Here is a 45,159-nt window from a genome sequence, read left to right as displayed (position 1 = left end):
AGGTCGGCAGGACCTGGGCCGCCACCAAACCAACGCATCCAAGGATGGCAATGACAATAATCAGGCCAATCAGGCTGATACCACGTTCGTGCTTCTTGCGCATAACTTCTGTTCTCCCCTATCTGCTTAGCGAATGCCGCCAAGACGATCAAAATTGAAATTACCCAGGTTCATCCAAACGAAGAAGGCTTTGCCGACGATATTCTTGTCCGGTACGAAACCCCAGATACGGCTGTCGGCACTATTGTCCCGATTGTCGCCCATCATAAAGTAATTTCCTTCAGGAACTACACACGAGAAGCCTTCATAGTTGTAGGTGCACGCCTCGCGGTGCGGATAATTGTCGTCCACCTGCCCGATCAGGACCGGCGGCGCCTTCTCGTTGTTCAGAATGCGGTGCTGCACGTCGCCCAGCTGCTCGGTGAATTGTTTCTGGTAAGTAAGAGTACCTTCTTCCAGGTAGTCTTCCATCGCGGTATACCCGATTACCTGGCCATTCACCGTTAAGCGCTTGTTTTGATAAACAATTTTATCACCCGGCACGCCAATGACCCGCTTGATGTAGTCCTGGCTCATGTCTTTCGGATACTTGAACACCATCACGTCGCCGCGCTGCGGATCGTTAATCTGCACCACCTTCTTATTGAGGATAGGCAGGCGGATGCCATAGGTATATTTGTTGACCAGGATCAGGTCGCCCACAAGAAGGGTCGGCACCATCGACGACGACGGGATCTTGAATGGCTCCCACAGGAAGGAGCGCAGGAAGAACACCAGCGCGATCACCGGGAAGAAGCTGCCCGAGTATTCGATCCAGGTCGGCTGGCGCAGGATGTCCGCCTCCAGCTTCGAACGCGCATTGCCCTGCTCGTCCATGCGGATGCCGTTGGCGGCCGAACGCGCCATGCGTGCGTCGTATTCGACCAGCGCCCTGTTGGCGGCAGCACGGCGCTGCTTGGCGAGCACCACCAGGTCGAGGACCCAGATGATCCCCGTCACCACCATCAGGACGAACAGGATTAATGCGAAATTTCCCAGGATGGATTGCAATGTCATTTCTCGTCCACTTGAAGGATTGCCAGGAATGCCTCTTGCGGGATCTCGACGGAGCCCACTTGTTTCATGCGCCGCTTACCTGCTTTCTGCTTCTCGAGCAGTTTCTTCTTACGGCTGATGTCGCCGCCGTAGCACTTGGCCAGCACGTTCTTGCGCAACGCCTTCACGTTTTCACGCGAGATGATGTTGGAGCCGATCGCGGCCTGGATCGCCACGTCGAACATCTGGCGCGGGATCAGCTCGCGCATCTTGGCCGCCACGGCGCGGCCGCGGTATGGCGCGTTGGCACGGTGCACGATGATGGCCAGCGCATCGACCTTCTCGCTGTTGATCAGCATGTCGACCTTGACCACGTCGGCCGCGCGGTTTTCCTTGAACTCATAGTCCATCGAAGCATAGCCGCGCGAGGTGGACTTGAGCTTGTCGAAGAAGTCCAGCACGATCTCGGCCATCGGCATCTCGTACACCAACTTGACCTGGCGGCCATGGTAGGCCATGTCCATCTGGATGCCGCGCTTGCCGATACACAGGGTGATCACGGAGCCGACATACTCTTGCGGCATGTACAGGTTGACGGTGACGATCGGCTCGCGTACTTCGTTGATGTGACTCGGGTCGGGCATGCGCGACGGATTGTCGACGTGCAGCACCGTGCCGTCGCGCATTTCCACCTCATACACCACGGTTGGCGCCGTGGTGATCAGGTCCATGTCGAACTCACGCTCCAGGCGTTCCTGCACGATTTCCATGTGCAGCAGGCCCAGGAAACCGCAGCGGAAGCCGAAGCCCAGCGCTTGCGACACCTCCGGTTCGTACATCAGGGCGGCGTCGTTCAGCTTCAGCTTTTCCAGCGAATCACGCAGCGCGTCGTACTGGTTGGCTTCGACCGGGAACAGGCCGGCAAACACTTGCGGCTGCACTTCCTTGAAACCAGGCAGCGGCGCCGAGGCCGGCTTGGCCACGGTGGTGATGGTGTCGCCCACACGGGCTGCTTTCAGTTCCTTGATGCCGGCGATCACAAAGCCGACCTGGCCTGCGCTCAACTGCGGCAGCGAGACCGAGCGCGGCGAGAAGATACCGATGTCTTCCACCAGTTGCACCGAGTCGGTCGCCATCAGGCGAATCTTTTCCTTTGGACGCAGGGTGCCGTTCACCACGCGCACCAGCATCACCACGCCGACGTAAGAGTCGTACCAGGAGTCGATGATCAAAGCTTGCAGCGGCGCGTCCGGGTCGCCCTTTGGCGGCGGCACTTTGGCGATGATCGATTCCAGCACGTCTTCCACGCCCAGGCCGGTCTTGGCCGAGCAGTGCACCGCGTCGCCGGCTTCAATGCCGATCACGTCTTCGATTTCCGAGATCGCGGTGGGCGGGTCGGCGTTCGGCAAGTCGATCTTGTTCAGCACCGGCACCACTTCCACGCCCAGGTCGAGCGCGGTGTAGCAGTTGGCCACGGTCTGCGCTTCGACGCCCTGCGACGCATCCACCACCAGCAGCGCGCCTTCGCAGGCGGACAGCGAACGGCTGACTTCATAGGAGAAGTCGACGTGGCCCGGAGTGTCGATCAGGTTCAGGTTGTAGATCTCGCCGTTGCGCGCCTTGTATTTCAGGGCTGCGGTCTGGGCTTTGATGGTGATGCCGCGTTCACGTTCCAGGTCCATCGAATCCAGGACCTGCGCTTCCATCTCGCGGTCGGACAGTCCGCCGCACAGCTGGATGATGCGATCCGCCAGCGTGGACTTGCCGTGGTCAATGTGGGCGATGATGGAAAAATTGCGAATGTTATTCATTAAAAATCGAAGCGAGCTATAACAAAAAGGCGCTTGTGCGCCTTTTTATGGAAATCAATGCAAGGGTAACCCCCGGCATTTTACCGGATTTCAGAGGGGAAAGCCGGATTTCTAGAGGAGAGGCTGAGAAATAGTGCCATTCAGGCAATCATTCCGACAACACGGCGCGTACTTTGGCCTCGTCCAGGAAGTAATGGCACAGCTCCGGCTCATCGAGGCTGGCGAACAGCACCGGCACCAGCTCATCGAAGCGCGCCACCAGGGCCGCGTCAGCATCGACATCGATGACTTCGACAGTGAACGGTTTTTCCGGGGTGTGCAGGGCATTCAGGGCTGCCAGCATGTCGTCGCACAGATGGCAGTAGGAGCGGGAGTACAAAGTGAAGTGCATGCAGGGTTTGCGTAGGCTAGGCTGCACCCCCTCGGGTGCGGGCTGCCATTGTAGCGCGCCGAACGGGATGTTGAGAAAGCCCAGGTCCGCCGCCACGGGCTTGCCGCCTTGAGGGGCGACAAACGCGCGGCGGCTTCCCTGCCAGTGCTGCTTACTTGGTGGCTGGGGCCGGGCGCAAGGAGAAATGCTGCGCCTGGCTGCCACGGCGTACCAGTACCGCAGCGGCCCGCTTTGGATCCAGCTTGGCCACCGCCGCATTGAACTGCTTGGCATCCACAATGTCCTGGTTATTCAGCATCAGCAGGATATCGCCCTGCCGCAGGCCGGCAGCCTCGGCGGGGCCGTCGGTATCTTCGACAATCACGCCGCCGGCCACGCCCAGCTCGCGCTTCTGCGCCGCCGTCAGGTCGGTGACCACGAAGCCCAGGGCGTTGGCGGCGGTGGCCGGCGCCTCGTCCTTCTTCTCGCCTTTCTTGCCACCCGAACGGCCTGCCACCTTGCTGTCCGGATCGGCTTCGCCCACGGTCACATGCACATCCACCGGGACGCCCTTGCGCCACACGGTCAAGGTCGACTTGGTACCAGGCGCGGTGCCCAGCACCATGCGGGTCAGGTCGGCAAAACGGTCGATCTCCTTGCCGTTGTACTTGACGACCACGTCGCCCACCCGCACCCCGCCCTTATCGGCCGGACTGCCCGACTCGACCTGGGTCACTTCGGCGCCCTTGTTGTTCTTCAGTCCCAGCGACTCGGCGACGTCCTTGTTCAATTCGCCAATCTGCACCCCAAGGCGGCCGCGCGTTACCTTGCCGGACTTCTTCAGCTGGTCGGCCACCCGCATCGCCTCGTCAATCGGAATCGCAAAGGAAATGCCGTTATAGCCGCCCGACAGCGTCGCGATTTGCGAATTGATGCCGATCACCTCGCCGCGCAGGTTGATCAGCGGGCCGCCCGAGTTGCCTGGATTGACCGCCACGTCGCTCTGGATCAGCGGCAGCAGGTCGCCGGTATCGCGCGCCTTGGCCGAAATAATGCCGGAGGTCACCGTGTTCTCCAGGTTGAAGGGCGAGCCGATGGCAATCACCCATTCGCCCACGCGGGCTTTATTCGGGTCGCCGATGGTCAGGTAAGGCAGCTTGCCGCCATCGATTTTCAGCACGGCCACGTCGGCACGCGCATCGGCGCCCAGCACCTTGGCCTTGAACTCGCGCTTGTCGGTCAGCGTCACGTACACCTCGTCCGCGCCATCGACCACGTGGGCATTGGTCAAGACATAGCCGTCGGCCGACACCACAAAGCCGGAGCCGATGCCGCGCTGGATTTCCTGGCCCGGGCTCGGCAGGTTGCGCCGGCGTGGAGCCTGCCCCTGGCCACGCGGCATCTGGCCGCCAAAGAAGCGGCGCAGGAATTCCTGCATCTCATCGGCCTGGCCGGCCGCGTCGACGTCTTTCTGCGAAATACGTTCAGTGGTACGGATATTCACAACTGCCGGGCCGACCCGCTCAACGAGGTCGGCAAAGTCAGGCAAACCGGCCACGGCGGGAGCCGCCGCATAGGCGGGCGCGAAACCGGCAACGGCTGGCAGGCCGAGGGAGGCCGCGCTGAGGACCAGCGCAGAAATCATGGTTTTTTTCATGGTTGCGTTCAGTGAAAGTCAATGAAGAACAAGCAATATAAATCAGCTTCGCGTTAAACGGGAGCCGGATATTGTGACGATATGTTGCGGGCAACCCCGCCCGGTTTCAAGAGGCAGCGTCCGCCGTCTCCGCGCCCTGCCCCGTCCCGGGCGCACCAGGGCCCGCCACCTCGCCCACCACCTCGCCCGCGGGCCCGCCTTCGCCTGCCGCCAATTCGCGCCGCATCTGTGCCTCGGCCACGTCAAGCGCTGCCGCCAGGCGCGCCCCGAAGCCTGCGCTGGGCTCGACATCGGCCACGCTTTGCCGCAACGCGTCCCCGATCGCCGCATGGACCTGGGCGTCGACCGGCATGCCATCTTCGTCGGGCAGCAAAATCATTGCCCCTCCTCACCAACGCTTATCGACAGGCAAATCCAGCAAGGGCCGCAAGCGCCGCGCAATCGCTTCGCGCGCCCGGAAAATCCGGCTGCGCACGGTTCCCAGCGGACACTCCATAATTTGCGCAATTTCCTCATAACTCAAGCCCTCGATTTCCCGCAGCACGATGGCGGTGCACAGCTCCAATGGCAAAGCCTCCAGCGCCGCATCGATCGCCAGCATCACCTGCTTGCTGAGCAGCATCGACTCCGGCGTCCCGATCTCCGGCACCGGCGCCACAAGCTGCGATGGCACCACGCCCTGCGGCGCAGTGCGCTGGCGCCGCCGCAAGATCGCATTGCGCGCCCCGTTCAAGGCAATCCGGTACAGCCAGGTGTAAAACGCCGCCTCGCCGCGAAAGCGCGGCAAGGCCCGGTATGCCTTGAGGAACGTCTCCTGCACCACATCCTCCGCCTCGGCCGGATCGCGCAGCAGCCGCAACACCAGGCGCAGCAAGCGCCGCTGGTAGCGCGCCACCAGCAAGTCGAACGCCGTTCGCTCCCCCGCCCGCGCCCGCTCGACCAGCTCACGATCTGGGTCCACCGTCATAGGAGGCAGCCCCGCCAAGATTGGTTCACATTTTTTGAAGCTGGGTCCGCACCGCCGCCTGCAGCCGGCGCCACTCGCCGACCGCGACCGAATCGGGCAGCAAGGCCAGCCACAGGCGCTGGCCGTCTTCCAGCTCCACGTGCAGCAGCAAGGCAGCCGGCCATGCCGTGCAGCCGTCCAGCAAGCGAGCCCGGCATTGCTTCCGGTATACCGTCAGCCGGATTTCTCCGACACCGGAAATATCAATGTGACTGCAATTGACTTCGCGCCGCAGGCTTGCCAGTGCCGCTGCCGCGAGCAAAGGCTGGCCGCTCCAGGCCCCGACCGCCAGCACGGACGCGACAATCCCTGCCCGCAAGACGCGCAGGCATGGCGATGGACGAACAGCGACAGATGCCGCGATCGACATAGGAATAAAGAATTGGGGGGGTACAGCAGAAGCGCTCGCCCCGGTACTGAGACCAGGGCGAGGCTTGGAAGTTCCGTTTAGACTTTAGCGAACAGCAGGCTGCCGTTGGTGCCGCCGAAGCCGAAGGAGTTCTTCAGCGCATAGTTGATCGTTGCCTCACGCGCGGTATTGGCGCAGAAGTCCAGATCGCATGCCGGATCCTGGTTGAACAGGTTGATGGTCGGCGGGATCACCTGGTTGTGGATCGCCAGTACGGTAAACACGGATTCCAGGCCGCCAGCGCCGCCCAACAGGTGGCCGGTGGCCGACTTGGTGGAGCTGACAACCAGCTTCTTGGCGTGCTCGCCGAAGGTGCGCTTGACACCCTGGACTTCCGCCACGTCGCCTTGCGGGGTCGAGGTACCGTGCGCATTCACATAGTTCACCTGGTCAGGATTGATGCCAGCGTTCTTCAGCGCGTTTTGCGCCGACTTGCTGCCACCAGCACCGTCTTCCAGAGGCGAGGTCATGTGATAAGCATCGGCGCTCATGCCAAAGCCCAGCAATTCTGCATAGATCTTGGCGCCGCGCGCTTTCGCGTGTTCGTACTCTTCCAGAACCATGACGCCTGCGCCTTCGCCCAGCACGAAACCGTCGCGGTCCATGTCCCATGGGCGGGACGCGGTAGCTGGGTCATCGTTGCGCGAGGACAGTGCGCGAGCCGAAGCGAAACCGCCCAGGCCCAGTGGCGATACGGTCGATTCCGCACCGCCGGCGATCATGACGTCCGCATCGCCGTATTCGATCAGGCGAGCAGCCGCGCCAATCGAATGCAGGCCGGTGGTGCAAGCCGTCACGATGGACAGGTTGGGACCGCGCATGCCGTACTTGATCGACAGGTTGCCAGAAATCATATTGATGATCGAGGCCGGTACGAAGAACGGGGAGATACGGCGCGGACCGCGCTTGTCGTAGTCTTCCTTCTGTGCTTCGATCATCGGCAAGCCGCCGATGCCGGAACCAATGATCACGCCGATGCGATCGGCATTTTCTTCAGTCACGGTAATGCCGGAATCCTGGATTGCCTGGATGCCAGCGGCCATGCCGAAGTGGATGAATTTATCCATGTGACGCGCTTCTTTGGCGTCGAGATAATCCTCGACGTTGAAGCCCTTCACTTCACCCGCGAAACGGGTGGAGAAGGCCGATGCGTCAAAACTAGTAATGTTTGCGATCCCGGACTTGCTCTCGGTGATTGCTTTCCACGCGTCGGCAACGCTGTTGCCGACGGGGGAAATAACACCGAGGCCGGTGACCACTACACGACGGTTTTTAGAACTCAAGCGAGTCTCCCGGAGTGGATCGGAGAGTCAGGGCTTCTATTAGGCCTTGACGTGTGCAGTTGCGTAGTCGATCGCTTGCTGCACGGTGGTGATCTTTTCAGCTTGTTCGTCTGGGATTTCCATTTCGAACTCGTCTTCCAGTGCCATTACCAGTTCAACGGTGTCCAGGGAATCGGCGCCCAGATCGTCAACGAAGGAGGATTCGGTCTTGATGTCTGCTTCAGCGACGCCCAGTTGTTCAGCGACGATTTTCTTAACGCGTTGTTCGATATCCGACATGTTATGGCTCCAATATGTTGTTACGGAAAGCGCGCATTTTAGCAGGTTTGCGCGCCTATAAACTAATTTCGACGTTTGATTTGATCTACGTTGAAATCACTATTAAATGATGCGATCGTGCGGCATTATGCCGCATAACCGTATCAATTCATATACATACCACCATTCACGTGGAGGGTGGTACCGGTAATATAAGCGGCTGCTGGCGAAGCCAGGAAAGTGACGGCCGCAGCGATATCTTCCGGCTTGCCCAGGCGCCCCAGCGGGATCTGGGTCAGCAGGGCCGTATGCTGGTCTTCGCCCAGCGCCTTGGTCATATCGGTATCGATAAAGCCAGGGGCAACGCTGTTGACGGTAATGTTGCGGCTGCCGATTTCACGGGCCAGGGCGCGGGTCATGCCCTCGACGCCAGCCTTGGCGGCAGCGTAGTTCATCTGGCCAGGATTGCCGGCCGACGCCACCACGGACGTGATGTTAATGATACGCCCAGTCTTGGCCTTCATCATGCCGCGCAAAACCGCGCGGGACAGGCGGCCGACCGACGTCAGGTTGGTGGCAATCACGCTATCCCACTCCTCGTCCTTCATGCGCATCGCCAGGTTATCCTGGGTAATGCCTGCATTGTTGACCAGGATGCCGACGGCGCCGTAGGTTTTCGAGATGTCGTCGATGATGGCGGCGCACTGCTCGGCGTTGGTGACATTCAGCACCATGCCCTTGCCTGCTTCGGCGCCGATCTCGGCCAGGTAAGCCGAGATCGCTTCTGCGCCGGCTTCGGTGGTGGCGGTGCCGATCACCTTGGCGCCCTGGCGGGCCAGCTCTTGTGCGATTGCCTTGCCGATGCCGCGCGAGGCGCCGGTCACCAGTGCTACTTGATTAGCGAGAGTCATTGTCGTCCTTCTTTTATTTCAGGGTTTCCAGCATGCGCTCGAGGGTTGCCTGGTCGTAGATCGCCTCGCCAACCAGGCGGGCATCGATACGCTTGGCCAGACCCATCAGCACTTTGCCTGGACCGCATTCAACCACATTCACGATGTCGTCGGCAGCAACTTTTTGCATGGTTTCCACCCAGCGCACTGGCGATGCGGCCTGGCGCACCAGCGCGTCCTTGATCGAGGCCGGGTCGGTCAGCACGGCCACGTCCACGTTATTGATCAGCGGGATCTGCGGCGCGTTGAAATGGATCGACGCCATGTAGTCGCGCAGGCGGTCCGAAGCCGGCTTCAGCAGCGAGCTGTGGAATGGCGCCGAGACCGGCAGGCGCATGGCGCGCTTGGCGCCTTTGGCCTTGGCGATTTCGCAGGCCTTTTCGACCGCGGCAGTATGGCCGGCGACCACGACTTGCGCCGGCGCATTGTAGTTAACCGCTTCCACGATTTCGCCCGGCACTGCGGCAGCCGCTTCAGCGCAGGCTGCACGCACGTCTTCGTCGGACAGGCCCAGCATCACAGCCATGGTGCCCTGCCCCACCGGCACTGCTTCCTGCATCGCCTGCGCGCGGAAGCGCACCAGCGGCACAGCGTCTTTAAACGAAATCACGCCTGCGGCGACCAGGGCCGAGTACTCGCCCAGCGAGTGGCCGGCCACCACGCTTGGCACCGGACCGCCTGCGGCGATCCAGGCGCGGTAAGCTGCCACGGCAGCGGTCAGCATGACCGGCTGCGTATTGGTGGTCAGGTCGAGTTCTTCTTTTGGACCTTCGGCAATCAGCTTGCCCAGGTCGAATTGCAAAGCATCGGAAGCTTCAGCAAGGGTTTGCGCAACCACCGGGTTGCCGGCAAAGCCCTCCATCATGCCCACAGCCTGGGAACCCTGGCCCGGGAACACGAACGCGAATTTATTCATCTTTCAACCTTTAGACTTCTTATTCTAAAAAGGACTGCATTTTATTACATTCGGGCCAGGACGGCACCCCAGGTGAAGCCACCGCCCACACCTTCCATCATCACCACATCACCCTTCTTCACGCGGCCATCGCGCACGGCGGACGTCCAACGCCAGCGGGATCGACGCCGCGGAAGTATTGCCATGCTGGTCGACGGTCACCACCATCTTTTCCAGCGGCATGCCCAGCTTCTTGGCGGTGCCGTTCATGATACGGATATTGGCCTGGTGCGGGATCAGCCAGTCGATCTGCCCGGAGCTCATGCCGGCCGCATCCAGCGCCTCGTAAGCCACTTTCTCCAGCACGGAAACTGCCAGCTTGAACACGGCCTGCCCATCCATGTACAGGAAAGCGCTACCGGCGATTGCGCCATTGGACAGGCTGCCCGGCACGCGCAGCACGTCGGAATGACGGCCGTCGGCATGCAGCTTGCAGGCCAGGACGCCCGGCTCCTGCGATGCGCTCATGACAATTGCGCCGGCGCCATCGCCAAACAGCACGCAGGTGGTGCGGTCTTCGAAATTCAGAATGCGCGAGAACACTTCGGCGCCGATCACCAGCACATTCTTGTGCATGCCGGACTTGATGAAGCTGTCAGCGGTGGACACCGCGTAGACGAAGCCGCTGCACACGGCTTGCACGTCCACCGCCGCGCAGTTATTGGTCATGCCCAGCTTCTTCTGCACGATGCAGGCCGTGCTTGGGAAGCTGCCGTAAAAGTCAGGAGTCGAGCTGGCGACGATGATCAGGTCAATATCGTCCGGCTGCATGCCAGCCATTTCCAGCGCGCGCTTGGCAGCGATCACGCCCAGGTCGGACGAAGCCTGCTCCGGCTCCGCATAATGGCGGGCGGAGATGCCGCTGCGCGACACAATCCACTCGTCCGAAGTCTCAATGCCCTTGGCAGCCAGCTGGACTGCCAGTTCATGATTGGTGACGCGTTTCTCAGGCAGGTAGCTGCCCGTGCCTACGATCTTGCTGTACAGGGTCATGCGTGTCTCTCGTTTGTGTAGTCGTCTCTTCCTGCGGCATCAGTTCAGCAATCATGGCCGACAGATGCTCTTGCAAATCATGATGCGCCGCCTCGTAAGCGCGGCGGATTGCCCATTCAAAGGCTTCCACACCTGCCCCGCCATGGCTCTTGAATACCAGGCCGCGCAGGCCCAGCAGGCCAGCGCCGTTGAAACGGGCGGGATTCAGGCGTTGAGTGATCATGCGCAGCGCACCGCGCGCGATCAACGCACCCAACATGGTGATCGGGTTGCGCTTGAATTCTTCGGTCAGCACCACCTTGAACAAGCTCGCCAGGCCTTCGACAGCCTTCAGCGTCACATTGCCGACAAAGCCGTCGCAGACGACGATGTCGGTGGTGCCCTTGAAAATATCGTTCCCCTCCACGTTGCCATAGAAGTTCAGTGCGCCGCGCTCATGGTCGGCGCGCAGCAACGCGGCCGTGGCTTTCACCACCTCGTTGCCCTTGATGTCTTCGGTGCCGACGTTCAACAAACCGATGGTCGGGCGTTCGATGCCTTCCATCGCCTGCACCAGCACATAACCCATGATAGCGAATTGGTGCAAATGGTGCGGTTCGCAATCCACGTTGGCGCCCAGGTCCAGCATATAGGTTGGCTTGCCCAGCTTGTTGGGCATGATGGTGCAGATGGCAGGACGGTCGACGCCGGCCATGGTCTTCAGCACGTAGCGCGAGACTGCCATCAGGGCACCGGTGTTGCCTGCGGAAACGCAGGCTGCAACGGCGCCGCTTTTGACCTGCTCAATGGCGACCCGCATCGACGAGTCCTTCTTGCGGCGCAAAGCGACCTCGAGCGGATCATCCATGGTGACCTGTTCGGAAGCGTGAAGGAAAGTCAGGCGCGGTTCGGCCTCGGCGTGGTGCTTCTTCAGTTCGGCGCGAAGGACGTCCTCCAGCCCGACAAGGAGCAGCTCGGCATTCGGTTCGTGCTTGAGGAAAGAGAGTGCTGCGGGGATCGTAACTGAGGGGCCGTGATCGCCACCCATGCAGTCGATAGAGATTTTAATTGTCATTGTATAACTCAAAGAAAAAGCGGCGCGACGTCAGAAAACCTGCGTAGCACCGCTTTGTCTTGTCGCTGAAGCGAAACGTCGATTACTCGTCGTTCTTGGTCTTCAGCACTTTGCGACCACGATAGAAGCCGTTAGGCGAAATGTGGTGACGCAGGTGGGTTTCACCGGTGGTTGGCTCAACGGCCAGGTTCGGTGCTACCAGAAAATCGTGCGAACGGTGCATGCCGCGCTTCGATGGGGATTTCTTGTTCTGTTGAACAGCCATGATGACTCCTAATACTAAAGTTCTAAGATTTTAACACATCCGATGCGCAAAAACATGCGAATCGAGCTTTTACATCCATGCCAAACTCGATTACTGCACGCGTTTTGACACGTTCTTTGCTACTACAAACTGATTAATTCGTTTAGTTTGCCTTCAAGCCTTTCAGGCTTTCGAAAGGCGAAGGCTTCTCATTCTTCGCAGAGTCGACCAGCGAGGTATCAGGACACACCTCGTGCTTCGGCGCTTGCGGCAAGGCCAGCAGGGCCTCATCTTCAACCAGGTCCATGAGTCTCATGGAGCGCGCACCGACGATCACGTCAATGCTTTCATCGTCAATGATTGCCTCGATCTCATCCGCCTCCGCATCGTCTTTGCCGAGCAACAGGATGGTCGACGAATCGATTTCGTATTCAAACGGGGTCAGGCAGCGCTGGCACACCAGTTGTACCTTGCCGGCAACGATCAGGCGCATCTGCGGATAGCCCTGTTTGCTGGAACCGCCTTCCACCCTCCAGGACAACTCACCGGAAGAATTCGCGCATTCCTTGCCAAGCCGGGTCATTTCAGCGACGGGAGTTACCCCTTCCTTGCTGCTGTTGGTCCGACAAAATTCAAAAGCGTCGATCTCAAAAGCATTCATTGGCTAAAATTTCCCTCGAAAACCTGCGATAATAACAGGATTTTCCGCGCCGCGTCAAAGACTTGCGCGACTTTTCGCTCTTTTTCGACGGCGCAGAGAGCATATAACATTTCCCTGATGAAAACAACCAACATCATTCTTGCCTCCAGCTCAAGTTATCGCCGAGAGCTGCTGTCGCGGCTGCAATTACCGTTTGCGGTCGATGTGCCGGATATCGACGAAAGCCCGCAAGCGGGCGAAACACCGTCCGCCACCGCCCTGCGCCTGGCCCGCGAGAAGGCTGCCGCGGTGGCGGCCCGGCATCCAGGCGCGCTCGTGATCGGCTCCGACCAGGTCGCCACCCTGGACAATGAACAAATCGGCAAGCCTGGCAGCCACGCCAATGCCCTCGCCCAATTGCAGAAAATGCGCGGCCGCGAAGTGGTGTTCCACACGGCGCTGTGCCTGTGGGATGGGCGCAACAATACCTACCAGCTGGACGACATCCAGACCGTGGTCAAGTTCCGCGATTTGCCGGATGCGGAGCTGGACGCTTACCTGCGCATCGAGCAGCCGTATGATTGCGCCGGCAGCGCCAAGAACGAAGCGCTAGGGATTGCGATCCTCGAGCGCATCGACTCCAGCGATCCGTCTGCCTTGACCGGCTTGCCGCTGATCGCCCTGACCGGCATGCTGCGCGCCGCGGGCGTCAGCTTCTTCCAAACCGGCAAACCAGGGTCAGACCCAAGGGTCTGACCCGCCTGCTCAACAGTTAACCAAGAAAGCACCGGCAGCCTCGGCTCAGACAGGGTCAGACCCTTGGGTCTGACCCTGGTCTACCGGTTTAAAACATGAACGGCACCCTCTACCTCATCCCCAACACCCTCGGCCCAACCGACTCCCTGGACCAGGTCATCCCCCAGCACGTGCAGCAGCTGACCAGCCAACTCGGCCACTTTGTCGCCGAAAACGCTAAAACCGCCCGCGCCTTCCTGAAGCAAGTCGGCACCACCAAGCCGATCCAGGAAATCGCGATCAGCGAGCTGAACATCAACACCCCGGCGCAAGCGCTGCAAGCCCTGCTCGACCCGCTGAAAGCCGGTCACGACGTTGGCTTGCTGTCCGAAGCCGGCGTCCCCGCAGTGGCAGACCCTGGCGCCGACCTGGTTCGCCTGGCCCACGCCAACAATATCCCGGTGCGCCCGCTGGTCGGCCCCTCCTCCATCCTGTTGTCCGTGATGGCGAGCGGCTTGAATGGCCAGAGCTTCGCCTTCAACGGCTACCTGCCGACCGATGCCGCCGCGCGCGCCAAACGCCTGAAAGAACTGGAAACCCGCTCGCGCCAGGAAAAGCAAACGCAGCTGTTCATCGAAACGCCCTACCGCAATGCCGCCATGCTGGAAGCGCTGGTCAGCGCATGCAACGGCACCACGCTGATCTGCGTGGCCACCGACATCAGCCTGCCAACGGAAACGATCGGCACCCGCACGGGCGCGCAATGGAAAGGCCTGCTCGACTCCGGCAAGGCGCCGGATTTCCACAAGAAGCCAACCGTCTTCCTGCTACTGGCCCAATAAGCTATTGCACTGAGTGGGCATATTCATTCACCCACTCAAACGCCTCGCGCTGTAGCGCATACAGCGCCGAGGGCGCCAAATCCAGCTTGTGCAGGATGCCGGTCAGTTCCTGCCCCTCCTGCGCCCGCTCGATCAGCTCGATCAGGCGCAATGCCAGGCCCAGCTCGCCGTCACGATGCAGCAAAGCATCGCGCACCTCGTCCAGCACATTGACGCTATCGAGGATCTCGCCCATGCGCACCGAGAACAGCGCATCCATCAGCGACATGATGCCGACGGTGAAGCCAATATCCGCCGCCACCTTCTCGGAGGGCCGCCGATGGCCCATCACCAACTCCATGGTCTTGCCGCGCGTGGTCGCCATCTGCAGCAGCGGCGAGTCGAATTCCGAACCTTTGACATACAGCAGGATCTGCAGCCAGCGCTGCAACTGCCGCCGTCCCAGCACGATCAAGGCATGCCCGACCGAATTGATGCGGAAACGCGCCCCCACCGCCGGCGTGTTCACCAGCCGCAGCAGGTTCAGGGAAATCAGGGGATCATGCTTGACGCTGCGCTCCACCTCGCGCTGGTCCGCATCCTGGTTCAGCAAGTCCAGCAAGTGCATGATGGAGAGCTGCGACGGCGTAATCTTCTTCCCGCTCAGGATCACCGGCCGCGCAAAATAATAGCCCTGGAAGTATTCAAAGCCCAGGTCCATGCATTCGCGGAACTCCTCGACCGTCTCAACCTTCTCGGCCAGCAGCTTCTGGCTCGGATTGCGCAGATAGCGCGTCAACTCGGGCAAACGGCCGCGCTCGATTTGCTTGATGTCGACCTTGATCACGTCCATCAGCGGACGCAAAGCCGTCACCGCCTCGCTCTCGCCCGCCACGTCATCGAGGGCGAACTTGTAGCCGGCCTGCTTCAACTCCAGCAGCCGCTTCAGCACGTCCGGCGTCGGCTCCACCGACTCCAGCACTTCGAGGATAACTTTATCGTGCGGCAGGAAATGAATGAAATCGCTCATCAACCCCGTCGTATCGACATTGACGAAGGCCAGCTGGTCGCCCACGACCTGCTTCATGCCCAGCTCGGAGGCATGGGCAATCACGGAGGCAGTGGCATGGGTGCCATCGGTCACATGGGCTTCGTGGACTTCGGCATTTCGATAGAGCAGCTCGTAGGCCACGAGCCGCTGGCTGCGGTTGAGGATAGGTTGCCGCGCCAAGAAGAACTGATTGGCATACGGCATTGGAATCTGCACTTCACTTTCAACCACGGCTGTCATGGGTTTCCCCATTGCTAAAACACATGGTTACAAGACTATACCCATTAGTGCAGTCTTGGCAATATTTTTATGTGCTGCGCGCCGCACCTTTCTTGGCTGTGGTCGCTTCACCACTCTCCAGCGTGAACTGGGCACCGGCATCGCGGCCCAGCACCTGGACCAGGTAAGGCATCACCTTGCGCAGCATCGGCTCCAGCGTGTACGGCGGATTGTGCAGGAACATGCCGCTGGTGTGCAGCGCAATACCGTCCGGGGTTGGCGTGCTGATGCAGAGGGTCACGTTCAGCCAATTCTTGGCCGGCAGGTGCTTCAGGCGCTCGGCGAAATTGCGCGCTTCAATGCGCTGCAGCACCGGATACCAGACCGCGTAGGTGCCAGTCGGGAAGCGCTTCAGCGCATCGTTCAGCATATCGCTGACCTTTTTGTAGTCCTGCTTGTCCTCGTACGGAGGGTCGCACAGCACGACGCCGCGGCGCGATGGCGGCGGCAGCAGCGCTTTCACGCCGAAGAAGCCGTCCGCCTTGTTGACGATCACGCGTTTGCCGCGCGCAGACGGACGGCGGCCATTGGCGGCCTGGTGCTGCTCCAGTTTGTAGAAATTGTCGGCCAGGATCTTGGCATCCGACGGGTGCAGCTCGAACAGGCGCAGGCGATCCTCTTCGCGCGCCACGATTTCGGCGCAATACGGCGAACCTGGATAAAAGCGCAGCTTGCCGCTCGGATTGAGGTCCTTGATCAGTCGGACGTAGTCAGCCAGCGGCTCAGGCAAGTCGTCACGGTCCCACAATGGGCCGATGCCGGTTTCGAATTCAGCGGTCTTGGTGGCTTGTGGGCTGTCCAGCGAATAGACGCCGGCGCCAGCGTGGGTGTCGATATAGGTATAAGGGACGTCCTTCTGGTTCATGTATTCGAGAACCTGGACCAGGATGAAATGCTTGAGGACGTCGGCGTGATTGCCGGCATGGAACGCGTGGCGGTAACTGAACATAAGGGAAGCGGAAAATGAGAGTTGCCCGCATTATCTCATGCGCGTCATGACCCGCGATACACTGGCCGCATGATCACCCTCCTCCCCGCAACCAGCACCGACATTCCAGCCCTGTGGAACCTCCGCACGCGCGCGCTCCGCGGGCAATGCGCCGGCCATTACGAACCCGCCACCTTGCATGCCTGGGCCGAAGCAGCGGTCCCGGCGACGTACCCTGCGCTGCTCGCGCAAGGTGGCGGCATCAAAGCGACCATCGATGGCGTACTCGCAGGCTACGCCATCCTCGACCTTGACCGTAACGAGATAGACGCCGTCTTCGTTGACCCACAATGTGCGGGCAAGGGAGTCGGCAAGGTCCTGCTGCGCGCCTTGGAGCAGATGGTCAAGCAGCCAATGGCCCTGCACCTTTACGCTGCGCTGAATGCGGTGCCCTTCTATGAAGCAGCAGGCTATCGCGCCATGGAAAGCACGCAGTACCAGCACCCGTCTGGCATTCTGCTGGACTGCGTGTTCATGACGCGCGGTTAGGCGACCTTCTTATTTTCGTCGAAAAACTGCTCGTCTTCAGTCGAACCATGCAGTGCGGTAGTCGAGCTTTGGCCTTGCTGGATAGCCTGGGTCACGGCATCAAAATAGCCGGTACCGACTTCGCGTTGGTGCTTGACGGCGGTGAAGCCCTTCGCCGCCGCCGCGAACTCGGCCTCCTGCAACTCCACGAAGGCCGACATCTGGCGGCGTGCATAGCCGTGGGCCAGGTTGAACATGCCGTAATTCAGCGAGTGGAAGCCGGCCAGCGTGATGAACTGGAATTTGTACCCCATCGCGCCCAGCTCTTTCTGGAACTTGGCAATGGTCGCATCATCCAGGTTCTTCTTCCAATTGAACGACGGCGAGCAGTTATAGGCCAGCATCTTGCCCGGAAACCTGGCATGCACCGCTTCGGCAAAGTCCTTGGCAAAAGCCAGGTCCGGCTTGCCGGTTTCGCACCACACCAGGTCGGCGTAAGGAGCATAGGCCAGCGCACGCGCGATTGACTGCTCAAGGCCGTTACGGACTTTGTAGAAGCCCTCCACGGTGCGCTCGCCGGTGCAGAACGGCTGGTCGTTGCGGTCCACATCGGAGGTCAGCAAATCGGCCGCCTCGGCATCGGTGCGCGCGATGACCAGGGTCGACGTACCCATCACGTCAGCCGCCAGGCGCGCCGCAGTCAGCTTTTCAACTGCTTCACGGGTGGGCACCAGCACCTTGCCGCCCATATGGCCGCACTTCTTCACGGAAGCCAGTTGGTCCTCAAAGTGCACGCCGGACGCACCGGCCTCGATCATGGACTTCATCAGTTCGAAGGCGTTCAGCACGCCGCCGAAACCAGCTTCCGCATCCGCCACGATAGGCGCGAAGAAATCGATATCGTCCTTGCCTTCCGACCACTGGATCTGGTCGGCACGCTGGAAGGTGTTGTTAATGCGGCGCACAACCATTGGCACCGAATTGGCCGGATACAGCGACTGGTCCGGATACATTTCACCCGCCATGTTGGCAATCGCCCGCCACCTGCCAGCCGGACAGGTAGATCGCCTTCAAGCCGGCCTTCACCTGCTGCATGGCCTGGTTACCGGTCAGCGCGCCCAACGCATTGACGAAAGGCTCATTGTTCAGCAGGTCCCACAGCTTTTCCGCGCCGCGCTTGGCCAGGGTGTGCTCAATAGCCAGCGAACCGCGCAGGCGCACCACGTCTTCGGCGGTGTAAGTGCGCGTGACGCCCTTCCAGCGCGGATTGGTATCCCAGTCGTGCTGCAGGGCAGCGATTTGTTCGGCGCGAGTTGCCATGATTGATCTCCTACGAAAGCGTTAGAAAACGAAAACCGTTAGAGATATCTTAGGCTGGATTGTTCCGGCGCAACACGTCTTATATAAGACATATGAGCGCTATTTATTTTCGCAAAATCAAATCCTTAGCAAAAATATTCCATGATACGGAATGTGATTTCTCCTTTCGAGAGAAACAAGGTTGAGTGATTGGATGCACTTTCCATCGCATGAAATAGTGTTTTCACATCGTGGAAAGCGGACCAGGATCAAGCAAGTTTTTGCCTCGCAACCAGCACGCCATCGACATCCGCATAGATCCAGTCACCGGGACGGACCGAGACGCCGGCGATCTGCACGTTCACATCGCGCTTGCCGACGCCATCGCGCGCGCTGCGCTGGGGATGCGTGGCCAGGGCCATGATGCCGACATCGCACTGCGCCAGTTCCGCACTATCGCGCACGCAACCATCAACGATCACACCCGCCCAGCCGTTGTTCTGTGCCAGCAGGCCAAGCTGGCCGCCCACCAGCGCGCGGCGGAAGCTGCCACCGCCATCGACCACCAGGACCCTGCCCGCGCCCTGGGTTTCCAGGGTCGAACGCACCAGCGCATTATCTTCATGCACCTTCAACGTAGCCGCCGGCCCCGCAAACTGGGCCCGTTGTCCAAAATGGCGGAACACTGGCGGCAGCACTTGCAGGCTACCGTCATCCAGCATCCCGGGATTGCCATCACAAAGGTCGGTCGTGGCAAAGTTCATAGCATCTCCAAAAAAGTCGTGTCAAAAGTCTGAAAAGTCGGTGCCAGGTCTGTCAATCGGACACAGACACAATATCTTTGATCTAGCTCAATACGCAAATTCGGCTCATTTCACGTATTGAGCTAGATCAAAGGATTGCGCTACCTGTCCAATTGACAGACCTGGCACCGAATTTTGGCGCCGAATTTTAGGCGGCGGCGCGGGCGGTGGCGCGGGTGCGGCTGCCGACGCCAGTGGCGGTGGCAATTGCGAGCAGCAGGAAGAAGGCAATGCCGGCGAAGACAAACTGTGGTTTGCCGGCATCCATCATCAGCCCGAACAGCAGCGGGCCTACCGACAGGCCGCTATCAAGGCCGGAGTACACCACGCCGTACACGCGACCGGTAGCATTCTTCGGCGCGGCTGCGCGGATCATCAAGTCGCGCGATGGACCAGCAATGCCTGAGAAGAAGCCAACCAGCGCCATCAGCACCAAGGCGCCCCAGGCTGGCACCACGGCCAGGCCAAGCAATAGCGCCAGGACGGCAGCCAGTGCAAAAGCGGCGGCAATCGTGCGGTCATGGTTCTTGCGTCCGGCACCGAGGAAACCGCCCAGCATCATGCCGGCTGCGGAAGCCAGCATGTACGCGGTGAACGCGCTGGTCGCCATCGCCAGCGACATGCCATACAGCTTGACCAGCCCGGTCGACGAGAAACTCTGGATTCCGCCCAGCGCCAGCGCGGTCAGGAAGAAGAATCCAAAGCACATCCATACCGAAGGCAGGCGCAGGAAATCAAGCGAACCGCCCTGCTGCGCACCGGCCGCATGCTGGACGATCGGATCGGGACGCAGCGCCTCGCGGTTCCACCACAGGATCGCCAGCACAATCGCTGGCAGCGCAGCTGCGGACAACAAGGCCGTGCGCCAATCAGTGGTGCTGGCCACGCCGGTCAGGAACAGCGGCGCCGCGGCCCAGCCAATGCTTCCGCTGACGCCATGCACCGAAAAGCCAAGCGCCATCCGGTCGCGCGATACGCGCTGGTTCAGGATCGTGTAGTCCGCCGGGTGGAAGATGCTGTTGCCCATGCCCGCCATCAGCGCTCCAACCACCAGGCCCGCATAATTCTGCGCATTCGACAGCACCAGCGCCGATACGCCCAGCATCGCCATGCCGGAGAACAGCACGCGGCGCGCGCCAACCTTGTCCACCACGAAGCCGGCCATGGCCTGGCCAATGCCGGAAACCACAAAGAACACCGTCATCAGCAAGGCCAGTTCGGAGTAGCTCAAGCCAAACGCTGTCTTCAGCCAGGGAAATAGCGCGGCCAGGATCAGGTGGTAGAAGTGCGAAACGCCGTGCGCCAGCCCGACCAGGCCGATCACGCGGGCGTCCGTGCGTAAGGTTTGATTATCCATTGACTGCCCCATTCGTATAAAGAATGGAAACATTTTAGAAAAACCTGGGGCGTCTGTTTTGAGCTAGGATGTCATCATTTATCGCAAAACTGCCATCCCATGCCAGTCCAGATCGTCACCCACACCGGCCCGCATGAAAGCCGCCGCGAGCCGACCGCCGTGCAGCCAGTCACCATGATTGCTCGTGACCTGGTCAGCGAGCGAACCCTGCAGGCGCATACCCATGATTGCGCCCAGTTGACTCTGGCGCTGGAAGGGACCATCCGGGTCAACGCAATGGGCAGCAGCTGGATCGTTCCGCCCCAGCGCGCGATCTGGACCGCGGCCAACGTCGAGCATTCGCTGAGCGTGATCGCGACTGCGCGCCTGCGCCCAGTCTATGTTGTGTCGTCCTTCGATCCTTTCCCCAGCGAGCCGTGCAAGGTGCTCGAAGTTTCACCGCTGCTGCGCGAACTGGTCATGGCGCTGGAGCTGGAAGATCCCGAGGTACCGACCCACCGCTCGCAATTGATCAGCAATCTGATTCTCGATGAACTGCCGCACCTGGCGACACGGCCGATCCGCGTCCCGATGCCACGCGACAAGCGCCTGAAGAGCCTGTGCGATGCCTTGCTGGCCGATCCGGGCGCAACGCACACTTTGGAAGAATGGGCCAGCACGGCCGGGGCATCGGAACGCACGCTGGCGCGCCTGTTTGAGAAGGAATTGGGCATGAGCTTTGGCCAGTGGCGCCAGCAGGCCCGCCTGGCGCATGCGGCACCGATGATCTCCGGCGGCATGCCCTTGTCGCAGGTGGCCGATGCCCTCGGCTACGCCAGCCAGTCCGCATTTACCGCCATGTTCCGCAAGACCTTCGGCTGTCCGCCTACCGAGTTCTTCAACACCCGCATCTGATTTAGATCAAACCCGCGCGTGATTGCATCTCGGCCGCGCTTGCCTGCCTGCGTGCGCGCTGCATACACTCATTTCGGAGGCGCGGCCTGGTGGCGCCGGCTTGTTTCGGCGTCGAGCATTTCACGCAGCCTCACGAATAATGGTGCCGTGGCAGTATGTTTGCGGCCGTACCCCAGGTTGAAGGCGTAGTCGAAATCGGGCGGATTGTCGCCCTGGTTGTGCTGGAGGATTGTCTCCAGTTTGTCGAAGGCTTTCACCGCCTGGGCTTCTGGCGTGGCGGCGGCTTCGTACTCGTCCCACAGAGCGATGATCTCCACGCGCAAAGGCGGGTCGAGCTCGCGCGTCAAGACGTGCAAGTCTTCGCGCTCTTGCGCCGATTTGCCTGGATGGGCGTGCTGGTGGATGGCTGGGATGTCGCCATGAATCGCCTCGCCGAGGTCGTGCACGATGCACAGCTTCAGCATGCGGGCGAGGGTCCAGGCCGGGCAATTCGTCGGCGAACACCAGCGCCATCAGCGCCAGCCGCCAGCTATGCTCGGCGGTGCTTTCCGGCCGTCCGGTCGAGGTAAAACCACTGCGCAGGACGCTCTTCAGCCGCTCCGCCTCACGCAGGAACTCCAATCGGCCCGCCAACGTTGACTCTTTCATGCAGTGCTCCTATCCAGAGGCACGAGTTTACGCAATTTGGAGGTTGTATGTCATCAGGTTTTCAATGGCCCTCAAAATGGTGGCAATGGCTGCTGGTCTATCCGGGACTGGCCGTTGCCCTTATCCCCATCGTCAACGATTATCTCAGGTCGCGCGACGGCAACAGTCAAGTCGCACTCTGGACCAAGAACATCAGTTGCATCGAAGCGCCCTTCGCCGGCGTCCTGAACGAATTCAATGTGCAGACGTCCGCCACGATCTGCAAATCGGGCGATGTCCTGGTCCGTTTCATCGCCCCCGGCGACAAGCGGGCTTACCGTTGGGTACCAGTGGAGTTATTCGGTTTGCGCAGCGTCAGCACGTTCAGCTTGATCGGCAATGCGAATGCCCAGGCACCCGGCGCGCGCCAGCACGAGGAGACCGTCTGTCAATGGGCGCGCCCCGACGGCTGGGTCATCCGCAGGGTGAAGGTCGAGGGCAGCTGTTTCGAAGAACACATTTGGGCTGCCACCGGAGAAGTCAGGCGCCGGCAGCGAGTTGACTGCCGGGCGCCTTGCCGTTGAATTCAAGCCTTGCGGAAGGCCAGCTCGTGGCCGTCGGCATCGATGCGGATCGTGTCTTTCGGGCCGAAGCGGCCTTCCAGGATCAGCTTCGACAGCGGATTCTCGATCTGCTGCTGCACCGCGCGTTTCAGCGGACGTGCACCATACACCGGGTCGTAGCCCGCCTCGGCGATCTTCTGCAGCGCGGCTTCGGTCACCTCCATGCCCATGTCCATGCGTTTCAGGCGCTGCTCCAGAATCTGCAGCTGGATGCGGGCAATCGAGCCGATATGCTTGTCGTCCAGGCCGTGGAACACCACGATCTCGTCGATACGGTTGATGAACTCCGGGCGGAAATGGCCGCGCACTTCGGCCATCACCGCCAGCTTCACCACGGCCGGATCGGCGTCCTCGAGCGACTGGATCTTCTGCGAGCCCAGGTTCGAGGTCATGATCACCACCGTGTTCTTGAAGTCCACTGTGCGGCCCTGCCCGTCCGTCATGCGGCCATCGTCCAGCACTTGCAGCAGCACGTTGAACACGTCCGGGTGGGCTTTCTCGATCTCGTCCAGCAGGATCACGCTGTATGGCTTGCGGCGCACAGCTTCCGTCAGGTAGCCGCCCTCGTCATAGCCGACATAGCCCGGCGGCGCGCCAATCAGGCGGGCGACCGAGTGCTTCTCCATGAATTCACTCATGTCGATGCGGATCAGCGATTCTTCTGAATCGAACAGGAAGTTCGCCAGCGCCTTGGTCAGTTCCGTCTTACCGACACCGGTCGGGCCCAGGAACATGAAGGAGCCATACGGGCGGTTCGGGTCCGACAAGCCGGCTCGCGAGCGTCGGATGGCATCGGCCACGGCGTTGATCGCTTCGTCCTGCCCCACTACGCGCTCGTGCAGTTTCTCTTCGATGTGCAGCAGCTTGTCGCGCTCGCCCTGCATCATGCGCGAGACCGGAATGCCGGTCGCGCGCGACACCACTTCGGCGATTTCTTCGGCGCCAACCTGGGTACGCAGCAGTTTCGGCTTGTCGCCAGGCTGTTCGGCGGCGCCGGCAGCTTCGGCATGCTTCAGCTGCGCTTCCAGTTCCGGCAGCTTGCCGTACTGGAGTTCGGACACGCGCTGCCAGTTGGAAGCGCGGGTCGCCTCTTCCATCTGTTGCTTGATACGCTCGATTTCTTCCTTGATGTGGGTGGTGCCCTGCACGTTGGCTTTTTCGGCCTTCAGCACTTCCTCGTAATCGTTGTACTCGCGTTGCAGCTTGGCGATTTCATCGTCCAGCAACTGCAGGCGGGCACGCGAGGCTTCATCCTTCTCGCGCTTGACGGCCTCCTTCTCGATCTTGAGCTGGATCAGGCGCCGTTCGAGCTTGTCCATCACCTCCGGCTTGGAGTCGATCTCGATCTTGATCTTCGACGCGGCTTCGTCGATCAGGTCAATCGCCTTGTCGGGCAGGAAGCGGTCGGTGATGTAGCGGTGCGACAACTCCGCCGCCGCGATGATCGCGGGATCGGTGATCTCCACCTTGTGGTGCAGTTCGTACTTGTCCTGCAGGCCGCGCAGGATGGCAATGGTCGCTTCCACGCTTGGCTCGTCGACCAGGATTTTCTGGAAGCGGCGCTCCAGCGCGGCATCCTTCTCGATGTATTTGCGGTACTCGTCCAGGGTGGTCGCGCCGAGGCAATGCAGCTCGCCGCGCGCCAGCGCAGGTTTCAGCATATTGCCGGCGTCCATTGCGCCTTCCGCCTTGCCGGCACCGACCATGGTGTGCAGTTCGTCGATGAACACGATGGTCTGGCCTTCGTCCTGCGCCAGCTCCTTCAGCACGGATTTCAGGCGTTCCTCGAATTCACCGCGATACTTGGCGCCGGCCAGCAGCGCCGCCATGTCGAGCGACAGCACGCGCTTGCCGCGCAGGGAATCCGGCACTTCATTGTTGACGATGCGCTGCGCCAGGCCTTCCACGATGGCGGTCTTGCCGACACCCGGTTCGCCGATCAGCACAGGATTGTTCTTGGTACGGCGCTGCAGCACCTGAATGGCGCGGCGGATTTCATCGTCGCGGCCGATCACGGGGTCCAGCTTGCCCATGCGGGCGCGCTCGGTCAGGTCGAGGGTGTATTTCTTAAGGGCCTCGCGCTGGCCTTCCGCTTCCTGCGAATCGACCTTGGCGCCGCCGCGCACGGCGTCGATGGCGGTTTCCAGCGCCTTGCGCTGCAAGCCGTTCTCGCGTGCCAGCTTGCCCGCGTCGCCCTTATCGTCGGCAACCGCCAGCAACACCATTTCGCTGGAGACGAACTGGTCGCCGCGCTTCTGGGTTTCGCGGTCGGCCTGGTTCAGCATATTGACGAATTCACGGCTGACCGTGACGTCGCCACCGGACACCTTCGGCATGCGCTCCAGTGCATGCTTCAACGCCTGCGCCAGGCCGCCGACATTCACGCCGGCGCGCTGCAGCAGCGAACGCGCGCCGCCGTCTTCCTGGTTCAACAAGGCCAGCAGAAGGTGCGCCGGTTCGATGTATTGGTTGTCGTTGCCGACGGCCAGGCTCTGGGCATCGGCGAGTGCTTCTTGCAGTTTTGTTGTAAGTTTGTCTTGGCGCATTTCGAACGCTCCTGATGAATTGTCAACGACAATCTAAGGGCGCGTTGACAGTTTTCAAGACCCGCCATTCAGGTCCATTTTCGCAAAGCCTCGTCATCACTGCTGCGCGCGTCTACCCAGCGGGCGCCCTCTGGCATCTGTTCCTTCTTCCAGAACGGCGCCTCGGTCTTGAGGTAGTCGATGATAAATTCACAAGCCGAGAATGCCTCGCCACGGTGCGGCGACGTGACCGCCACCAGCACGATCTGGTCCATGGGCTTGAGCGGTCCGACACGGTGAATCACCAGGGCGCCATAGATCGGCCAGCGCTCCTTGGCCTGGTCGATGATGGCCTGGATCGACTGCTCGGTCATGCCGGGGTAATGCTCGAGCTCCATTTCGGCAACGGCGGCGCCCTCATTGAGGTCGCGCACCGTCCCGACAAAGCTGACGATGCCACCGACTTTGGCATTGCCGGCGCGCAGTTGCGCCACTTCTTGCGACAGGTCGAAGTCTTCTGTTTGAATGCGTACTTCGGTCATTTCCCCTCCGCGCCAATCTTGCGGAACAACTGCTCGATGCGGCTGGCAGTGGCTGCGTCCACCAATGCGGGCATGGCACACAAGGCAAGGAACTGGGCGGCGTGGCTGGCCGGCTTCTGGCCGGACTTGAGGGAGGATTGCAACACTTCTACCTGCATTTTCAATCGGTCTTTCGCAAATTCGGCACCGCTGTCGATCCCGGCCACGATTTCGAGGCGCAGCACTTCGGACAGCAGGCGTTGACGGTTGGTTTCCAGTTGGCCGGCGTAGGCGGCACGCGCCGTGGCGCCGCCCCCCTGCGGCTTTCAGTGCGGCGTCGAAGCGGGGTGCGCAGGGTGCGCTCCTGCTCGGCCGGCAAGGCCGACAGGGCTTGCCAGCGGCTGCTCCAGCCGGCGCTATCGATTTCGCCGGCTTCTGCCAGCGCACTTTCCAGTGCCTGCACCTGGCGCAGTTTTTCACGCAGGGCGTTGGCCTGGGCTGCGCCGGCGCGCTTGCGGATGGCGTCTGCCTGCGATTGCAGGGCGCCGACGGCGGCGCGGTAGCGCTGGTCGATCTTCTGCTCGCTGGCGCGCGGCACCACGCCTGAGCCATGCCATGCGGCGGCGGCGTCTTTCAGCGTCTTGCCGATGGCGGCCAGCGCGGCCTTGTCGTCGCCTTCGAAGGTGGCCGATTCCAGGCTGGCGCAAATCGCTTCGCGCGCATGCAGGTGGGCCTTGCGTTCATGATCGGCTGCGTGCGCGTGTTCCTTGCGCCTGGCGAAAATCTGGTCGCAGGCGGCACGGAATTTCTGCCACAGCGCCTGCTCGGTCTTGCGCTCCAGCGGCAAGGCGCGGGCGTGGCCCTGCCAGGATTCCTGCAGGCGGCGCAGTGTGTCGATCGTATGGCGCTCCAGCGGATTGAGTTTGCCGACTTCCTCAATCAGTTGTTCGCGGCGCGCCACTTCGATCTTGCGCTGCGAGTCGAGCGGCGCCAACAGCGCATCCATCGCCTTGCTGAAGGCGCCGTCCAGGCGCTTCTTGTCCTTGCGGTCGATGGTGCCGAGACGGCTCCAGGCCTGGCGCAGGCGCTGGGTCGAAGATGCCAAAGTGCGCCAGTCGTGCGTGTGTGGCAGGTTGCCGGAGGCGGATTCTTCACGGTCGACCTGGGCGCCGCCGGCTGCTTCCAGCTGGGCGGCGTCCCGGGCAATCAGGGCATTCGCCTCATCGACCAGTTGTTGCGCTTTTGCCGCATTGGCGTGCCGTTCGTCGGCCAGGTGCTTGAAGTGGGCGGCGGCCGGCGCGTATGCGGCGGTGCAGGCGGCATCGAACTTTTCCCACAGCGATTTGGGCGCGGCGCCGGACACCCCGTCCAGCGCTTTCCAGCGTTCGCGCATGCTGCCGACCTTCTTGGCCAGCTCGCTCATGCCAAGCGCTTCGGCCGGCAGGCTTTCGACGGCGTGCACCAGTTCTTCGCGCGACACGTTGCCGCCCCAGCGCGCCCAATCGCTCAGCCGCTTCAGGTCGGCCCGCACGTGGGCCAGGCGCTCGGCCTGGGCTGGCGAGAGGCGCCCGGTTTTGCTGTCTTTGAGCGCTTTATCATGCTCGGCGGCGATGTGCAGCTGGCCCTGCGACAGCGCCGCCTCCATCGCGTCCAGCAGATCCATGAAGTGGCGGTTGGCTTCCTGCTCGGCAGGCGATGGCTTGTGTTTTTCTTTCTGCGGGCGCGGCGGGCGGGCGGCAGCGGCAGCGTAGCCGTCGGCCCGCATGACCACGTCGCCTTCGGATGGCGGCGCGGCGCTGGCCACCGGCGCCGCTGCGCCATCCAGTGCCACGGCCGGCGCGGCCGGCGCCGGCGTCAGCACAGGCGAGGCGTTCGCTGCCGGCTGCTGCGCAGCGCGCCTGGCGGCCAGCGTGGCATCGAAATCGCTCAGCAGTTGGCGCGGCAGCGATCCGCGCTCAGGCGAGGCCAGATGGGCCGCATGTTCGCTGGCCAGGCGCTCGAATTCGCCAGCATCAGGCTGCTGGCGCAAGGCTGCCAGCGCATCGATCATGGCGCGCTGCAGCGAAACCTGGGCTTCCAGCCGCTCAGCCAGCGCGTTGCGCACATGGGCGAATTCAGCCGCCGCGGTCGGCGCCGCGTCGACCACCTTCCATTGGCGGTCCAGGTCAGCTACCAGGTTGGGGGTTAGCTTTTCGTCCGCCAACAATCGCTGCGCCAGAGCAATACAGGCCTGGGCCTGCTTCTGCTCAGCCTGCACATGCCGGATCGCGTCCAGCCGCCCCTGCACCAGCTTGGCCACCCGCCGGTCCGAGTTGCGCACCGCATGCTGCACTTTTTCCAGCGCATCCTGGGAAATGACATGCTCGGCAGCCGACAGCCGCACGTCGGCAAATTCACTGTTCAGGATGAGCTCAACCGCAGCGGCCTCGTCGCCCGCGAGATTGCGGGCCAGCTCGGCTTGCGCCGAGCGGCGTTCTGCGGGAGTGCCAAGCGGCGCCTGCGACCCGCCTGAGCTCGGCTGGCCGGAAACGCTGGCCTGGCTGGCCTGCTGCTTGAAAAGGAACTCAAACATAGTTGTGCTATGAATGGATCAAAACCACCATCATAGCGCAGCGCCGCCCGGCACGGGCGGCGAATGCAGGCACGGAGTGTTCAGGCCGTATCCGCAGCGGCGCGATGGGCCGAACGCGTGCGCCGGTGGTAGCGCAGCTTCGGCACAGGAACCACGACCTCGTCTTCTTCCCGCAGGGAGGCATGCACCTGCTTGGCTTGCGACAAGGCTTTCCTGTCTTTTTCGGCGGAGGCCGGCACGCGGCGCGCTTCCACCACTTGAGCGTCATGGGCCAGGAACTTGTTGGCGATATCGAACCATGCTTCGCCACCGATGGTGGCACGGGCAATCGCGAACAGTTCCTTTTCCTCTTTCTCCAGGCGCTGCAGCAGCACCGTGCAGAAAGTCTCGATCGATTGGCAAATCTCCGTCACTTGCTGTTCGCTGCATTCCACCGCCGTATCGAGTTCCGCCTGCAACTGCCGGATCACCGACAAGGCAGACTGGTTCAATCGGCTCAGCTCGTCCAGCAACTGGTTGGCTTGTTCCGTCGCATTTTGCAGCGCGGGAATCAGGTACAGCTCGATCTTGCGCCAATGGCAGGCCTGGTACAGGCGCTCCAGGGTTTCGCAAGCATATTCAAGCTGGGACAGTGTCAGGCGCTGTTGTCGCAACAGCGTCGATTGCACGTATTTTTGAAACGACAGCAGGCTAAGGCGCACGTTAGCCTGTTCAACGGATAGCGCAACTAATGTATATGTGGCCGTTAACATTCTTGCTCCCAAATATCGCTACGCGGAAACGGAAGTACAAGTGTAAATTAGCCCGACAGGTTCGCTTTGACGTATATCAATGTAACGTCGCGCGCCCACCCCAATTTAGGAGGTTTTCAAATCCAGCGCAAGGCGAAGATCAACCATACCAGCTTCTTGCGACGCCGTCACGGTTCCGCCAAATCTTCGCATCAGTTGTTGCATTCCGATATTTTCCGACAATGCTTCGCCTGTGATTTCACGCGTCCCGCGGCTGCCGAAATAGTCAAGTAATTTCTGGAACAGGATATTTCCCAATCCTTTGCCTTTCAGATCGGAACGTACGATGATCGCGAACTCGGCTTTTTGGTTGTCCGGGTCGGCCACCGCCCGTACCACGCCCAGCGTTTCCGGCTGGCCATCGGCGCCGCTGCGGGTCGCGATGAAAGCCATGGCGCGGTCGTAGTCGATCTGGGTCAGGCGCGCGAGCTGGGTCGGCGGCAATTCCTTCATCGCCGAGAAGAAGCGCAGGCGCACGTCGTCGGGGTCAAGCCGGCTGAAGAAGCGCACATGGGCTGGCGCATCTTCCGGGCGGATCGGGCGCAACAGCAGGGGCGCGCCTTGCCACTGGATTTCCTGCTCCAGTTCCTGCGGATAGGGTCGGATCGCCATGCTGCTTTCGGCGCGCCGCGGGCCGAGCGTGGCGCGCGCGCCGTGCACTTGCAACACACCGTCCACCACGGTAACAGGATCGATTTCCAGCGCGGCGATTTCGCCGATGTCGGCCACCAGTTCGGCCACGTGCACCAGCGCGCCGCACAGGATCTCGCGCTCCTCGACCAGGGCGCGGCCGACGCCGGTACGCCTGAGCATGTCGCGCGCCAGCACGGTGTTCAAGGGTGGCAGGCCGACGGCGCGGTCGTCCACCACGCGGCCGGCGCTGCCACCCAGGCCGACACTGATGGCGGGACCGAACACCGGATCGACCTGCATGGCCAGGCGGAGCTGCTGCACATTGCCGCCGGCCGGCTCGCTGGCCAACGGCAGGCCGTAGGCCGCCAGCACCGCTGCAAGGTCGGCTTGCACCAGTTCGGCCCGGCCGGCAGCGCGCGCGGCTTGCACCAGGTTGCGCGCGGACTGGCGCTCCGGTACCGAATGCGCGGGCACCTGGCCCGGCACTTCAATCAGCAAGGCCTGGTTGCGCGAGTACTGCACCACCTGGCTGTAGGCACGCACCGCTTTTTCCGGCGTGTCGTAGCTTGGCAGGCCGGCATCGGCAAATACCTGCCGTGCCCCCGCCACCGAGGCGCCGCCCAGCCAGCAGGACAGCACGCTGCGGCCGCTCTGGCGCAGCATCGGTGCCAGAGCCTGCGCCACGCCGGTGCTGGCTGCGGCCGACGATGGCGCGTGCACGATCAGCAGCGCATCGGCGCCAGGATCGGCCAGCAAAGCGCTCGCCACGGCGACATGGCGCTCGGCACTGGCTTCGCCGCCAATGTCGATCGGATTGGCCAGCAACAGCCCCGGCGGCAGCTCGTTGCGCAAGCGCTTGCCGGTGTCGGGCGAGAATTGCGCCAGTTTGCCGTGCACGTATTGCAGGGCATCGGCCGCGAGCTTGCCGGTGCCGCTGCCATTGCTCATGATGGCCAGGCGCGTACCGCGCGTGGGCCTTGCGCGCGCCACCGTTTCCACCGCGTCGAACAGGTCGGCCGATGAGTACACGCGCAGCATGCCGGCGCGGTGGATCACGGCGTCGTAGACCTTGTCGTCGCCGCTGCGGCCAGCCTTCAGCACGACCACCGGCTTGCTGCGCGCGGCCAGGCGGGCGGCGGAAATGAACTTGCGGGCGCAAGTCACCGATTCCAGGTGCATGATGATGGCGCTGGTGTCGTCGTCTTCCGCCAGGTAGTCCAGCATGTCGCCCAGGTCGATGTCGCCGCCCTCCACTACCGACACCACGCGCGAGAAGCCGATGCCGTGCTGCTGCGCCCAGTCCAGCACCGCCGTCATCACGGTCGCCGATTGCGAAATGAAGGCCGTTTTGCCAGGCTTGGCGCCGGCATGGGCGGCGCTGGCGTTCAATCCGGCCAGCGGCGCCACCAGGCCGATGCCGCCCGGCCCCAGGATGCGCAACAGGTGCGGGCGTGCGGCGCGCATGATCTGCTGGCGCACGGAGTCGCTGACCGGAGTCAGGACGATGGCGCCGCGCGTGCCGCGGGCGCCCAGGTCCGCAATCAGGGCCGCTACCGTATCGGGCGGCGTGCAAATGATGGCCAGGTCCGGTGCGCGCGGCAAGGCCGACAGCCGCGCGTAGCACGGAATGCCGCGCAACTGCTCGTATTTCGGATTGACCGGCCAGATCGCGCCGGCAAAGCCGCTTTCCGCCATATTGTTCATGACCTGGGTGCCCATGCGGTCGGGCCGCAGCGAGGCGCCGATGATGGCCACCGAGCCGGGCTCGAACAGGCTGTCCATATTCCTGATGCTCATGGCGGCTCTCTCCTACCAGCGTGAATAGTGGTCCTCGGTCACGCCTGCGAGCTGCGTGACGATGCGTTTCGGTCCGTCCGGTTCGCTGCGCACCCAGCCGCTGAAATGGCCCACCGGCTGGATGTAGCGGCTGGCCGCCACCAGCAGGTTGCGGTTCTGGCGGCGCGCACCGTCCGGCGTGAAGAACAGTTCCAGCTGGTCGTCTTCGGTGAAGATATGCCAGCGCTGCATCGGGTCGTGCGGATCGAAGATGAAATGCGCGGCAGCCAGCCCCACCACTTCGCCATCGATCCAGAGCGCATTTTCATGAGCGCCGAAATAGCCCGATTGCAGGTTGAAGCCCATCTCCAGGTTATGGCCGGAGGCCCAGCGCCAGGAAGTCTCGCGCGCCAGCAAGCCGTTCGAATAATCGAAGCTGGCCACGCCGCCGTCGAGCTTGTATTCGTCGCGGAAGGTGCGCACGGCGCCGGTCAACGGCATGCCGGGCGACTTCTGCGTGCCGTGCAGCGCGCCTCCCTGCACCGCACCGGTGGCCAGCAGCAGCGGCGCGATAGGCGGGCCGAATTCGGCGTCGATTTCCAGGTACGGGCAGCGCACCGTCAACTGGTACCGTTCATCTTCCAGCGGCTCGATGCTGATCTGGGTGCTGCGCGTACGGAACCAGCTGGCTGCGCCCGCGTGCTCGCCGACGCCGACCGAGATGCGCCCTGGCAGGCCGTCCTGCGAGAAATTGGCCATCATGTCGTTGTCACTGCGGTCGAAGACATAGGCGAAGCAGGTGCTGGTCCAGCCCAGGTCGACGATGGCAACCGCCGCCATCACATGCTCGGAAACCAGCGACACGTAATGCCATTTCTTGTGGTGGAAGCGGCGCCACAGGCGGCTGCGCGCGTGCTCGCCTGCCAGCAAATGCCAGTCGAAGGATTCGGTCGCGCCGGAGAAGCGGCCCAGCAGGGGCTTGCCGTCGGCGCCGACCACGCGTTGCGGTGCTGGGGCCAGTTTCATTGCTCTACTCCCTGCGCGTCCAGTTCCGCCTGCAGCGCGGCGGCGAATAGCGGCGGATCGCTGGCCTGCACCTGCACACGCGGGCAGGCGTGCCAGTTGGCCAGGCGCTGCAGCGCGCCTGCTACGTCGCGCACGAAGCGGTCGCTCACCCGGACGCCCGGCTCCAGCGCCAGGTTCTTCAGCTCGAAAATACCGCCGCGGCGGTGCGCTTTGGCGTCGATCCGGCCTACCAGCGCACCACGGCGCAGGATCGGCAGCGTGAAATAGCCATAGCGGCGCTTTTCCGCCGGCGTGTAGCATTCCAGGCGGTAGTCGAAGCCGAACAGGTCCACGGCGCGGCGGCGGTCCCATACCACCGGGTCGAACGGCGACAGGATGGTGGTCAGGGTCGGCGCCAGGCCGCCATTGGCGGCAGCCTGGGCCAGGTCGGCCAGCTCGTGGTGGATGTAGACCGTGTCTTTCCAGCCATCGACGCGGGCACGCAGCAAGAGGCCCTCATCGGCCAGCGCTTCCAGGTCCTGGCGCGGCGGCTTGCTGCGGTAATAGTCTGCCACCCAGGCGCTGCGGGCCAGGCCCAGGGCGCGCACCGATTTCAGCGCCAGTTCGCGCCGTGTTTCGTCCATGCCGGGCATCAGGCTATCGTCCCAGCCTGGCAACACGCGTTCGGCCAGGTCGTACACGCGCTGGAAGTTATGGCGGCGCGCGATCATCAATTCGCCGGCGGTAAACAGCACTTCCAGCGAGCGCTTCTCCGGTTTCCATCCCCACCAGCCACCGCCCTTGCCGTCGGTACGCTCGAAATCGGCCGAGCGCACCGGCCCATTGCTGCGGATATGCTGCAACACGCGATCGACGTCGGCGCGCCGCTCCTTCATCCAGCTCGCTGAATACTTCCATCCCATCGCACTCGGGTCGACCATGCGATGGCGCAGCAGGCGGTAGTCCTCAATCGGCACGAAGCAGGCTTCATGCGCCCAATACTCGAACAGGGCGCCTTCGGCCAGGAGTTCCTCCAGCCAGGGCTGGGGATAGTCGCCCAGCCGGCTCCACAACACCAGGTAGGGGCTGCGCGCCACCACGTGGATGGTGTCGATCTGCAGCACGCCCATGGCGCGGATCGCTTCCAGCAGGTCGGCCTTGAGCGCCTTGCGCCGGCGCGGCTGCAGCAAGCCCTGCGCCGCCAGGTGCAAGGCACGTGCCGCGGCGAGGGTGAGATTCAGTTCGGTCAAGACTCGATTCCTGTAGGAGGTGAACGCCTATTCTAATAGCGAATTGACAGTATTTCTTGGCAATTTGCGAATGGTGGTGGCTGCCAGGCAGCATAGTGCCGTTTTTTTGCCCCCACTGCCGGGGTTTGAGTGCAAAATAAGCCTGTGCCAACGTCAACCGCCCGTCAGATTTTCCGCAAGCTGTATCGCATGATACTGCTGCCCTCTTTCACCCTGGTGCTGCTGGTGATCATGTGGGCAGACGTGTTCTACCAGGTCAGGCAGGACGCCGAAAGCGCGCACTACGACGCCGTGCAGCATAGCCATTCGCTGGCGCGCACGCTGGCCGAACACTCCGGCCACCTGCTGCGCCAGGCGGACCATGCCACCCAGCTTTTCAAGCTCAAGTTCGAGGAAACCAATGGCGCCTTGCGCCTGCCGGAATTCAGCAAGCGAGGCGGCTTGCTGGACTCCGTCATGCCGGCCCGCCTTGAATTGCCGATCGCGCTGATCGACGCCAACGGCAAGCTGGTGGACAGCATGCATGGCGCCTTTCCGCCAAATTCGGCCAACCAGGGCTATTTCAAGGCGCTGTCCACCACAGCCGGCGACGCCGCCCTGGCCAGCAACCCGATGGTGGAGCCGATGACCAAGAAGTGGCAAATCCAGATTGCGCGCCGCCTGGACGACAAGGCCGGCAAGTTCGCGGGCGTGATCGTGCTGATGATCGATCCCGCCTATTTCGTCGAGGATTACGACCGCATGCATGTGGACGAAGGCGGCCTGGTCATGCTGATCAGCCGCGATACCGCGCTTGCCATCGGCCGCGTCGACGAAAAACTCTTCATCACCGACACCGTCGACTATGTGGCGCCGGCCGACCCGGTCAACCTGCCGGAGGAACTGCTGCTCAAGACCCCGGTCGACAAGACCGAGCGCATCTATGGCTTTCGCGACATGCCGCGCTATTCGCTGACGGCCGTGGTGGGCGATGCCAAGGAGCACGCGCTGGCCAAGTACTATAGCCAGCGGCGTCTCTATTATGGTGTCACCGCCATCGTTTCAGTGGTGGTGCTGGTGTTCAGTTTCCTGCTGACGCAGCAGGCGCATCGCCTGCGCGAAAGCACGCGCGAGGCCACTTACGCGCGCGAAAAGCTGCACGCCGCCGTCGACGCCAGCCTCGACGCCCTGTTCCTGATCAAGGCCTGCCGTGCCGGCGGCAGCGGCAGCGAGATCACCGACTTCATCCTGGTCGACGTCAACGAGCGCGGGGCACGCGTTCTCGGCCACCCTGCGGACCAGGCGCTGGGCCAGCGCATGGGGGACATGCTGCCGCATTGGCATAGCGAAGGCATGTTCGGCAAATGCCTGGGCGTGATGCGCACCGGCGAGCCGCTGGAAGAGGAATTCGAATCGAACGTCTTCGGCGAACAGCTTTGGCTGCGTCACCAGATCGTCGCCATCGAGGACGGCGTCGCCGTCACCGCGCGCAATATCACGGAACGCAAACGGTCCGAGATGGCAGTGCGCCAGAACCAGGCGGAGCTGCAGGCCGTCAACGATGCCTCGCCACTTGGCCTGGTGCGGGCCGACAAGGATGGCAAATGCAGCTACGTCAACCGCACCTTCGAAGCGATTACCGGCATGGCGCGCGACGCGGCGCTGGACGACGGCTGGTTCGGCGCCGTGCATCCCAACGACCGCGACATGCTGCGCGCATCGCTGCGCCACCTGAACACCACCCAGCAGGCCTTCCAGGAAACGCTGCGCTGCGTGCACCCGGACGGCAAGATCGTCTGGACCTCGATCAAGGTGGCGCCGATCGTGATCGACAATCAGATCGCCGGCTACGTCGGCACGCTGGACGACATCACCCTGGTGCGCAAGTCGGTGATGGCCCTGCGCGAAAGCGAAGCGCGCTTGCGCACCATCGCCGACACGCTGCCGGCCATGATCGCCTACGTCGATTTCGAGGAAATCTATCGCTTCCACAACCTCGCTTATGAGCGCGAATTCAGCAAGACCGGCTTGCAAGTGACGGGGCGCACGGTGCAGGAGACCGTGGGCGACAAACGCTACGCCCTGCTGCAGCCCTACATTGCGCGCGTGCTGCGCGGCGAAACCCTGACCTTCGAGGAAGAGGACGACAGCGGCGACTACCTGCGCACTTACGACGTGGTCTACATCCCGCAGTTGGACGAGGACGGCATCACGGTGATCGGCTTCCACGTCATGCGGCAAGACGTCACGGCGCAAAAGCGCGAGAAACAGCGCTTGCTGCGCTTGTCGCAGGTCGACGCACTGACCGGGCTGACCAACCGCGCCGGCTTCCTGCAAAAACTCAGCGAGAGCATGGTGGCATGCCGCGAAAGCGGCGGGCTGATGGCGGTCATGTACCTCGACATCGACCGCTTCAAGCCGGTCAACGACACCTACGGACATGCCGTCGGCGATGCACTGCTCAAGGCGTTCTCGGCGCGCCTGTCCAATACCGTCCGCGCCAGCGATACCGTGGCGCGCCTGGGTGGCGACGAATTCACGATCGTCATGGACCACCTCTCGAAACCCGATGATGCCGCGGTCACCGCCGCCAAGATCGTGCATGCGATGCAGCAGCCGTTCGAGCTCGATGGCATCATGGCAAATGTCTCAACCAGCATAGGCCTGACCTATTACCGCGACGACGACGTCAGCCCGGCGGAACTGTTGAAACGGGCCGACCTGCTCTTGTACGAAGCCAAACAGGCCGGCCGCAACACCTTCCGCAGCGGCATGCCGTTGCCGCAAATGCGCTCCCCGAACGCGGCCTGACGGGGATCAAGACATGCGCCGGCGGTTTGCGCTATATTGGCGCTTCCCACGCCCTGCTTTCCATTTCATGCGCCTGCTGCACACTTCCGATTGGCACCTTGGCCAATCGCTGCATAATTTTGACCGCTACTATGAGCACCAGCGCTTCCTGGACTGGCTGCTGGATACCATCGTGTCCGAACAAGCCGATGCCCTGCTGGTGGCCGGCGACGTTTTCGACAACGCCAATCCGTCCGCAGCGTCGCAGCGCCAGCTCTACACCTTCCTGCAGCAGGCCCGCGCCCGTGCGCCGCAGCTTGATATTGTCATCATTGCCGGCAACCACGATTCGCCCGGCCGCCTTGAAGCGCCCGGCCCCTTGCTGGAGGTGCACGGCACCACCGTGATCGGCTACCCTCACCGCGATGCCGACGGCAATATCGCCATGGAGCGAATGCTGGTGCCGCTGACCGGCAAAGACGGTGCCGTCGCCGCCTGGGTTCTCGCGGTCCCTTTCCTGCGCCATGGCGACGTTCCCCGCCTGGCCCCGGCGGCAGGCGACGATGGCCAGGACGATTCTGCGTCCCCCGCCGATCCTTATCTTAGCGGCATTGCGGAGCTGTACCGCCAGGCGCTGGAACTGGCGGGCGCCCGCGCCGGTGAAGGACATGCCATCGTCGCAATGGGCCACTGCCATATGATCAACGGCGCCATGTCCGCCGACTCCGAGCGCCGTATCGTGATCGGCGGCACGGAGATGCTCCCTACGGGCATCTTCCCGCCGCCAATTGCATACGCTGCATTGGGCCACCTGCACCTGGCCCAGCAGGTGGGCCCGCACGCCCACATCCGTTACTGCGGCAGCCCGATTCCGCTGTCCTTCGCCGAGACCAGCTATCCGCACCAGGTTCTGCGCATCGACCTGCGCGGCGCACAAGTTGGCGAGATCACCGCCCTGCCGATCCCGCGCGCCGTGCAATTGCTGCGCGTGCCACCGAAGCCAGCCCCGCTGGAAGATGTGAAAGCCGCCCTGGCCGCCCTGGAGCTGCCGGACGCCCCGCTCGAACAGCAGCCGCTGCTCGAAGTACGCATCAAGCTGGCCGCGCCCGAGCCAGGCTTGCGCGCCGCTATCGAGGAAGCGCTGCACGGCAAGCCGGTCCGGCTGGCGAAAATCGAAACGTCGAGCGCTGCCCGCTCCTCCTTCGAGGAAGCCGCGCTCTCGCTCGACCAGTTGGCCACGCTGCAGCCGGACGACATCTTCAAGCGTCTTTACCAGCAGCGCTACGGCACTGAAGCACCGCCGGAACAACTGGCCGCCTTTGCGGAACTGGTGCGGCCATGAGGGTCCTGCGCATCGCCGGCAAGAACCTTGCCTCGCTGGCCGACGAGTTTTCGGTCGACTTCACTACCCAGCCGCTGTCCGACGCCGGCCTGTTCGCCATCAGCGGCCCGACCGGCGCCGGCAAGAGCACCCTGCTCGACGCGCTGTGCCTGGCGCTGTACGACGACACTCCGCGCCTGCATAAGGCAGAAGGCAAAACGCCCGACGTCGGCGACCCGGTATCGTCGCAAGACCCGCGCACCCTGCTGCGCCGCGGCGCAGCCGAAGGCTGGGCCGAAGTCGACTTCGTCGGCAACGACGGCGAATCGTACCGCGCCCGCTGGAATGTCTGGCGCGCCCGCAGCAAGGCTGCCGGCGCCTTGCAGCCCACCACCATGGCCCTGCACAAGCTGCCAGGGCTGCAGCCGCTTGGCCATAAAAAAACCGAGGTCATGGGTGAGATCGTGCAGCGCGTCGGCTTGAGCTTCGAGCAGTTCACGCGCGCCGTGCTGCTGGCACAGAACGAGTTTTCCGCCTTCCTGAAGGCCAGGGACGACGAGCGCGGCACGCTGCTGGAAACCCTGACCGGCAACGGCATTTACAGCGAAATCTCCAAGCGCGCCTTCGAACGCTGGCGTGCCGAAGAACTGGCGCTGAAGACGCTCACCGCCGGCCTGGCGAACCAGCAACCACTGTCGACGGAACAACGTGCCGACATCCTGGCCCAGTCCGAAAGCGCGGAAACAGCCCTGCAAGCTTCTGCGCAGCGCGTCGCGGGACTGGAAGCCGACCTGCGCTGGCACCAGCAAGCCGAAAGACTGGCCACGGCAGTGCAGCACGCACACGAACACCTGCAACAGCGGCAGGCCGAATCCGAGGCCGCTGCACCACGCCGCGCCGTGCTGGCACAACTCGATGCGGTACAGCCCGCGCGTGCGCTGGATGACGAAGTGGTGCGGCTCGCCGCCGAACGCGCCACCACACAGGCGGCGATTTCGCTTGCCGAGCAGGAAGCCGAACGCACGCGCCTGGCGCACCAGGTGCTGTCCGATGACCTGCAGCAGGCCGGCGCCGCGCTGGCAGCTGCCGAAAGCGCGCAGCAGGCGGCGGCGCCGCTGCTGGACCAGGCGAAGACACTCGATACGCGCCTGGAATCCTTGCAGTTAGCCTTATCCCAGGCCAGCGCTGCCCACGATATTGCGGCGCAAGCCGATGCCGCTGCCAGGAGCGCAGTAGCGCAGCGCGAAACGCAACAACAGGCGCTCGCCCATGAGCAGCAAGGCGGCGAACAATGGCTGGCCACGCACCAGCATTGGTCGGCGCTGGCGCGCGACTGGGCACGCTGGGATGTGCTGTTTGCACAGGCCGGCCAGCAAGCCGGCCGCGCCGGCCAGCAATCGCATTCGCTGGCCGCCGTACAACAAGCCGCAGCACGCCAGCGCCAGGAAGAAACCCACGCCCGCAGCAGCCTGGATACCGCCACCGAACGCCTGCGCCAAGCCGAATCCCAGCGCGAGCAGGCCACAAAAGCGCTGGCCGGCATTGATGCCGACAGCATGGCGCAGCAGCGCCGGGAATTCGAGCAGCGCCGCGCGCTGCTGGCCGATGCCAGCGCGGCATGGCAAGACCTGGCACAACTCGCCGCGCGCCAGCAGGACCTGGTCGCGCGCAGTGCATCGCTGCAGGCGGCCCGCGACAGCGCCGAGGCTGAAGTCAGCGCTGCCCGCCAGGCCAACCTGGCGCTTGTGGCCGCCTCGACCCAGGCCGAGCGCTCCTTGAAACTGGCCGAAGCCGCCACTGGCGAAAGCGTTGAAAAGCTGCGCGCTACGCTGCAGGACGACACCCCCTGCCCCGTTTGCGGTTCGCATGAACATCCGTACCGGAACGAAGACGGGCCGCTGCACGCCATGCTGGCGCAACTGCAAGCCGAAGTGCACGATTGCCGCGACAGACTGCAACGCAATATCAAGCACGAGACCGAGCAACAAACCCGCCTTCAGTCCAGCGTCGAACAACTGGCAGCAATCGGCGTCGAACAGCACAGCATCGGCAACACGCAGGCCGCCGCCCACCACCGTTGGCAAGCCGCCGCTAGCGCGCTCGCGCAGCACGCCGGACAGGCTGCTGCCGACGAAGACGCCGCAGGCTGGCTCGCCACGCACGCAGAATCCCTGCAAGCGGCACTGCGTACCCTGGAAGGCCAGGAACATTTCCAGCGCCAGGCCGCCCGCACCCGCGAAGTGGCGCAAACGGCCTGCGAGCAAGCCGCCGCCGAATGCAGCCGCCACCAGCAGGCCTTATCCGCCGCCCAGACTGCGCTGGCCCAATCCGACGCGCAGCACAAAGCCCTGGACGAACAGCGGATCGACACCGCCCTGCAAATTGCCGACCTGCTCGACCAGCTTGACGCGCCGCTGGCACGCGCCGGCTGGCAGGACGACTGGAAGGAAAGCCCGGCGCGCTTCCACGAACAACGCGCACGCGAAAGCAGGCAATGGCAAGCGCAGCGCCAGTCAGTGGACGAGCGCAGCAACGCAATGGCCGCAATCGCCATCGAATTAAACGCATTGCGCGCCACGCAGGAGCGCAGCGCGGCAGACTGCAGCGCCACCCAGGCCGCCGCCGCTGCGGCCCGCGCGGCACGCGACGCCGCGGCCGCCGAACGCCAGGCACTCTGGCAGGGCCGCCCGGTGCGCGAGGTTGAAGCAGGCTTGCGCACCGCGGTCGACAGCGCCCGCAGCGCACTGCAAGCGCGCCAGGAATCGGTCCAGCAGGCCGCCCAACAGCGTACCCGCGCCGACGAAGCCCACGAACAGGCCAAGCAACGCCTCGCAGCGCTGGATAGCTCCGCGCAAAGCGCCGCCGCCCGCCTGCAAGCCTGGCTCAGCGACAACCAGTCGCTGGCTATCGGCAACCTGGAGGCGTTGCGCGCCCTGCTGGCCCACTCCCAGCAAGCGATCCGCGATGAACGCACCAGCATCCAGGCGCTCGACCAGTCCCTGGCCTCGGCCAAAGCAGTGCTGGCCGAACGCGAAACCCAGCACGCCGGGCACCTGGCCAGCGCACCGCAAGGCGAGCAGCGCAGCGCCATCGAACTGGAACAGGCCCTGGCCGACCTGCAGGACGAGCGCAAGCGAGCCCACGACCACGCCGCCGCACTCAAGCTGCAACTGGCGCAGGATGACGCCCGCCGCAAAGCCGCCGAATCCCTGCTGGCCGACATCGCCTGTCAACAGGAAACCGAGCGCCGCTGGGCGCAGCTAAGTGAGCTGATTGGTTCCGCCGACGGCAAGAAATTCCGCAACTACGCCCAGCAATTCACGCTGGACGTGTTGATCGGCTACGCCAACGCCCACCTGGCGCAACTGGCGCCGCGCTACCAGCTCGAACGCATCGACAACCCCGCCCAGCCGTCGCTCGGCCTGCTGGTGCGCGACCTGCACATGGGCGATGAAAAGCGCTCGGTGCACTCGCTATCCGGCGGCGAGTCGTTCCTGGTCTCGCTGGCCATGGCACTTGGCCTGGCCTCCTTGTCATCCAACCGGGTGCGGGTGGAATCGCTGTTCATCGACGAAGGCTTCGGCAGCCTGGACGCGGAAACCCTGCGCGTCGCAATGGACGCGCTGGACGGCTTGCAGTCAATGGGAAGGAAAGTGGGAGTGATCTCCCACGTACAGGAAATGACCGAACGGATCGCCACCAGGATCGTGGTGCAGCCCGCAGCCAACGGTCGCAGTGCAGTCTCAGTCAGCTAGGCGCCAGGTGCGCTCGTCCTGCTCGGCGCGCACCATTTCCCATCCCAGCTCGCGGCGGATCTGCTGCGGGTCGGGCAAAGGACGGCGTTCTTCCTGGCGCGACTGCAGCCAGTGGCGCACCGCTTCCTTGCTTGGTTGCTTGGACTTTTCCATCGAAAACCTCCATCGGCATGACGGTCACTCCTTCAACGCAAGAAGTGGCCGGCAGTTGACGGAAAGCGCCAGCCAATTTGTTATGATGTGTAAATGGGAATCGGCGCCATTTCATCGTCAAACACCTACGCGCCGCAGGCCAGCGCGCCTGCGCGCAACGCCACGCGCAGCGCAAGCGCCCCATCGGCCCAGCAGGAATACTCCCCCGAAGACCAGGCAAAAATCGACCAGCTCAAGGCGCGCGACCTGCAGGTACGCCAGCATGAGCAAGCGCACCTTGCCGCGGCAGGTAGCCTGGCTACCTCCGGCGCCACCTACACTTATCAGCGCGGCCCGAATGGCGTGAACTATGCCGTAGGTGGAGAAGTCAATATCGACACCTCGGCTGGCCGCACGCCCGAAGAAACCATCAGCAAGGCGCGCCAGATCCAGGCCGCAGCCCTGGCACCGGCCGATCCATCCGGCCCGGACCGCAGCATCGCTGCGCGCGCGGGCCAGATGGCCCAACAAGCCCAGGCCGAGATTTCAGCAAAGCAACAAGAACTCCAGCGCGGTTATGGCCTTTCCGAGAAGCAAGGGACGATCGATATCTTTGCCTGATAAAATCGCCCTTTTGCCCGGAGTCTAGGCCATGTTCCTGAAAGCCCCACGCACCCTCACCTTCAAGTGCGCAAAATGCAGCAAAGCAGTTAAGGTTGCATTACAGAAAACTTCTGCATGCTCGCACATTACGCCGTACTATGGTGTCTGCAGCTGCGGCGAGGTCAAACTGCACGCCACTGGCGCCCCTGAAGCCGTCAAGTCCTACCTGGAATCGAACGGTTTGTGGACTCATCATCATTGATAAACCTCAAGAAATTCGGAAACTTGCCGTATCAGGGGTAGTGCCCCTAAAGGTTGCCTATCATGAACCCACTGAATTCCATCGGCCCACGCCAGTATCAAAACACTTCCTTATCGCCTGCCACCTCGCAGGCGGAAAGCAAGTCTTCGCGCGCCAACGCAGTGCGGGACGTGAACCCGGATAGCGCGGTTTCCCTGTCCAGCAATGCGGTCGACCTGCAAAAGCGCGTCGACCAACTGGGCAACCGTACGGTCGACATGGCCCAGGACCTGATTGGCAGCTTTGCGAAAAGTTTGCTCGGCGACAACGCCAAGGGCGCCAAAATTTCCTTCGACTCGGTGGCGCTGGAATCGAACGCCAGTTTCGCTGCCGGCGCCCTGCATGCCGAAGGCGCCGATGGCGTGAGCGACGCCTTCGGTTTCAGCCTGAGCGAAGATTCGCACTTCCTCGGCAAAGGCACGATTACCACCGCCGATGGCCGCAAGTTGAATTTTGAAGTGGAAATCCAGTACCAAGCGACGATGACCGCCGGCGCGGCATCCAGCGTACCGGCGCGCCGCAAGGACCACGACGACCAGAATCCGGCCATGCCCCTGCCGGAAGTGCAATTCCCGGACATCGATTTCCCCGGCAGCCTGGCCGACCTGTTCCGCCTGATGGACCGCAATATCAGCGCCTCTGTCAAGCAACAGAACGAGCAAGGCCAGGAAAGCGATGCCGGCAACCTGACCATGCGCCTGCTCAAGCTGGTCGACTCCGAATCGTCGCTGGACAGTTACCTGCCGGCCAATGCCAGCGACAAGGCCAAGGCATATGGCCGCCTGCAATCCGAACCCGGCCAGGCCGCGGAGCTGGCACATGCGGCCAAAGCCGCGCGCGGTGGCGAGATCGACCCGCCAAGCGACGAAATCGATCCTCCGGTGAGCGAGATTGATCCACCGGCAACCGATATCGCGCCACCACCAGCCGCCGCCGAGCCGATCGATCCGGCGGCCCCTGCAATTGCACCGGCTCCCGAGGAACCGCCAGCCACGTAAGCACGCGTATAATGGCAGCCTCCTGATTTGAAATTCGGGGTCAGCTCCGGCAATCGGACATTTTGCTGTGCAAAAATGTCCGATTGCCGGAGCTGACCCCGAATTTCTTCGTATACAGATCGGCCACTATGCAAGAAATCCACTGGACAGAACAAGGCGAGCCGCGCTCCGCGCGCTGGCATTCCGAATCAGGCAACCCGCCGCCCAAGCGCGTGCAGGTCGCCGATGACACCATGAACGCCGACGTTGCGTATCGCCTTGCCTGCGAAGGCACCGCCCTGCTGTGGCGCGGCGATTTCCAGAACGCGCGCCAGCTGCTGCAAGCGCTGGCGCGCCGCGCTGACCACAAGAAAGCCAAAGGCGGCAAAGGCCGCAAGGTGGCCGCAGCCAAAACGCCCGGCAACGCCACCGAAGCCTTCCACCTGCACCGCCAGGCCCAGTCCCAGCGCGGGCGCACCCTGGCCATGCTGCTGATACCTCTCGACCCCGGTTACCGCATTCCCCTGCGACGCGCGCCGGACGTGGCATTGGCCTGCAACGAGGCCTATGGCCGCGGCGATGACGCCTTCGTCATTTCCCTGCGCGAACTGCAAGGCCTGATCGGCGCCCACGAGTGGCGCAAGGCCGGCGTGCCCGTGGCTGCGCTGGGCGAGCGTATTCATCCGCATTACGGCGTGTTCTCGCCTTTGCGCGGCGAATATGTACATCTGGTGGCCGACGCCCCGCTGCCGAAAGGTGCTGCGGAACTGGCCTTCGATATCGGCGCGGGCAGCGGCGTGCTGTCTGCCGTCCTGGCCAAGCGCGGCGTGAAGCACGTGGTTGCCACCGATATGGACCGGCGCGCCCTGAGTTGTGCACGCGATAACCTGTCGCGCCTGATGCTGGGCGAGCAGGTCGAGTTGCTGGAAGCTGACCTGTTCCCGCCCGGCCAGGCGCCGCTGGTGGTCTGCAACCCGCCATGGGTGCCAGCCCGCCCCAACTCCTCGGTGGAACAGGCGGTTTACGACCCGGACAGCCGCATGCTGCGCGGTTTCCTGTCCGGCCTGAAGGCCCACCTGACACCGGGCGGCGAAGGCTGGCTGATCCTGTCGGACCTGGCCGAGCATCTGGGCCTGCGTTCGCGCGCCGAACTGGAAGAATGGATCGACGCCGCCGGCCTCAAAGTGCTGGGCCGCCTGGACGCGCGTCCAGTCCATCCGAAAGCCAGCGACGCCAGCGATCCCCTGCATGCAGCGCGCTCGGCAGAGGTGACTTCCCTGTGGCGTTTGGGGATCGCATAAATCGACCTTGCGGAACCGCGATGGGCGAGCTATAATGCTTGCCTCAGACGCGGGGTGGAGCAGTCTGGCAGCTCGTCGGGCTCATAACCCGAAGGTCACAGGTTCAAATCCTGTCCCCGCAACCAGATTCAAAAAGCCGTTGCTCATGCAACGGCTTTTTTCATTTCCGGATAGACGCATGCGCATAGTTTCATACTTTGCAATAGCACCCCTGCTGGCGGCGTGCGCGGCGCCCGCCAATTCACCCGACCTGCTGGCGCAGAAGCTAAGCGCCGACATCCTGGCCAGCAGCAGCGCCACCCTGACACTCGAGAAAT

The 45,159-nt window shown here is 62.8% G+C and carries 40 protein-coding genes, 1 tRNA gene and 3 pseudogenes (1 of these 44 cut by a window edge); 13 read left to right on the top strand and 31 right to left on the bottom strand.

Features of this window, described 5'->3' with window-relative positions:
- From ACQ4MM_RS11460 to ACQ4MM_RS11385, 16 genes and pseudogenes are all read right to left on the bottom strand, one after another.
- On the bottom strand, positions 1-103 hold a 103-nt coding region (locus ACQ4MM_RS11460; protein WP_431477479.1), incomplete at its 3' end, for a type II secretion system protein.
- 23 nt (positions 104-126) lie between these two features.
- Complete coding sequence (lepB, locus tag ACQ4MM_RS11455; RefSeq protein WP_431477477.1) at positions 127-1,056, bottom strand: signal peptidase I; 930 nt, start codon at positions 1,054-1,056, stop codon at positions 127-129.
- Positions 1,053-2,846, bottom strand: a complete 1,794-nt coding sequence (gene lepA, locus ACQ4MM_RS11450; RefSeq protein ID WP_431477476.1) for a translation elongation factor 4 — start codon at positions 2,844-2,846, stop codon at positions 1,053-1,055. The genes lepB and lepA overlap by 4 nt, the downstream gene beginning before the upstream one ends.
- Positions 2,847-2,994: 148 nt before the next feature.
- Entirely contained in the window at positions 2,995-3,237 is a 243-nt protein-coding gene (locus ACQ4MM_RS11445) for a glutaredoxin family protein (RefSeq protein WP_431477475.1), read from the bottom strand.
- Between the two features lie 151 nt (positions 3,238-3,388).
- The gene (locus ACQ4MM_RS11440) at positions 3,389-4,873 is read right to left on the bottom strand and encodes a DegQ family serine endoprotease (protein WP_431477474.1); all 1,485 of its coding nucleotides are present in this window, start codon (positions 4,871-4,873) and stop codon (positions 3,389-3,391) included.
- Positions 4,874-4,979: 106 nt separating this feature from the next.
- A complete protein-coding gene (locus ACQ4MM_RS11435; protein ID WP_431477473.1) occupies positions 4,980-5,252 on the bottom strand; it encodes a hypothetical protein in 273 nt (90 codons plus the stop codon).
- A 9-nt stretch (positions 5,253-5,261) separates the two neighbouring features.
- Positions 5,262-5,840 (bottom strand): sigma-70 family RNA polymerase sigma factor, encoded by a 579-nt coding sequence (locus ACQ4MM_RS11430; protein ID WP_431477472.1) that lies wholly within the window; start codon positions 5,838-5,840, stop codon positions 5,262-5,264.
- Between the two features lie 25 nt (positions 5,841-5,865).
- Positions 5,866-6,249 (bottom strand): protein YgfX, encoded by a 384-nt coding sequence (locus tag ACQ4MM_RS11425; RefSeq protein ID WP_431477471.1) that lies wholly within the window; start codon positions 6,247-6,249, stop codon positions 5,866-5,868.
- Between the two features lie 77 nt (positions 6,250-6,326).
- On the bottom strand, positions 6,327-7,571 hold the full coding sequence (fabF, locus tag ACQ4MM_RS11420; protein ID WP_431477470.1) for a beta-ketoacyl-ACP synthase II: 1,245 nt from the start codon (positions 7,569-7,571) through the stop codon (positions 6,327-6,329).
- Positions 7,572-7,610: 39 nt separating this feature from the next.
- Positions 7,611-7,850 carry an acyl carrier protein gene (gene acpP, locus ACQ4MM_RS11415; RefSeq protein ID WP_055936274.1) on the bottom strand — a complete coding sequence of 80 codons (240 nt, stop codon included), beginning with the start codon at positions 7,848-7,850 and terminating at the stop codon, positions 7,611-7,613.
- 143 nt (positions 7,851-7,993) lie between these two features.
- Entirely contained in the window at positions 7,994-8,740 is a 747-nt protein-coding gene (gene fabG, locus ACQ4MM_RS11410) for a 3-oxoacyl-ACP reductase FabG (protein ID WP_431477469.1), read from the bottom strand.
- 13 nt (positions 8,741-8,753) lie between these two features.
- The gene (gene fabD, locus ACQ4MM_RS11405; protein WP_431477468.1) at positions 8,754-9,695 is read right to left on the bottom strand and encodes an ACP S-malonyltransferase; all 942 of its coding nucleotides are present in this window, start codon (positions 9,693-9,695) and stop codon (positions 8,754-8,756) included.
- Between the two features lie 44 nt (positions 9,696-9,739).
- Positions 9,740-10,727, bottom strand: a pseudogene (locus ACQ4MM_RS11400) (beta-ketoacyl-ACP synthase III).
- Complete coding sequence (gene plsX, locus ACQ4MM_RS11395) at positions 10,681-11,781, bottom strand: phosphate acyltransferase PlsX (protein WP_431477467.1); 1,101 nt, start codon at positions 11,779-11,781, stop codon at positions 10,681-10,683. The pseudogene ACQ4MM_RS11400 and the gene plsX overlap by 47 nt, the downstream one beginning before the upstream one ends.
- A gap of 82 nt (positions 11,782-11,863) precedes the next feature.
- Positions 11,864-12,046, bottom strand: a complete 183-nt coding sequence (gene rpmF, locus ACQ4MM_RS11390; protein ID WP_028104096.1) for a 50S ribosomal protein L32 — start codon at positions 12,044-12,046, stop codon at positions 11,864-11,866.
- A 142-nt stretch (positions 12,047-12,188) separates the two neighbouring features.
- Complete coding sequence (locus tag ACQ4MM_RS11385) at positions 12,189-12,686, bottom strand: YceD family protein (protein ID WP_431477466.1); 498 nt, start codon at positions 12,684-12,686, stop codon at positions 12,189-12,191.
- A gap of 117 nt (positions 12,687-12,803) precedes the next feature.
- On the opposite strand from ACQ4MM_RS11385, the gene ACQ4MM_RS11380 reads away from it, so the two are divergent.
- Both ACQ4MM_RS11380 and ACQ4MM_RS11375 read left to right on the top strand, forming a co-directional pair.
- The gene (locus ACQ4MM_RS11380) at positions 12,804-13,421 is read left to right on the top strand and encodes a Maf-like protein (RefSeq protein WP_431477465.1); all 618 of its coding nucleotides are present in this window, start codon (positions 12,804-12,806) and stop codon (positions 13,419-13,421) included.
- 95 nt (positions 13,422-13,516) lie between these two features.
- A complete protein-coding gene (locus ACQ4MM_RS11375) occupies positions 13,517-14,242 on the top strand; it encodes an SAM-dependent methyltransferase (protein WP_431477464.1) in 726 nt (241 codons plus the stop codon).
- 1 nt (position 14,243) lies between these two features.
- On the opposite strand, the gene ACQ4MM_RS11370 is transcribed toward ACQ4MM_RS11375, so the two are convergent.
- Together ACQ4MM_RS11370 and ACQ4MM_RS11365 are read right to left on the bottom strand one after the other, a co-directional pair.
- Positions 14,244-15,512: an EAL and HDOD domain-containing protein gene (locus ACQ4MM_RS11370; protein WP_431477463.1), complete on the bottom strand. Its 1,269-nt coding sequence runs from the start codon at positions 15,510-15,512 to the stop codon at positions 14,244-14,246.
- Positions 15,513-15,579: 67 nt separating this feature from the next.
- Positions 15,580-16,500: a 23S rRNA (adenine(2030)-N(6))-methyltransferase RlmJ gene (locus tag ACQ4MM_RS11365; protein WP_431477462.1), complete on the bottom strand. Its 921-nt coding sequence runs from the start codon at positions 16,498-16,500 to the stop codon at positions 15,580-15,582.
- Between the two features lie 69 nt (positions 16,501-16,569).
- Here ACQ4MM_RS11365 and ACQ4MM_RS11360 point away from each other — a divergent pair, with 69 nt between their 5' ends.
- Positions 16,570-17,028 (top strand): GNAT family N-acetyltransferase, encoded by a 459-nt coding sequence (locus ACQ4MM_RS11360; RefSeq protein ID WP_431477461.1) that lies wholly within the window; start codon positions 16,570-16,572, stop codon positions 17,026-17,028.
- Here ACQ4MM_RS11360 and aceA read toward each other — a convergent pair.
- The 3 genes and pseudogenes from aceA to ACQ4MM_RS11345 all read right to left on the bottom strand — a co-directional run bounded on the left by aceA (position 17,025) and on the right by ACQ4MM_RS11345 (position 20,466).
- Positions 17,025-18,327 (bottom strand): annotated as a pseudogene (gene aceA, locus ACQ4MM_RS11355) (isocitrate lyase). The gene ACQ4MM_RS11360 and the pseudogene aceA sit on opposite strands and share 4 nt — an antisense overlap.
- A 248-nt stretch (positions 18,328-18,575) precedes the next feature.
- Positions 18,576-19,070, bottom strand: coding sequence for a ribonuclease E activity regulator RraA (gene rraA, locus ACQ4MM_RS11350; RefSeq protein ID WP_431477460.1), 495 nt, complete (start codon positions 19,068-19,070; stop codon positions 18,576-18,578).
- A 187-nt stretch (positions 19,071-19,257) separates the two neighbouring features.
- Positions 19,258-20,466 (bottom strand): MFS transporter, encoded by a 1,209-nt coding sequence (locus tag ACQ4MM_RS11345; RefSeq protein WP_431477459.1) that lies wholly within the window; start codon positions 20,464-20,466, stop codon positions 19,258-19,260.
- Positions 20,467-20,565: 99 nt separating this feature from the next.
- Here ACQ4MM_RS11345 and ACQ4MM_RS11340 point away from each other — a divergent pair, with 99 nt between their 5' ends.
- Positions 20,566-21,360 carry an AraC family transcriptional regulator gene (locus tag ACQ4MM_RS11340; RefSeq protein ID WP_431477458.1) on the top strand — a complete coding sequence of 265 codons (795 nt, stop codon included), beginning with the start codon at positions 20,566-20,568 and terminating at the stop codon, positions 21,358-21,360.
- Positions 21,361-21,428: 68 nt separating this feature from the next.
- On the opposite strand, the pseudogene ACQ4MM_RS11335 reads toward ACQ4MM_RS11340, so the two are convergent.
- Positions 21,429-22,008, bottom strand: a pseudogene (locus ACQ4MM_RS11335) (HD domain-containing protein).
- A 47-nt stretch (positions 22,009-22,055) separates the two neighbouring features.
- Between ACQ4MM_RS11335 and ACQ4MM_RS11330 the strand changes: the two are divergent.
- Positions 22,056-22,571, top strand: coding sequence for a hypothetical protein (locus ACQ4MM_RS11330; RefSeq protein WP_431477457.1), 516 nt, complete (start codon positions 22,056-22,058; stop codon positions 22,569-22,571).
- A 2-nt stretch (positions 22,572-22,573) separates the two neighbouring features.
- On the opposite strand, the gene clpB is transcribed toward ACQ4MM_RS11330, so the two are convergent.
- From clpB to ACQ4MM_RS11290, 8 genes are all read right to left on the bottom strand, one after another.
- Entirely contained in the window at positions 22,574-25,156 is a 2,583-nt protein-coding gene (gene clpB, locus ACQ4MM_RS11325; RefSeq protein ID WP_431477456.1) for an ATP-dependent chaperone ClpB, read from the bottom strand.
- 68 nt (positions 25,157-25,224) lie between these two features.
- Positions 25,225-25,677, bottom strand: a complete 453-nt coding sequence (locus ACQ4MM_RS11320) for a molybdenum cofactor biosynthesis protein MoaE (RefSeq protein ID WP_431477455.1) — start codon at positions 25,675-25,677, stop codon at positions 25,225-25,227.
- Complete coding sequence (locus tag ACQ4MM_RS11315; protein WP_431477454.1) at positions 25,674-25,820, bottom strand: hypothetical protein; 147 nt, start codon at positions 25,818-25,820, stop codon at positions 25,674-25,676. The genes ACQ4MM_RS11320 and ACQ4MM_RS11315 overlap by 4 nt, the downstream gene beginning before the upstream one ends.
- 17 nt (positions 25,821-25,837) lie before the next feature.
- Positions 25,838-28,228, bottom strand: a complete 2,391-nt coding sequence (locus ACQ4MM_RS11310; protein ID WP_431477453.1) for a DUF349 domain-containing protein — start codon at positions 28,226-28,228, stop codon at positions 25,838-25,840.
- Between the two features lie 80 nt (positions 28,229-28,308).
- Positions 28,309-28,980 carry a hemerythrin domain-containing protein gene (locus ACQ4MM_RS11305; RefSeq protein WP_431477452.1) on the bottom strand — a complete coding sequence of 224 codons (672 nt, stop codon included), beginning with the start codon at positions 28,978-28,980 and terminating at the stop codon, positions 28,309-28,311.
- A 105-nt stretch (positions 28,981-29,085) separates the two neighbouring features.
- Positions 29,086-31,449, bottom strand: a complete 2,364-nt coding sequence (locus tag ACQ4MM_RS11300) for a bifunctional acetate--CoA ligase family protein/GNAT family N-acetyltransferase (RefSeq protein WP_431477451.1) — start codon at positions 31,447-31,449, stop codon at positions 29,086-29,088.
- 12 nt (positions 31,450-31,461) lie between these two features.
- Positions 31,462-32,454, bottom strand: a complete 993-nt coding sequence (locus tag ACQ4MM_RS11295) for a DUF2804 domain-containing protein (RefSeq protein WP_431477450.1) — start codon at positions 32,452-32,454, stop codon at positions 31,462-31,464.
- On the bottom strand, positions 32,451-33,683 hold the full coding sequence (locus tag ACQ4MM_RS11290; RefSeq protein WP_431477449.1) for a winged helix-turn-helix domain-containing protein: 1,233 nt from the start codon (positions 33,681-33,683) through the stop codon (positions 32,451-32,453). The genes ACQ4MM_RS11295 and ACQ4MM_RS11290 overlap by 4 nt, the downstream gene beginning before the upstream one ends.
- Before the next feature lie 189 nt (positions 33,684-33,872).
- Here ACQ4MM_RS11290 and ACQ4MM_RS11285 point away from each other — a divergent pair, with 189 nt between their 5' ends.
- The 3 genes from ACQ4MM_RS11285 to ACQ4MM_RS11275 all read left to right on the top strand — a co-directional run bounded on the left by ACQ4MM_RS11285 (position 33,873) and on the right by ACQ4MM_RS11275 (position 41,528).
- Complete coding sequence (locus ACQ4MM_RS11285) at positions 33,873-36,473, top strand: diguanylate cyclase domain-containing protein (protein WP_431477448.1); 2,601 nt, start codon at positions 33,873-33,875, stop codon at positions 36,471-36,473.
- A 67-nt stretch (positions 36,474-36,540) separates the two neighbouring features.
- Positions 36,541-37,794 (top strand): exonuclease SbcCD subunit D C-terminal domain-containing protein, encoded by a 1,254-nt coding sequence (locus tag ACQ4MM_RS11280; protein WP_431477478.1) that lies wholly within the window; start codon positions 36,541-36,543, stop codon positions 37,792-37,794.
- On the top strand, positions 37,791-41,528 hold the full coding sequence (locus ACQ4MM_RS11275; protein WP_431477447.1) for an AAA family ATPase: 3,738 nt from the start codon (positions 37,791-37,793) through the stop codon (positions 41,526-41,528). Before ACQ4MM_RS11280 ends, ACQ4MM_RS11275 begins: the two co-directional genes overlap by 4 nt.
- Here the strand turns inward: ACQ4MM_RS11275 and ACQ4MM_RS11270 are convergent.
- Positions 41,517-41,681 carry a hypothetical protein gene (locus ACQ4MM_RS11270; RefSeq protein ID WP_431477446.1) on the bottom strand — a complete coding sequence of 55 codons (165 nt, stop codon included), beginning with the start codon at positions 41,679-41,681 and terminating at the stop codon, positions 41,517-41,519. The genes ACQ4MM_RS11275 and ACQ4MM_RS11270 overlap by 12 nt on opposite strands.
- Before the next feature lie 93 nt (positions 41,682-41,774).
- Here ACQ4MM_RS11270 and ACQ4MM_RS11265 point away from each other — a divergent pair, with 93 nt between their 5' ends.
- From ACQ4MM_RS11265 to ACQ4MM_RS11245, 5 genes are all read left to right on the top strand, one after another.
- Positions 41,775-42,281, top strand: a complete 507-nt coding sequence (locus ACQ4MM_RS11265; RefSeq protein WP_431477445.1) for a putative metalloprotease CJM1_0395 family protein — start codon at positions 41,775-41,777, stop codon at positions 42,279-42,281.
- Positions 42,282-42,587: 306 nt separating this feature from the next.
- On the top strand, positions 42,588-43,562 hold the full coding sequence (locus tag ACQ4MM_RS11260; protein ID WP_431477444.1) for a hypothetical protein: 975 nt from the start codon (positions 42,588-42,590) through the stop codon (positions 43,560-43,562).
- Between the two features lie 128 nt (positions 43,563-43,690).
- Positions 43,691-44,842, top strand: a complete 1,152-nt coding sequence (locus tag ACQ4MM_RS11255; protein WP_431477443.1) for a methyltransferase — start codon at positions 43,691-43,693, stop codon at positions 44,840-44,842.
- A 48-nt stretch (positions 44,843-44,890) separates the two neighbouring features.
- Positions 44,891-44,967: transfer RNA gene (locus tag ACQ4MM_RS11250), tRNA-Met, on the top strand.
- Between the two features lie 53 nt (positions 44,968-45,020).
- Positions 45,021-45,159, top strand: the 5' portion of a protein-coding gene (locus ACQ4MM_RS11245; RefSeq protein ID WP_431477442.1) for a hypothetical protein. It continues 410 nt past the right edge of the window; 139 of the gene's 549 nt are visible here — the first part of the coding sequence; it begins with the start codon at positions 45,021-45,023; its stop codon lies beyond the right edge, outside the window.

Origin of the sequence: Massilia eburnea (assembly GCF_050709955.1) — a bacterium.
GTDB classification, from domain to species: domain Bacteria; phylum Pseudomonadota; class Gammaproteobacteria; order Burkholderiales; family Burkholderiaceae_D; genus Rugamonas; species Rugamonas eburnea_A.
The sequence above is the reverse complement of the archived record's forward strand: the minus strand, read 5'-3'. Positions and strand labels throughout refer to the sequence as shown.

Excerpts from the sequence above, each read along its gene's own strand:
- ACQ4MM_RS11445 (WP_431477475.1), bottom strand. The coding sequence starts at position 3,237 with ATGCACTTCACTTTGTACTCCCGCTCCTACTGCCATCTGTGCGACGAC.
- ACQ4MM_RS11365 (WP_431477462.1), bottom strand. The coding sequence starts at position 16,500 with ATGTTCAGTTACCGCCACGCGTTCCATGCCGGCAATCACGCCGACGTC.
- ACQ4MM_RS11360 (WP_431477461.1), top strand. The coding sequence starts at position 16,570 with ATGATCACCCTCCTCCCCGCAACCAGCACCGACATTCCAGCCCTGTGG.
- rraA (WP_431477460.1), bottom strand. The coding sequence starts at position 19,070 with ATGAACTTTGCCACGACCGACCTTTGTGATGGCAATCCCGGGATGCTG.
- ACQ4MM_RS11340 (WP_431477458.1), top strand. The coding sequence starts at position 20,566 with ATGCCAGTCCAGATCGTCACCCACACCGGCCCGCATGAAAGCCGCCGC.
- ACQ4MM_RS11310 (WP_431477453.1), bottom strand. The coding sequence starts at position 28,228 with ATGTTTGAGTTCCTTTTCAAGCAGCAGGCCAGCCAGGCCAGCGTTTCC.
- ACQ4MM_RS11370 (WP_431477463.1), bottom strand. The coding sequence starts at position 15,512 with ATGACAGCCGTGGTTGAAAGTGAAGTGCAGATTCCAATGCCGTATGCC.
- ACQ4MM_RS11255 (WP_431477443.1), top strand. The coding sequence starts at position 43,691 with ATGCAAGAAATCCACTGGACAGAACAAGGCGAGCCGCGCTCCGCGCGC.
- lepB (WP_431477477.1), bottom strand. The coding sequence starts at position 1,056 with ATGACATTGCAATCCATCCTGGGAAATTTCGCATTAATCCTGTTCGTC.
- ACQ4MM_RS11295 (WP_431477450.1), bottom strand. The coding sequence starts at position 32,454 with ATGAAACTGGCCCCAGCACCGCAACGCGTGGTCGGCGCCGACGGCAAG.
- ACQ4MM_RS11275 (WP_431477447.1), top strand. The coding sequence starts at position 37,791 with ATGAGGGTCCTGCGCATCGCCGGCAAGAACCTTGCCTCGCTGGCCGAC.
- lepA (WP_431477476.1), bottom strand. The coding sequence starts at position 2,846 with ATGAATAACATTCGCAATTTTTCCATCATCGCCCACATTGACCACGGC.
- ACQ4MM_RS11280 (WP_431477478.1), top strand. The coding sequence starts at position 36,541 with ATGCGCCTGCTGCACACTTCCGATTGGCACCTTGGCCAATCGCTGCAT.
- ACQ4MM_RS11320 (WP_431477455.1), bottom strand. The coding sequence starts at position 25,677 with ATGACCGAAGTACGCATTCAAACAGAAGACTTCGACCTGTCGCAAGAA.
- ACQ4MM_RS11265 (WP_431477445.1), top strand. The coding sequence starts at position 41,775 with ATGGGAATCGGCGCCATTTCATCGTCAAACACCTACGCGCCGCAGGCC.
- ACQ4MM_RS11300 (WP_431477451.1), bottom strand. The coding sequence starts at position 31,449 with ATGAGCATCAGGAATATGGACAGCCTGTTCGAGCCCGGCTCGGTGGCC.
- rpmF (WP_028104096.1), bottom strand. The coding sequence starts at position 12,046 with ATGGCTGTTCAACAGAACAAGAAATCCCCATCGAAGCGCGGCATGCAC.
- ACQ4MM_RS11430 (WP_431477472.1), bottom strand. The coding sequence starts at position 5,840 with ATGACGGTGGACCCAGATCGTGAGCTGGTCGAGCGGGCGCGGGCGGGG.
- fabD (WP_431477468.1), bottom strand. The coding sequence starts at position 9,695 with ATGAATAAATTCGCGTTCGTGTTCCCGGGCCAGGGTTCCCAGGCTGTG.
- ACQ4MM_RS11435 (WP_431477473.1), bottom strand. The coding sequence starts at position 5,252 with ATGATTTTGCTGCCCGACGAAGATGGCATGCCGGTCGACGCCCAGGTC.
- ACQ4MM_RS11285 (WP_431477448.1), top strand. The coding sequence starts at position 33,873 with ATGATACTGCTGCCCTCTTTCACCCTGGTGCTGCTGGTGATCATGTGG.
- acpP (WP_055936274.1), bottom strand. The coding sequence starts at position 7,850 with ATGTCGGATATCGAACAACGCGTTAAGAAAATCGTCGCTGAACAACTG.
- ACQ4MM_RS11345 (WP_431477459.1), bottom strand. The coding sequence starts at position 20,466 with ATGGATAATCAAACCTTACGCACGGACGCCCGCGTGATCGGCCTGGTC.
- clpB (WP_431477456.1), bottom strand. The coding sequence starts at position 25,156 with ATGCGCCAAGACAAACTTACAACAAAACTGCAAGAAGCACTCGCCGAT.
- plsX (WP_431477467.1), bottom strand. The coding sequence starts at position 11,781 with ATGACAATTAAAATCTCTATCGACTGCATGGGTGGCGATCACGGCCCC.
- fabG (WP_431477469.1), bottom strand. The coding sequence starts at position 8,740 with ATGACTCTCGCTAATCAAGTAGCACTGGTGACCGGCGCCTCGCGCGGC.
- ACQ4MM_RS11330 (WP_431477457.1), top strand. The coding sequence starts at position 22,056 with ATGTCATCAGGTTTTCAATGGCCCTCAAAATGGTGGCAATGGCTGCTG.
- ACQ4MM_RS11270 (WP_431477446.1), bottom strand. The coding sequence starts at position 41,681 with ATGGAAAAGTCCAAGCAACCAAGCAAGGAAGCGGTGCGCCACTGGCTG.
- ACQ4MM_RS11440 (WP_431477474.1), bottom strand. The coding sequence starts at position 4,873 with ATGAAAAAAACCATGATTTCTGCGCTGGTCCTCAGCGCGGCCTCCCTC.
- ACQ4MM_RS11385 (WP_431477466.1), bottom strand. The coding sequence starts at position 12,686 with ATGAATGCTTTTGAGATCGACGCTTTTGAATTTTGTCGGACCAACAGC.
- ACQ4MM_RS11260 (WP_431477444.1), top strand. The coding sequence starts at position 42,588 with ATGAACCCACTGAATTCCATCGGCCCACGCCAGTATCAAAACACTTCC.
- ACQ4MM_RS11425 (WP_431477471.1), bottom strand. The coding sequence starts at position 6,249 with ATGTCGATCGCGGCATCTGTCGCTGTTCGTCCATCGCCATGCCTGCGC.
- ACQ4MM_RS11375 (WP_431477464.1), top strand. The coding sequence starts at position 13,517 with ATGAACGGCACCCTCTACCTCATCCCCAACACCCTCGGCCCAACCGAC.
- ACQ4MM_RS11380 (WP_431477465.1), top strand. The coding sequence starts at position 12,804 with ATGAAAACAACCAACATCATTCTTGCCTCCAGCTCAAGTTATCGCCGA.
- ACQ4MM_RS11305 (WP_431477452.1), bottom strand. The coding sequence starts at position 28,980 with ATGTTAACGGCCACATATACATTAGTTGCGCTATCCGTTGAACAGGCT.